The organism is Sphingomonas sp. NPDC092440 (assembly GCF_044754985.1).
Lineage (GTDB): Bacteria > Pseudomonadota > Alphaproteobacteria > Sphingomonadales > Sphingomonadaceae > Sphingomonas.
This window is the reverse complement of sequence record NZ_JBIVQA010000016.1, coordinates 53435-98724: the sequence shown is the minus strand read 5'-3', so window position 1 is coordinate 98724 and position 45290 is coordinate 53435. Positions and strand designations below refer to the sequence as shown.

The window sequence follows — 45290 nt, the reverse complement described above, 5'->3', positions numbered from 1 at the left end:
ACAGATGACGTGACATCCATCCCCTCCGCCAAACTCATCTACCACACATATTACGACAATAACTCAAACAGATATATAGGTTCTCAACCTAGGGCGCCGCTTCGTCGTTCGAGAATTTGGGCGGACGCGGCGACGGCGCCGGGCGCGGTGGCGGTGCCGGGCGCGCGGCCGGCGGCGGTGCGCTGGGCGGCGGCGTGTAGCTGGGACGCGGCGGCGCGCTGCCGGGCGCGGGTGACGGCGGCCGCTGCCAACCGCCCTCAGGCCGGGGCGGACGCGGCGGCGCGGGCATCGCATTGCCTCCGTCCGCCGGCAGCCGCGGGCGGTTCCAGCCGCCCTCCGGCCGAGGCGGGCGCGACCAGGCCGGCGGCGCGGGCGGGTTCTCCACCCCGGGGGGCGGGACCGGCGCGGGCGAGGGCGTCACCACCGGCGGCGGCACCGGGCGCTGCCAGCCGGGGCCGCCCTCAGGCCGGGGCGGGCGCGGCGGCGCGGGCATCGCATTGCCTCCCTCCGCCGGCGGTCGCGGACGGCTCCAGCCACCCTCGGGCCGGGGCGGGCGGACGCCGGGGGCCGGCGGACTGCCGGTATCCGGCCCCGCGCCGGGCGTGCCGGGCGAGGGCGGCAGATCCGGTCGGTCGCGACGCCAGCCGGGCGGGCGCGGACCGTCCGGACCGCCGCCGGGGCGGGTCATCGGCGGCCGGCCCGGCGCCGGAGGGCCGCCGGGCTCCGCGCCCGGCATGCCCGGGCGGGGCGGCGGATTGGTTCCCGGCCGGCCCGGCGGGCGCGACCAGCCCCAACCCGGCTGCGGCGGGCGCCCGGCGCCGGGGCGTCCCGGCGCATGCGGCCCCCGGCCCGGCGGATGGAAGCGGCCCGGCGGCGGCCCCTGGAAACCGCCCTGGCGCCAATGGCGGAAGCGTTCGGCAGCCTCGCGGCGGCGGCGCTGCTCGGCATCGAAGCGCCGCCGCCAGGCCGCGGCATCGCTGCGCTCGTGATAGCGGCTCCAGCCCGGATAGCGGCTGCGCCCGCTGTCCCAGACCTGGATGAAGCTGAGCAGATAGGGGCTGGCATCGATCCAGGCATCGGTATCGACCGGGCGATAGTCGCGCCCGGCCAGCGCCTCGCGCAGCCGCACGGCGCGCGCATGGAGATTGCCGGCCGCATCGTCATAATCGCCGAACTCGGCCCGGGGCGCGGCCTCGCCATCGGCGTCATAGACCATGGCCAGCCGCCCGCGCACATAGGCGAAGCTCATTCCCGGCTCGACGGCGAGGAACGGCCCCGTGGCACCGGGCGCGAAATAATAGCTGCGGATGCCGCCCGCGCCCGCATCCTCCACGATGATCGTATAGCCGTCGGTCGTCTGCCAGGCCCAGGGCTCCTGCCCCTCGAAGGCGAAGGCGAAGTCGGGCGGCGCGTCGCCGATCGCGTCCCACAGCGCATCGGCCTGGTCGATCCATTGATAATCGTCCGCCGATTGCGGCACGGACTGGCCCATGCCCGCGCCCGGCGCCGCCATCGCCGCGCCCGCGCCGGGCAGCGCGAGCGCCGCCCCGGTCAGCATCGTCAGCCGGATCATCCTCTCGAACCGCATCGCCCTGCTCCCTCCTGCATCCTGCCGCAGATTTCCGCCTCCGCCGCTGAACGGCATGTGAAATGCATGTGCAGCTTCGCGAAAGGAAAGACCCGGGCGTCCCACAAGGAGAATCGCCTCGAAAGCAACCGCGGTCCTTCTCCATTTCAATTGACCTGCCGGCGCGCGCGCGCGTAATTCGCGCCGGCAAAAGGGGGAAATCATGAAATCTCGTGTGAGGGCGCTCGCGCCTGCACCCATGCCTGTGTCCGGAACGCCGCCGCTCGACTGATCGGCGATGTCGCACGCACGCCTCGCTTCCGCGCTTCTCGCCGCGGCGACGTTGCTCGCGGCCGGGGCGTCGCATGCCCAGACCGCGCCCGAAGCCCCGCCCGCGCCGCCGCGGATCGAAGGACTGTCGGCCGTCCAGCTGTTCGAGGCGGCGGGCCAGGCCGACAAGGCAGGCGATCCCGCCGCGGCCGAGACGATCTACCGCGCGCTGACCGGCGATCCCGATGCCGAGATCCGTGCCGAGGCGCGCTTCCGCCTCGGCACGCTCTACGAGCGCCAGCGGCGCTTCCGCGATGCCGCCCTGGTCTTCCGCCAGCTGCTCGACGAAAAGCCCGACGCCGCGCGCGTCCGCATCGAACTGGCGGCCACGCTCGCCGCGATCGGCGACGAGGGCGCCGCCCGGCGCGAGCTGCGCCAGGCCCAGGCCGGCGGGCTGCCGCCCCAGGTCGCGCTGGTGGTGAACCAGTTCGCCACCGCGCTGCGCTCGCGCAAGCCGATCGGCGCCAGCTTCGAATTCGGCCTGGCGCCGGACAGCAACATCAACCGCGCCACCGATTCGGCCACGCTCGACACGATCATCGCCCCGCTCGACCTGTCGCGCGACGCCCGCCAGACTTCGGGCCTGGGCGTGCGCGCCGCCGGCCAGGCCTATCTGCGCGCGCCGCTGGCCAAGGACCTGTCCTTCCTTCCGCGCGTCTCGGGGCAAGGCGTGCTCTACCGCCATTCGGCGTTCAACGACGTCTCCGCCTCGGCCCAGCTCGGCCTCGAATGGTCGCCGGGCCGCGAGCGGATCCGTCCCTCGGCCGGTGCCAGCTTCCGCTGGTATGGCGGCCAGCTCTATGCGCGCACCGCGACCGCGACGATCGACTGGCAGCATCCGCTCGACGGCAAGTCGCAGCTCGGCGCCGCGCTCACCGCCGGCACGACCGATTACCGGCTGAACCACCTGCAGGACGGCATGCTGTGGAACGCCAGCATCGCCTATGAGCGCGCCTTCGACGCGCGCTCGGGCGGTGGCATCACGCTGGTCGGCACCCGTCAGACCGCGCGCGATCCCGGCTATGCCACCGTCTCGGGCGGCGTCGACCTTCTCTACTGGCGCGAGTTCGGCAAGACCTCGGCCTTCGTCACTTTGGGCGGCCGCCGTCTCGAAGGGGATGCGCGCCTGTTCCTGTTTCCCGATCGCCGCCGCGAATGGACGCTGAGCGCCGGGGGCGGCGCCACCTTGCGCGCGCTGGCCTGGCACGGCTTCGCGCCGCTGGTCCGCGTCGAGTTCGAGCGCAACTGGTCGACGGTCGGGCTCTATGACTATCGCCGGGTGGCGGGCACATTCGGCATCACCAGGGCATTCTGAAGAGGGGGAAGAGATGAAGCGGATTCTCAGGGCGACGACTTTCGCGTCGGCGATCGCACTCTCGGCGTGCAGCGGCGGCGGGGGCGGCGGCGGCGTGAACACGACGCCTCCCGCCACCGGCGGCGGCACCCCCACGCCGACGCCCGGCCCTTCGCCATCGCCTACCCCGGGTACGACGCCTACCCCGTCCCCCACGCCCACGCCGGCTCCCACACCCACGCCGACCCCCACGCCGACGCCGGCGAACACGTCGATGCTCAACCTCACGGCGAGCCAGAGCTTCGCCAATGACGGTGCCGGCGGGAATGCGAGCTTTCCGAAGAGCGGCGCGATGCCCACGCTCGCCGCGTCGAGCAAGACCATGACGGTCGCCTATGACGCGAGCAACGCCTCCTACACCGTTACCGCGCCGGGACGCAGCCAGACCTTCCGCGCCTCGGACATCGATGCCGCACGCAGTACGGCACAGGTTACCTACTATGCGCGCAACAGCGGCGGCACCGAGGAATCGCTGACCATCACCAAGCCCGGCACCGCGGGCCGCTTCACCTATCAATATGTCGCGGGCGGCTATTGGGAGCGGATCGTGACGGGATCGACATCGATCGACGGCTCGCTCGATGCCTTCGCCTATGGCCTGCCCACCGCGACGGCGGCCACGCCGCGCACCGGCACCGCGCATTACTCGGTCGACCTGCTCGGCGCGCAGCTCGACAACACCACCCTCACCGGCCTCACCGGATCGGGCTCGCTCGACGCCGACTTCGGCCGCGGCGCGCTGACCGTCCATGCCGAGCTGGACACGGCCCATACCCCCCGCACAGCCTTCTCCGGCGAGGCGCGGATCTCGAGCACCGACAACAGCTTCTGGGGCCCGGTGCGCTTCAGCGACATCGGCGCGTTCTCCGGCGCGATGACCGGCCGCTTCTACGGCCCCGGCGCCGAGGAGGTCGGCGCGAGCTGGTACGCCAGCACCACTTCGCCGTTCGGCCAGGTCGCGGCGGGCACGATCATCGGGCGGCGCGAAGGCGCGCTGCCCGCGGCGACCTCCTTTGCCGATCCGCGCCCCAGCCAGTTCTTCGCCGGCGACGTGAGCACCAGCAGCGGGAGCTTCACCGGCACCACCGCCAGCAACCAGGCGACCGGACGCGGCACCTTCATCGTCCAATATGACGCGGACCGGCGCACCTACACGATGATCGGCGCCGACCGCTCGCAATATTACGGCCCGACCACGCTCAGCAACGGCATCGGCGACCAGTTCACCGTCTTCACTCCGGGCGCGCTGCAATATGTCCGCGCGGCGGAGGCACAGCATCGCGTCATGAACGGCCAGCCCTGGCAATTCGTGATCGACGACGTGACCTTCGGCTATGCCACCGCGGATACCGCGCTGCCGCGCACCGGCAGCGCCGCCTATGACCTGACGCTCAACGGATCGATCTTCCACTCGGGCGACCCGCAGCCGATCCAGATGGACGGCAGCGGCACGCTCTCGGTCAATTTCGGCACCGGCGCCATCGACCTGGTCGGCGGCGCCCGGGCCGGCAGCAGCCTGCCCAACAACGCCATCGCCGCCGGCGGCTTCTCGGGCACCGCCGCGCTGTCCAGCACGGCCAACCGGTTCGGCGGCACCTTCCAGCTCGACCTGTTCGGCGCGCACAACGGCACGATCGACGGGCGCTTCTACGGCCCGACGGCGCAGGAAGTCGGTGCCAGCTTCGCCGTCGCGGATGCGGGCGGCAACGTGGCCAGCGGCACGCTGACCGGCATCTCGAACCCGGCGATCCTGGAAGGGCGCAAGACGCTCGCCGAGCTGACCGCGCCCACCGATTTCACCAGCGGCTATTCGCTGGTCATGCACTGGCAGTATCCGATCAACAATCGCGGCTTCATCTCCTCGAATGCCGGCCTGATCAGCGCCAGCCAGTCCATGGCGCGGGTGCGCTGGGATCCGGCGACGAACAGCTATCTCGTCTCGCGCCCGCTGGGCGGCGGCTCCGACGGCGAGGCATTCAGCATCGGCTTCGGCCAGGCCGACAAGGTTGCGGCGGAGAGCAACGCCGTCTTCTCGGTCTATCGCGGAACCGCCGCCAACAATGTCGACTGGACGGCGAAGATCTATGGCACCGGCGCCGGCAATGGCGAGCTGGCGCTCACCTATACGAGCTTCGTCGACTTCACCCGGGTGCGCAATTATCCGCCCGGCCTCTCGAAGGACAACGACCATTATTTCATCCCCTTCGGCGTCGCCACGCTCGACAGCCAGCTGCCGCGCACGGGCACGGCCAACTATGCCGGCGTGCTCTATGGCCATGGCGCGATCACGCCGGCGGGAAGCAACACCAGCGATTTCTACGCGCTGAGCGGCACCAGCAGCATGAGCGTGAACTTCGCCGGGTTCGGCATCAGCGGCTCGCTGGCGATCAAGGGCGCGAACGGCGGCACGACCACCGATTTCGGACGCTTCGATTTCACCGGCAACCGCAACAACGCGATCTTCAGCATGGGACAGACCAGCGCGGCGACCACCGGCTATTGGCTCGGCCAGTTCAACGGCCCCGCCGCGGCCGAATATGGCGGGGTGTTCAATATCCAGACCAACACGGTCACGCCCGGCTATGATTCGATCAACGGCCAGAAGCTCATCCTCACCGGCGTGACGGTGGGCAAGAAGACGCCCTGATCCCGCCGCCGGGGGCGGTGCGCCGCCCCCGGCCCGGTCCCGCGCGTCCGTCCAGGATGCGCGGCAGCTGGCATCGCCTGCCCGGCGTTCCTATCTCCCCACTGGAATCTCTCCAGGAACAAAGCTAGAACCCCCGGCATGGCACTTACCACCATCTCCGTCCGCGGCGCGCGCGAGCACAATCTCAAGGGCGTGGACGTCGACATTCCGCGCGACACGCTCACGGTGATCACCGGCCTCTCGGGCTCGGGCAAGTCGAGCCTCGCCTTCGACACCATCTATGCCGAGGGCCAGCGCCGCTATGTCGAGTCGCTGAGCGCCTATGCCCGCCAGTTCCTCGAGCTGATGCAGAAGCCCGATGTCGAGCATATCGAGGGCCTCAGCCCCGCCATCTCGATCGAACAGAAGACGACTTCGCGCAACCCCCGCTCGACGGTCGCCACGGTCACCGAGATCTACGACTATATGCGCCTGCTCTGGGCGCGCGTCGGCATTCCCTATTCGCCCGCCACCGGCCTGCCGATCTCGGCGCAGACCGTCAGCCAGATGGTCGACCGGGTCCTGGCGCTGCCCGAGGGCACCCGGCTGCTCCTGCTCGCCCCGGTCGTGCGCGGCCGCAAGGGCGAGTATCGCAAGGAGCTCGCCGAATGGCAGCGCGCCGGCTTCCAGCGCGTCCGCATCGACGGCGAGACCTATCTGATCGAGGAGGCGCCCGCCCTCGACAAGAAGTACAAGCACGACATCGAAGTGGTGATCGACCGCCTCGTCGTGCGCGACGATATCGGCACTCGCCTGGCGGAGAGCTTCGAGACCGCGCTCAAGCTCGCCGAGGGGCTGGCCTATGTGGATCTCGTGGACGCGACCGTGGCCGAGATCACCGGCGCCCGCGTCCAGGAGGCGCGCGCCGAGTTCAACGCCACCGGCGGCCAGCTCAAGGGCGCCGGCATCCCCGACAACCGCATCGTCTTTTCCGAGAAGTTCGCCTGCCCCGTCAGCGGCTTCACCATTTCCGAGATCGAGCCCCGCCTCTTCTCGTTCAACGCGCCGCAGGGCGCCTGCCCGGCCTGTGACGGCCTGGGCGAGAAGCTGGTGTTCGACGAGGATCTGGTCGTCCCCAACCATGATCTCAGCATCAAGAAGGGGGCGGTGGTCCCCTGGGCCAAGTCCAACCCGCCTTCCCCTTATTACATGCAGGTGCTGGGCAGCCTCGCCCGCGAGTTCGGCTTCAGCCTCGACACGCCCTGGCGCGACCTGCCGGGCGAGGTCCAGCTGATCATCCTCCACGGCACCGGCGGCAAGCCGGTCACCCTCACCTTTGTCGACGGCAAGAAGTCCTATGACGTGAAGAAGCCGTTCGAGGGCGTGATCGGCAACCTCAACCGCCGCATGCTGCAGACCGAATCGGCGTGGATGCGCGAGGAACTGTCGAAATACCAGGCGGCCCATCCCTGCGAGACCTGTGGCGGCGCCCGCCTCAAGCCCGAGGCGCTGGCGGTCAAGATCGCGGGCGAGGACATCAGCCACGCCACCCGCCTCTCGGTGGTCGACGCGCTCGGCTGGTTCAAGGCGCTGCCCGAGACGCTGACGCCCCAGCAGAAGGAGATCGCCCGCGCGATCCTCAAGGAGATCGACGAGCGGCTCGGCTTCCTCAACAATGTCGGCCTCGACTATCTCAACCTCGATCGCACCTCGGGCACGCTCAGCGGCGGCGAGAGCCAGCGCATCCGCCTGGCCAGCCAGATCGGCTCGGGGCTGTCGGGCGTCCTCTACGTCCTCGACGAGCCGAGCATCGGCCTCCACCAGCGCGACAACGACATGCTGCTCGCCACGCTCAAGCGGCTGCGCGACCTCGGCAACACCGTGCTGGTCGTCGAGCATGACGAGGACGCGATCCGCAGCGCCGACTATATCCTCGACATGGGGCCCGGCGCCGGCGTGCATGGCGGCGAGATCGTCGCGCGCGGCACGCTGGACGATATCCTCGCGACCACGGGCTCGGTGACCGCCGACTATCTCAACGGCACCCGTGAGGTCCCCGTGCCGGCCAAGCGCCGCAAGGGCACCGGCAAGAAGCTGACGGTGGAGAACGCCACCGCCAACAATCTGCGCGGCGTCACCGCGAGCATTCCGCTCGGCACCTTCACCTGCATCACCGGCGTCTCGGGCTCGGGCAAGTCGAGCTTCACGATCGACACGCTCTATGCCGCCGCCGCGCGCCAGCTGAACGGCGCCCGCCTGCTTGCCGGCAAGCACGACCGGATCACCGGCCTCCAGCATCTCGACAAGGTGATCGACATCGACCAGTCGCCGATCGGCCGCACCCCGCGCTCGAACCCGGCGACCTATACCGGCGCCTTCACCAGCATCCGCGACTGGTTCGCGGGGCTGCCCGAGGCGCAGGCGCGCGGCTACAAGCCGGGCCGGTTCAGCTTCAACGTCAAGGGCGGCCGCTGCGAGGCCTGCACCGGCGACGGCCTGCTCAAGATCGAGATGCACTTCCTGCCCGACGTCTACGTCACTTGCGACGTGTGCCACGGCGCGCGGTACAATCGCGAGACGCTGGAAGTGAAGTTCAAGGGCAAGAGCATCGCCGAGGTGCTCGACATGACGGTGGAGGACGCAGTCGAGTTCTTCAAGGCGGTCCCGCCGATCCGCGACAAGATGGCGATGCTGGCCGAGGTCGGCCTGGGTTACGTCAAGGTCGGCCAGCAGGCGACGACGCTCTCGGGCGGCGAGGCGCAGCGGGTGAAGCTGGCAAAGGAGCTGGCGCGGCGGGCCACCGGCAACACGCTGTACATCCTGGACGAGCCGACGACGGGCCTGCATTTCGAGGACGTCCGCAAGCTGCTGGAAGTGCTCCACGCGCTGGTCGAGCAGGGCAATACCGTGGTGGTGATCGAGCATAATCTCGACGTCATCAAGACGGCGGACTGGATCCTGGACCTGGGCCCCGAAGGCGGGGTGAAGGGCGGCGAGATCGTGGCGCAGGGCACGCCGGAGGACGTGGCGAAGGCGGCGCGGAGCTTTACGGGGAAGTATCTGGCGCCGTTGCTGGGGAAGAGGAAGGTTCGGGAGACCGAGGCGGCGGAGTGAGCTTCTATCCGCGCCCAACAAGAGGTCCAAACGCCCAAAGCCCCATTTGAGAGCATTGAGGTTAACCTTGACCATCGAAAGGCTTGAATCCTAACATGGTCGGATGCTTTCATTTGCGACTGAATTTCCAGTTTGCGAAACCTCCTCTGAGAGGTTTGTTGAAGCCGTTCGGGCTTGGATTTCAGGTTCGCCGCATGCCAAATTGACCGCAGAACATCTCTCCTCCATTCCTACCTCTGGCCGCTGGAAGGTGGACAGTGGCTCAGTGAGTCTCGAAGCCATCCTCACGAAAGAGGATCAGCATGAGATTGCTGCATTTAGGTATTCGGCGTTGGACCGCGACATCCAGTGGGTGACCGAAGTTACCTATTCGAAAACGCCCGAGGATGACTGGATCGGCATTCGTACGGATCGGGAAGCCACTCGCCCCTTAGTTTCCCTTCCGCCGGCCAAGAAACCGTACATTGTCAGGACCCTAATCGAAAAACTGGGCGGCGGCCTGGATGACGAACTGCACGTGTCGGATTCCGCCCATCACTTTTCTGAACTCGATACGCGCATGGCTATCCGGCTACTCAATGCGGATGCCGAGAATTACCTCCCGCTTGCATATGTTAGCTGCCCGTTTACTGAACAGAGCATTATGAACGCCGAACTCCTCGCCAAATCCCTCGGCGGAATGGCCCATGTAATCGTTGAGCCCAGCCGCTCGTTTTCAAAGAGCATCCAACGAGATGTTGGCTCAAGAAATGTTTACGGAGGCAGCATCGGCGTATATTGGCCCAATGGCGAAAAATATCGATACTATATCAATGATATAACCCCCACCGAAGCGGCAGTCCGCCAAGCAATCGTCTCTGACATTCGATCTGCGCTTATTAATCGGCGCCCCTTGGCACGATGCACTTGGGCAAGGGCTGAAGCGGACCTCGCGCGTTCTGTCTTTGAAACACTCAAAAATTCCGGCTCCGAAGACGTCTCCGAATATGTATCCGCCTTCGACTCAGAAATTAGAGCAAAGGATGAGCAGCTCTCTGAGGCAGAAAAGGAGATTAAGCACTTAAAATCTAGAATAAGGTCACTGGAATTTAAGAACTCTACTCATCACGCGACGAGTTGGGAAATTTGCTCAGAGCAACAACTTCGTAAAGGTGAGTTTGACGAAGTCATTCGAGATGCCCTCATTTTTGCCGCAGCAAATGTGCAGGCTGGTAGCCGACGGCAAGATATCATCACTGCCGCAGCTTATGAGATTCAAGAATCTAGTTATCTCAAAGACAGCCGAGAAATCTTGAAGCAGATTCTTAGGAATTATACTTCCATGAGCGGAGATATTTCCAGAAACCTCAAGGAACTCGGATTTGATATTTCTGATGATGGTAAACATTATAAGCTTATATATATGCAAGATGACAGATACGTATTCTCTCTACCGAAAAGTGGAAGTGATTGGCGTGGCGGAATGAACTCCGTCAGCGATATTGCTAAGCGGGTCTTTTGAAGTTAGCCGGTCCTTATTCGTTAGAATCATTATATCACACCGCTAGTTTGGCTATCTCCAATCCGGACACAATCCACCGCCCGCGCCTTCCCCCACCACGCACGCCACGCTATATTCCCCCCATGGCCAAGCTCTCGCCCATCGAGTCCGAATTTGCGACGACCGAAGAGGCCGAGGCCTATGACGCATGGTTCCGCGCCAGGGTCGAGAAGGCGATGAACTCCAAGGAGCCCGGCATCCCGCACGATCAGGTGATGGCGGAGATGCAAGCGATCATCGACAAGCATCGGGACAAGTGACGCTAGCGCTGATCTGGCGCCCCGAGGCGCGCCAGAGCATGCGCGAAATCATCACCTATATCGCTGCCCGCCGTCCGGCCGCCGCCCAGCAGCTCGGCGATGCGATCCTTTACGCCGCCAGCCGCTTGCCCGATCACCCCTATATCCACCGCGCGGGCCGCGTGCCCGGCACGCGCGAAGCGGTGATCCATCCCAACTACGTCCTGGTCTACCGTGTCACAGCAGAGACCATCGAGATCCTCTCGCTCCTCCACGCCCGCCAGCAATACCCCTGACCCTCTTCGCGCCGGCACCAAGAACAAACCATAAACAAACCCTGTCCTACACTCCCCATTCCGGCATATCTAACCGGTCCTCAAACCAACCCGAGAGGACCACCCGATGCGCCATCACCAGCTCCTTCCCCGTCCCCAACATGGCGACCCCGAAGTCCCCGCGCTGCCGCTCGACGAATACACCAAGTCCCCTTCCCAGCGGATCGGCGGCTGGTCCGGCGAGAAGCAGGCGACCTTCCTGCGCGCCATCGCCGAGGGGGCCACGGTCGGCCAGGCGTGCCGGCTGGTCGGGCTCACCCAGCAATCGGCCTATGCCTTCCGCCTCTCCGCGCGCGGCGCCCATTTCGCGCTCGGCTGGGAAGCGGCCCTGCTCCACGCCCGCAACTGCCTCGCCGATACGCTGATGGAGCGCGCGCTCCACGGCACGGTCGAGACGATCACGCGCTCCGACGGCAGCGAGGTCGAGCGCCACCGCATCGACAACCGGCTCGGCATGGCGATGCTCACCCGCCTCGATCGCATGGCCGACAAGGCGGCGAAGGAAGCCACCCACGCCGCCGCCCGCCTCGTCGCGCAGGAGTTCGAGGCCTATATCGATCTCGTCGCCCGCGATGCCGGCCCGGCCCGCGCCGACAGCTGGCTGCGCACCCATACCGACCTTGCCGGGCCGCTCGCCGATCTCGATCCCGCCGCCCGCGCGCATTGGTCCGGCGCGGACTGGGCGCGAGCCGAAGCCGCCGGCCTGGTCGAGATCGCCCCCGCGCCCGCCCGTGCGGACCATCAAGCGATTCAAGATTTCGCCCCGGCCGGGGCGGCCTGGCCCGCCGGGGAGGAGCCGGTCTGGTGGGACGGGGACGACGAGAAATGGCACACCCGCTTCCCTCCGCCCGCGGATTTCCATGGCGAGGAAGACGGCGCCTATGGCGATGACGAATATTCGCGCGAGCTGACCGCCGAGGAAGAACATCTGGTCGAGGCCCCGTACCGCGCCAGACTGGCGGCGCGCCGGAAAGTCGAAGGCGCGGCGCGCGATCGCTGGTTCGCCTTGCTGGCCGCGCCGGAGACAGATGACGGCGCCGCGATATTTTCCCATGCCGCCCCTTGAACTTGCGATGCCGCCTTCCCACTTTCCATTTGCTACAGTCGCATTTCGACGGTTTTCGGCGCTTTGCGGCCCCTCTTCCTTCCATCTGCCCCTTGCAGCGCGAGGTCCGCTCGCACTGAGCGCGGCCGATAACATAAGGAAGAAAGCACATGAGCCATACCGGTACCGTCAAGTTCTTCGATGCGACGAAGGGCTTCGGCTTCATCTCGCCCGATGGCGGCAAGGACGATCATTTCGTCCATATCAGCGCCGTCGAGCGTTCGGGCATGAGCACGCTCAGCCAGAACCAGCGCGTGAACTACGAGCTGGAGAACGACAAGCGCGGCCGCCTTTCGGCGACCAATTTGTCGCCGGCCGAATAACGGACTCCGACAGGCGGCTCCGGCCGTCGGCGGCGTCCTCCGCTCCCTTGTGGGGGCGCCGCCACCCCAACGTCCTCTCTTGGAGAACGCACCCGTGGCAAACCAACCCGATTACCGGGCTCAGGCGGCGAAATGCCGTGCCGAGGCCGATGCCGCCACGCTCGACAATGTCCGCGAACAGCGGCTGCGGGCAGAAGCGGCATGGCTCGAAATGGCCGTCCGCCAGGAACGTACCGTCAGCTCGCGCATTGCACGAGCGGCGGCCAGTCCGGCCATCCAGTCAACAACACAGGAAACTACATGAACTTTTTCAATCGCATACACGAAACCCAGATTACCCGCAGCGCCAGCCGGCCGTTCGAGGCCTTCATTCCGCCGCACCGCCGCCTCTTCCCCCTCGAGACCAGCCAGCGTCAGCGCGCCATTGCCCGCGCCGCGGCGATCGAGGTGCTCGGCTAGGAGCCGGCGCTTTATCCGGGGCCGGCATGCTGGCCTGGCCCCGGCCCATCCCTTTCCATAACGCTTCCGTCCATCCGGTCTCCGCGTGCGCCCAGTCGAGCGCGGCGGTGGGGCCGCATGCCGTTTTTCCGCGTTCAAGGCATGGCCCCCGTCCGGGGCAGGTCAACAGAAAGAGGGGATTCCGATGAAGCGCTTCACCATGCTGCTGCCGCTGTCGCTGACGCTGGCTGCCGCGGCCTGCAATTCCGGGCCCAAGGTCACGGCCGAGAATGCCTCGGTCGAGGAAGTCTCGAACAAGGTTGCCGCGGCCCAGGGCGCCGGCAGCTTCATCTCGCCGGGCCATTGGGACGGCAAGGTCACCATCACCAATCTCGACATGCCGGGCATGGACAAGATGCCGCCCGAAATGGCGAAGACGATGAAGGACAAGATGATGAAGGGCCAGGAATTCGCCAGCTGCGTGACCGAGGCCGACGTCAAGTCGCCCAAGGCCGGCATGTTCGGCGGCGACAAGAGCTGCCGCTACGATCACTTCACCATGGCCGGCGGCACGATCGACGCGAAGATGACCTGCGAGACCGCGGGCCAGAAGCGCGACATGACGATCACGGGCAATTATTCCCCCGATTCCTATCACACCGAAGTGAAGTCGAGCGGCGGCCAGGCCGGCACCATGGCGATGACGATCGACGCGAAGCGCGCCGGCGCCTGCACCGGCAAGGAGAAGAGCTGACGCAAGCGGCGGGGCGGCGAGACGCCCGCCCCGCCGCTCGCCAAATTCGTGCTGGAGGCGAAACCTTTTCCGCCCCCCATGCATTCCCCCAGGCGAGCGGGTTCACGGAGGAGAGACCGATGCGCATCCTGATCCTCGGCCTGGCGGCCACGACGGCGCTGGCCGGCTGCACCGATTACGATACCCGGCCCGGCGGCGGCTATGGCTATCGCGACTATGATTATAACCGCCCCGATCCGTCGTACGGCGGCTATTATGCCGATCGCTATTATCGCGAGGGCCGCGGCTATCGCGAATATCGGCTGGGCCGCAACGACCGCGTCTATCGCGGCCAGGACGGCCGCTATTATTGCCGCCGCTCGGACGGCACCACCGGCCTGGTGGTCGGCGGCGTGGCCGGCGGCCTGCTCGGCGCGGCGATCGCACCGGGCGGCTCGGAACTGCTCGGCGCGCTGCTCGGCGCGGCGGCCGGCGGCGCGGTCGGCTCCTCGGTGGAGAAAGGCGAGGCACGCTGCCGCTAGCGCGAACGGACGGCCTTCAAGCCGGGCCCCGGATTCCCTAGATCAGGGGCCCGGCAAAGAGGGAGATCCAGGACATGACGACCCGTACCGCGACTGCCCGCTACGAAGGCTTCGGCAAGGAGGGCAAGGGCCATATCACCACCCAGTCGGGCGTGCTGACCGACCAGTTCTATGGCTTCAACACCCGTTTCGCCGACGAGCCCGGCACCAATCCGGAGGAGCTGGTCGCCGCCGCCCATGCCGGCTGCTTCACCATGGCGCTGAGCTTCGCGCTGGCCCGGGCCGGCTTCAGCGAGGGATCGCTGGAGACGCGGGCCGCGGTGAAGCTCGAGCAGGATGGTGACGGCTTCACCATCACGCGCTCGGACCTGACGCTCAAGGCCAGCGTCCCCGGCCTGGCCCAGGCGCAGTTCGAGGCGCTGGCCGCAGGCGCCCATGCCAATTGCCCGGTCTCCAAGCTGCTCAAGGCCGAGAGCAGCCTCGACGCGACGTTGCTCTGAACCTCGCCAGCGACGTCTGGCCCGTCATCGTCATCCCGGCCCCGAGCCGGGGTGACGGCCCGGCGGGCGCGATGCTTGCAATGTAGGGTTTCGTCTGCTCCATGCTGATGGATGCAAGCCGGCTTCCCCTCCCGCCCCCATGGGACCCGCCGCCGCCCGGCGCATGGCAAGGGAGAACGGGGGCCCCGTAGCGTATGTTTCGTAACCTTCCGCGCATTACGGCGGGCCCCGAATGACCGTGGTGCCGGCTCGGGACACCCCAGCCTGGGGATGCGGTATTCGTTTCCGTCATCCCTGCGAAGGCGGGGATCCAGGATAGCGCGGGAGGATCGACGCAATCGCGCGCCGGGTTGCCGGAGACGTTACAGCCATTGCTCCTGGCCCCGGATCCCCGCCTTCGCGGGGATGACGGAGAGGGGCTTGCTCCGGGAAGGCAAGCGCCATCGATCTTCGGGCGCTTCGGCCCATCCCGGCCCTGTGCCGGGGTCCACGGTGCCGCGAGTCCGGCACCGGGACCTCCCCGCTTCCCGGTGGATCCCGCCGCAAGGCCGGGGCGACGGGATGCATGAGGCCGTCTCGGCTACCTCGCTCCAGATGTCGACGCGCCCAGGGTCACGACCCAATCGGCAAACCCCGTCACCCCCGCGAAGGCGTGGATCCAGGGTAGTGCGGGAGGATCGACGCAATCGCGCGCCGGGTTGCCGGAGACGGCAAAGCGAGCCTCATAGCCATTGTTCCCGGCCCTGGATCTCCGCCTTCGTGGGGATGACGGAAACGGTTTCAGGCGCTTGCGCCCGGTGCGCGGCGCGGCCCGTCGCCAGGCGCCACACCGATGCCGATGCCGGAGGAACCGGAGTGACGGCCACGGACCAGATACGCCCGGATCTCAACCCCCAGCCCTGCATCCCCGCACCACGCAAAAGGGGCCCGGCATTGCTGCCAGGCCCCGTGTCGCCGGACTGCTGCCGTGGATCCGGACGGATCGTCGGCATGGTTTCGGCGGCATCCTCGGCGCGCGCCGGCAAGGGCATGCGTGCCTTGGGTCGGTCGTCGAGGCTGGCCGTTGTCCACTCACCCCGAAGGGGAGTTGCGGTTACCAGCCTCGGCGGCCCGCTTCGTCTCTCCGGCCGGGGGCCGGAAATCGGAAGCCTTGCTGGATGCTTCTCTCCGCTCGATCCCTCCAGATCCTTCCGCATTGCTTGCGCAGCGCGTCCGGCTGGCCAATCTCCCGGCGGGCCGTTCCTTCGTTCCCGAAGCCGGGCGCTTGCGCACCCCTTTCCGCGAACCAGGGTTCCGGCCCCTTTCCGCTTCGCCCTTCCGCGTCGTGCAATGCTTGCGCATCGCCTTCCGCTTCCGGCCGAACCGTGCTCCGGCGTCCCTCGAAACCTCGGCAGCGCCTGGGCGGCACTTCGGCTTCGCAACTTCCGGGGCCTCGCATCCCCGAACCGTAACCGGATGCGGTTTCCCGAAGGCACCTGCACCGTTTCCGGCCCGTGTAAACCTCTGATCTTGCTTTGGTTTCCCGCCGCCGGACCGTTCCGCTTACAGTCATGATGGTGTCATCGAACCCGAGTCGCGCAAAGCGCGAAATGCCCCTGCAAACTTGTGAAGACTGTGGATAATGTGGACAACTAGGCAATATTGTTGCGCGGTGCCCAATCGGGAGGAGCCAATTCGAACCCGGCGAAATCGAAGCCCGGCACGACGATGCAGCTCACCAGCGCCCATCCGTGCGGCGCTTCGGTCGCCTGCCAGCGATTCGCCGGGACCAGGCACTGGGGCGCATAGCCGGCGGTCACCTCGCCGCCAAGCCGGATCGTCGCCGGATCGCGGTCCGCCGCGTCGGCGATGTGGAGCGCGAGCGGGCTGCCGGCGTGCCAGAGCCACCATTCGTCGGCATCCACCCGGTGCCAGTGCGAGCGCTGGCCCTGTTCGAGCAGGAAGTGGATCGCGGTTCCCCGGGCCCGTCCGTCCGCGCCCGGCGCCGCTCGCCAGGTCTCGCGATACCAGCCGCCTTCGGGATGCGGCGCCAGCCCCAGCCGCTCGATGATCGCCCGTGCCTCGTCCATTTTCCTTCCCTCCGATGAACGGCCTGTTGTTTTCCGTTCATGCAACTAGTTCGGAACCGAAACGTTAGCTTTCCGGTTTGCCCCAAAGTGCATCAGGAGTGTAATAACATGCGGAAACTCATTCTCGCGCTCGGCGCGATCGCCGTTGCGGTGCCGTCGGCCGGCCTGGTTCCGATCGCCGCAAATGCCGCACCCATCGCCAAGGCAGGTGCCGACGGCAACTGGTCGCAGGATCGCGGCTATCGCAAGCGCTATGCCTATCGCGAGTGGCGCGGGCGTGACGGCCGCAGCTATTGCCGCAAGCCCGACGGCACCACCGGCCTGGTGGTTGGCGGCGTGGCCGGCGCGCTGGTCGGCCGCACCATCGACACCCGTGGCGACCGCACCGTCGGCACGCTGCTGGGCGCCGCAGCCGGCGCAGTGGCGGGCCGCGAGATCGAGCGCAGCGGCAAGCGCCGCTGCCGCTGATCCCCCGCCGGTAACAGAAACGGTTCGCCCGGAAGAACGCGCCGGGCGAACCGTTTTCGCATGGCGAGCGGCCCGTTAACCCTTGCCGGCTACACAGGAGTGCCATGCTTCACGTGCTCGTCCTCTCGACGCTCTTTCCCGATGCCTCGCGCCCGAATTTCGGCATCTTCGTCGAGCGCCAGACCCGGGGGCTGGCGGAGCGGGAGGATGTGGCGGTGCGCGTCGTCGCCCCGCTCGGCCTGCCGCCCTGGCCACTGGCCCGGCTTTCCCGCTATGCCCGCCTCGCCGCGCTGCCGGAGCGGGAGACGTGGAACGGGCTGACGGTCCATCGCCCCCGCTTCCGCAACCTGCCGGGCACCGGCGGCCGCTTCCATGCCCGGGCCCTCGCCGCCGCGCTCACTCCGCTGCTCGGCGCGATCCGCGGGGAATTCCCGTTCGACGTGATCTCGACCGAATTCTTCTTCCCCGACGGCCCCGCCGCGGTCCTGCTCGGCAGGCGCTTCGGCGTGCCCGTCTCGATCAAGGCGCGCGGCTCGGACATCCATGACTGGGGCCGGCGCCAGGCCGTCGGGCCGCAGGTGGTCGCCGCCGGCCGGGGCGCGGACGGCGTGCTCTCGGTGAGCGATGCGCTGCGGGCCGACATGATCGCCATGGGCATTCCGGGCGAGAAGATCGAGACGATCACCACCGGGGTGGACCTGGCCCGCTTCGCACCGCGCGACCGCGCCGCCGCCAAGGCCGAGCTCGGCGTCGACGGGCCGCTCGTCCTGTCGGTCGGCGCGCTGATCCCGATCAAGGGGCACGACATCGTCATCGACGCGGTCTCGGCACTGCCCGGCGTCACGCTGTGGATTGCGGGAGAAGGCCCGGATCGCAAGCGGCTGGAGGCGCGGATCGAACGGCTGGGCCTGGGCGAGCGCGTCAGGCTGCTCGGCGCGATCCCGCCCGATCGCGTCGCCGCCGCGCTCGCCGCCGCCGATGCGATGGCCCTTGCCTCCGAACGCGAAGGCCTCGCCAATGCATGGCTCGAGGCGCTGGCGAGCGGCACTCCGATCGTCATCCCCGATGTCGGCGGCGCCCGCCAGGTGGTCACCGCGCCGGCGGCGGGCCGCATCGTCCCGCGCACCCCCGCCGCCTTTGCCGAAGCGCTGGGCGCGCTGATCACCGCGCCGCCGGCCGCGGCGGACGCCCGCGCCGTCGCCGCGCCCTTCACCTGGGCGGCCAACAGCAGCCGTCTCCACGCATTCCTCCGGCGCCTCGTCGATGCGCGCGGCACGGCGTGAGGGAACCGCTTCGCCCCGCCCGCCGTTCGTGCCCGGGGCGTAACGGAGAGAGATGGACCATGAACCCTTTTCGCAACCTGCCCGAGCCGCCCGCCGAAGCGCCGCGCGTCTATTACATCCTGCCCCAGGTAGAGCAGGTGCCCGAGACGCCGATCGGCCCCGGCGACCTGGAGATAGAATTCGAGTTCGAGCCCGATTGGGAGGCGGAAGGGAAGTGATCCTTTTCCGCGTTGACTAGGCGGCGTTGGTCCGTGACATTCATGACAGTGAAGTTACCAGCGGTGGAGACCGAGTGATGGCGGGCAAGAAGGACAAGAAGGCCGGCGATACCAAGCCCGAGAAGAAGGGCTTCCTTCCCAAGAGCATCGCCGGGATGAAGCTGCCCAAGGAACTGCGCAAGCAGCTCGACGCGCTGGCCAAGCATCCGGTGGTGAACGATCTGCTCGCCGCCGGGCTGGTCGCCCTGGCCGCCAAGCTCAAGCCCAGCGAGAAGGCCGGGGAAGCGGCGGCCCCGGCCCCCTCGCCCGCACCGGCCGCCACTGCGGCAAAGCCGCCGGCCGCCGCTGCGGCAAAGCCTGTGGTGAAGCGCGCGCGCACCGTTGCCGCGAAGCCCGCCGCCAAGGCACCGTCAAAGCCCGCGGCGAAGCCCGAACCGGCGGCCAAGGCGCCCGCCAAGCCTGCCACCGCCAAGCCCGCTGCCGCCAAGGCGCCCGCCGCGAAGGCCGAGACCAAGCCGGCGGCCGCTCCCAGGGCCGCGGCGAGGCCCAAGCCGGCCTCCGCCAAGCCGGCGCCCGCCGCTACCGATGCACCCAAGCCGGCGCCGAAGCCACGCAAGGCCGCGGCGACCAAGGCGCCGGCCGCGACGCCGCGTGCCACTACCCGCCGCGCCAAGGCCACTGCACCCAAGACGACGCGCTGATCCTCTGCTAGGCAAGCCGCCGAAGCAGGGGGGAGTTCAATGAAGCCGAAGCAGACGCACGCCGACAGTCCGGCGCACGGGCTGGAACGCATGGCGTTCTTTTCCGACGCCGTGTTCGCCATCGCGATCACCTTGCTGGTTATCGAGATCCATGTGCCGCATGTCGCCGCGCCTTATGGCGACACGGCGTTCCTGGAGGCTCTGAACAAGCTGATCCCGAACTTCATCGGCTTCTTCGTCTCCTTCTTCGTGATAGGCGCCTTCTGGGCGGGGCATCACCGGGCGTTCGATTGCGCGCGCCACTGGAGCCCCAGGCTGTTCCTGCCCAACCTGCTGCTGCTGAGCGCGATCGCCGCGATGCCGTTCTTCACGGCCTTCTCGTCCGAATATTACGGCCACCGCGTGCCCACCGCCTTCTATTGCGGCTGGATGATCCTGATATCGATCTTCAACATCCTGATCCAACGCGTCCTCACCGCGCCGCCGGTGGTGGGAGAGCATGTGACGCCGGCACAGCGCCGGATGATCCGTCAGCGCGGCCTTGCGGCGCTGCTCGCTTCCCTCGCTGCGTTCGTGACGAGCCTGTTCATCCCGTTCCTTGCCCAGATAGTGCTGATCACCATTCCGCTCTGGCGCCTGCTGCTGACCCGGCTCGCGCCGGCGCGCTGAAGCCCGCGGCGGCAAGCGCTACAGGGCGGGGACCGGGCCGGCCCAAGACGGCATCAGCGCTTCTTCGCCCAGGCGCCATATTGCCGCGCCGTCAGGTCGACCAGATCGCCCTGCGCCAGGTTCATGTCGATCAGGTGCAGGCCCCAGTCCTTCAGGATGACATTGCCGACCTTCACGTCGCCGGGGATGGTGTCGGTACGCGCATCGGCCGGATCCGCGTTCACCGTCACCGCGAGATAGTTGAAGCCGTCCTTGTCGACGCACTCGGTGGAGATCAGCCCGGGCACGCTGACGAAGGGCGTGGTGACCGGCGCGCCGTCCCTGCTCCAGGCCTCGGCCGAGCCCGGGACCAGCATGTTGCCCCCGGCGTTGAGATAGGCGTGCGCCACCGCCTTGCCCCCGCCCAGCGCCGCCGGATTGGTGCAGCCCGCTTCGACGCCCGGCCGGTCGCCCTTGGCGAAGCGGCTGCCGGCGGGCGGCGGCGAGTCGGCGCGGAAGCTCGCATAGGTGACCACGCAGCCGGCCTGGTCGGCGCTGCGGCACAGCGGGATCGTCGGGAACACGCCGCCCACGTCCTTGCCCGCCGGAACCGGCACCGAGCTGCCGATCAGCATCGCCGAGACCAGCTGCTTCTGCGCGGGCTTGCCGTCGATTTCGCGGGCGACGAGCTGGGTGAGGATCAGCGAGCCCTGGCTGTGCCCGATCAGCACCACGCCGCGCCCCTTATTGTCATGGGCCAGATAATCGTCCCAGGCAGCCTTCACGTCGCGATACGCCATGTCGCGGTCGATCGCCGGGGTGCCGCCGCCCATGATGCTCCTGAGCGCCGTGAGCGTGACCTGGCGATAGACCGGCGCGAACACCCGGCAGTTCTTCGCGAAGCGCGCGACCTGGAACTGGGCGACGCGCTTCTCCTCGGGCCCGGGGATCATGTCGCTATTGGGTGTCGGGTCGAGCGAGATGGTGGGGTAGACATAGAAGCAATCGAACTTGGGCGTGCTCGCGGCCTTGAACGGCTCGACGCTGCGCGCGCCGTCGGCGGCGACCACGGTGGTGGAGAGATCCGCCGCGCACGCATCCTGCCGGCCGGGCCGGCAGAGCCAATTGGCGGGATCGCGATAGTCCGGCGTGTCCGACCCAGCGGCCATGGCCAGCGCGAGTGCGAGAATCATCATGCTGCCTCTCCCTTTCCGGGCAGCATATCCATTGTTCGGGCGACGCGGAAAGCCTCCCCGCCGGGAAACTAGTCCAGCGGGTAGAGCGCCCCGGCGATCCAGCGCAGCTCGGCGCGCAGCACGCCCCAGGCGCGGGCGGCGGCGCGGCTGTCCATCGCCTCGATGCCGATGCCCCTGGCGCCCAGCGCCTCGGCCAGCGCACGCGGCGGTCGCACCAGCGTCTTGCCGGTGCCGAGCAGCAGGAATTCGGGCCGGGGCGCCAGGCCCAGCAAGGGCGCGAGATCGGCCTCGGTCAATTCGGCGATCGGCGGCGGCGCCCATCCGTCGGCGCGCTCGGGCGTGATCAGCAGGCCTTCATAGACGCCCTCGTCCACGCGAAAGCCGCGCCCGGAGAAGCCGGAGATGACCGGCCCCTCCGCGCTGGCGCGCTTCACTTCCACCGGCTCAGCCGACGCGCTCGGCGCCGCTCGCCGGCGAGGGCTTTTCCTCGCGCGGGCCCGGCTTCAGGCCCAGCGTGATCAGCAGCGACGACGAGACGTAGATCGACGAATAGGTGCCGACGACGATGCCGAGCATCATCGCCGCGGTGAAGCCGCGCAGCACCGGGCCGCCGAAGATCAGCAGCGAAGCGAGCGCGAGCATGATCGTCAGCGAAGTCATCACCGTGCGCGGCAGCGTCTCGTTCACCGAAAGATCGATGAGCTCGCTCATCCCCATCTTGCGGTATTTGCGCATGTTCTCGCGGATGCGGTCGTCGATCACCATCTTGTCGTTGATCGAATAGCCGATGATCGTCAGCACCGCGGCGACGATGTTCAGGTCGAACACCATGCCGGTGACCGCGAAGAAGCCGAGCGCCATCAGCACGTCGTGGATGATCGCCACCGCGGTCGAGATGCCGAACTGCCATTCGTAGCGGAACCACGAGAAGATCGCGATGCCGATGATCGCCAGCACCACGGCCAGGATGCCCTTGTTCACCAGCTCGCCCGAGACCTTGCCCGACACGGTGGAGTAGTTCGTGAAATCCGCGTTGAACTTGGCCTTCAGCGTGGTCTTCACCGTCTCGACCATCTTGTCCACCGCATCGGGCGTGGTCGAATGCGGAACCGGCAGGCGAATCGTCACGGTGTTCTGGCCGCCCAGCTGCTGGAGTGCAGCATCGCCGAACCCGAGCTCGTTCACCGTCTCGCGCACCTGGTCGAGATGCGGCGGGCTGGCGAACTTCTCCTCGATGGAGACGCCGCCGACAAAGTCGACGCCCATGTTGAGTCCATGGATGCCCACCAGCGCCACGGCGGCGACGGTGAGCAGCGTAGTGACCGCGAAGGCAATGAAGCGGACGCGTACGAACCCGATGTTCGTATTGTCGGGAATGATCTTGAGGAGCCGCATGCGCGTCGCTTCCGTTAAATGTGGATTTCGGTCGGCCGGTTACGGCGCAACCAGATCGTGACGAGCATGCGGGTGAACACGACGGCGGTGAACACCGAAGTCGCGATGCCGATCAGCAGCACGACCGCGAAGCCGCGCACCGGGCCGGAGCCCAGGATCACCATGATCAGGCCGGCGATCGCGTGCGTCACGTTCGCCTCGAAGATCGTCCGGCTGGCTTCCTTGTAGCCGAGCTCGACCGCCTGGCTCACACCGCGCCCGCGCCGCCGCTCCTCGCGGATGCGTTCGTTGATCAGCACGTTCGCGTCCACCGCGGTGCCGATCGTCAGCACGAAACCGGCAATGCCCGGCAGCGTCAGCGTGGCGTTGAGCAGCCCCATCACCGCCAGGATGACCAGCACGTTGATGATCACCGCCAGCGTGGCGTAGATGCCGAAGCGGCCATAGGTCAGGATCATGAACGCGATCACCGCGATCACCGCGATGATCGAGGCGGTGACGCCGGCGCGGATCGAATCGGCGCCGAGCTCGGGGCTCACCGTCGATTCCTGCACCACCTTCAGCTTCACCGGCAGCTTGCCCGAGCGCAGCGCGATCGCGAGCTGGTTTGCGCTCTCCACGGTGAAGCCGCCGTTGATCACCGCGCTGCCGCCCAGGATCGGCTCGTTGATGTTCGGCGCCGAGATGACGACGCCGTCGATGATGATCGCGAACGGCTTGCCGCTATTCTCCTGCGTCACCTTGGCGAATCGCTTGGAGCCGGCACCGTTGAGCTGCAGCGTGACGCCGGGCGCGCCGGTCTGCGGGTCATAGGTCTGCTTGGCATCGACGAGCATGTCGCCGCTGATCATCACCTGGCGCTGCACCGCGACCTTGCCGCCAGCCTGGTAGGGCATGATCACGTCGCCTGCGGGCGCCTCGCCACGCTGTACCGCGTTCTGATCGGCATTGACGTCGACCAGGCGGAACTCGAGCACCGCGGTCTGGCCGATCAGCGCCTTGAGCGCGGTCGGGTTCTGCAGGCCGGGCACCTGCACGACGATGCGGTTGGCGCCTTCGCGCACCACGGTCGGCTCGACGGTGCCGAGCGCGTTGATGCGCGTCTCGATCACTTCGCGGGCATCGCCCATCGCGGTGTCGATCGCCTCGTTGATCCCCGCCTCGGTCGGCGTCAGCACGAAACGGCTCGAATCGACCACGGCGACGTCCCACTGGCGCTGGCCAGTATTGCCGACGCCGGTGCCGGTGATCGCGAGCAGCTTTTCGCGCGCCGCATCGACCTTGGACGGGTCGCGGAGCATGAAGCTGACCTTGCCGCCCTGGATCGAGATGTCGCCGATGTCGATCTTGGGGTCCTTGCGCATCTCGGCGCGGACCTGATCCTGCATCTGCGTCAGCTTGGCCTGGCGCACGTCATCGGTGTTCGCCTCGAACAGCAGGAAGCTGCCGCCGGCAAGGTCGAGGCCGAGGTTGATCGCCGGCTTGGGCACCCAGCTCGGCCAATGCTCGCGCGCGCTCTTCGGGAAGAAGCTCGGGATCGACAGGGCGATCATGATCGCGATGCCGACCAGGATCGTCGTGATCTTCCAGCGGGGAAAGTCGAGCATCAGTCGTTCGCGGGCTTGGCGCCGCCGGCCGGCATCACGCTGGTAAGCGTGGCCTTGATCGCGCGGACCTTCACATTGGGGGCGAGCTCGATCTCGACTTCGGTCTCGTCGACCTTGGTCACCTTGCCGAGAAGGCCGCCGCCGGTGACGACCTGGTCGCCCTTCTTCACGGCGTTCACCGCGTTCTGAAGATCCTTCATCCGCTTCTGCTGCGGACGAATCATCAGGAAGTAGAAGGCGACGAAGATGAGGACGAGCGGCGCAAGTCCGAGGACGCCGCCCATCGGGTTGGCCTGGGCTGCCGCGCCTGCGGCCTGTGCATGTGCTGGCGTGATGAGCATGGGGTCCTGATTATTATTGTCATGGGCGGAGGAATCCGCACCGTTCAAGCGCGGCGCGCTAACATGTGGTACACCCCGGCGCAACTATTGTCGCGGATGGGTTGCATCCCGCGCCGGTCCGGCCTAGAGGGCGCACCCTTGGTCGGGGCGTAGCGCAGCCTGGTAGCGCATCACACTGGGGGTGTGGGGGTCGCAGGTTCGAATCCTGTCGCCCCGACCATTGCATCGATCGATCTCCGATCCGCCCCTTTCGGGGCCTTCCCCTAAGCCAGCTTCGGATCTGGGCCCGGCATGCCGGCCGGCGGCTAGGGTGCCGCGATCTCCTCGGGCAGGGTCTGGCGCGCGCGCGTCCGGCTGCCGGTGACGCGCGCGATCACTGCCTTGCCCAGCCGCTGCCCGGGCAGCTCGACCAGCCGGTAGGCAAGGAAGGCGAGGACATAGGTGGCCGGCACCACGATCGCGCCGGTCAGCGCGAACCGTCCGGCGGCGCCCAGCCCGGTGCCGAAGCGCGCGATCACGCCCGCCGCGACCGGGTACAGGATCAGCAGGTGGATCAGATAGGCGCCATAGGAAAGCTCGCCCAGCCAGTGGAACACTTTGCCGCCGAGCAGCCGCGCGATCCCGTCGACGGCACCCAGCGAACGCAGATGAACCAGCGCGAAGAAGCCGAGCACGAGCAGCACACGCACCAGGATGTGCAGCAGGTCGTGATCGCCCCCCACCGGCATCAGCGCGAGCAGCATCGCCACGGCGAGATGCACGCCGATCCGCCCCCGGCCCGGCCCGGGATCGGCGGCGATCAGCATGCCGCTCAGGAACAGGTGCAGCTTGAGCGGCAGGAAGGCGGGCATCGGGAAATCGAGCCCCAGCCGATGCGCAAGCACCGCCAGCCCCAGCGCCGCGCCCGCCGCTACCAGCGCCGCCGGCACCCAGCCGGTTCGCCGTGCGAGCAGCACCAGGAACGGGAAGGCAGCGTAGAACTGCATCTCCAGCCCCAGGCTCCAGTCCGGCAGCGGGGTACGGAACGCATAGTCGGGAAGCAGGCCGAACACGAAGCTCAGATGCGCGGCGATATTGGCGAGGCTCGCATCGGCAAAGCGCTCGCGCGGCTGGAGCGGCTGGCCCAGGAAGCTGTCGATCGCCACCCGGTCGGCATAGAGGGCCGGCCCGGCGAGCAGCGCCACCGCCAGCGTCACATAGAAGAGCGGCGCGAGACGAAAGAAGCGGCGCGTCCAGAACGCCGCCCAGGTGCCGGGCGCGCGCCAATCCTCCACGTCGGCACGCAGCCGATACTGGAACACCATCAGGAAGCCGGAGAGCAGGATGAACAGGTCGACGCCCAGATCCGGCTTGCTCAGCACCGGCAGGCGGAAGCCGGTCAGGATCACCAGGTGCCCGAACAGCACCCAGAGCGCCGCCAGCCCGCGCAGGCCGTCGAGACACGCGACTCGTCGGATGTCGACTTGCCGAATGTCCATCGCGCACCTCCCATGCCGCTTCTCGGCGCGACAGCCGTATCCGGAGCCTGGACCGGCGCGCAAGCCTGCCCGATCGGCCAGCTGCCCAGCGCCACGGCCCGATCGCCAGCCCCGCCATCTCCGTCCGCACGAAGATGGCGAGGGACGGAATATGATGCCCAGCCAGGAAAAGGCCCAAGCGGGCCCTTGAAACTATGTCCGTCATCCCCGCGCAGGTGGGGATGACGGTAGAGAAGCGGGATGACGCCAGGGAATAGCGGGGATGACAGGGGAGAATATGGGGCCAGCCCAGCCCGACGGCGATGCAGGCAGCGCGGGTCCGTGCCGGATGCAGGCCGATCCGTGCCGGGCGCGATAAGGCCGTGACGCGCGCGCCTCGCCCGCGCTAGACAGGGCCGATGATCGCCCGCCTCCGCGCCGCGCCGGCACGCCTCCGGCTGCTGCTCTTCGCCTTCGGGGACTTCGCCTTCAATCTCTACTGGCAGAGCATCATGCTCTTCCTGCTCTTCTACTATACCGAGGCGCTGGACCTGCCGGTGGCGCTGGCCGCGATGATCTACACCATCGCCTCGATATGGGACGGGCTCGCCAATTTTCTCGCCGGCGCGATCGCCGACCGGCGCGAGCCCGGTCGCGGCTATGGCCGCTTCCTGATGCTGGGCAGCATTCCGCTGGGGCTCGCCTTCGTCCTCACCTACATGCCACCCCTTGCCAGTGGCTGGTGGGGCATCGCGACGATCTTCGCCGGGCACCTGCTCTTCCGCACCGCCTATGCGGCGGTGAACGTGCCCTATCTGGCGATGAGCGCGCGGGTGAGCAGCGACAGCCGCGACCGCGCCTTCCTGGCCGGCATGCGCATGTTGTTCGGCACGATGGCGGCGGTGCTGGTCGCGCGCGGCACGCTGCCGCTGGGTGCCTGGCTGAGCGGCAGCGCGGTCCCGGCCCAGGCCTATCTCGGCGCGGCGGTCCTGTTCGCGATCCTCGGCACGGCGATCCTCATGCTGGTCGGCGCCAGCTATCGCGAGCAGGTCGCGCCCGCGCGCACCCAGCCGCCCTCGATCGCCGCGAGCCTCGCCAGCCTCGCCGCCAATCGCGCCTTCGTCACGCTCAACCTCGCGATGATGGCGATGATCGTCGCGGTGACGATCCTGAACAAGTCGGTGCTCTATTATTTCAAATATTTCATCGGCGACGACGTGGCCGGGCAGAGCGCCCTCGCCTGGATGGGCGTGGTGGGCGCGGCGGCAGTGCCGCTCTGGATGCTGCTCCAGCGCCTGCTCGGCACGCGGGGGCTGTGGTTCCTGGCCGCCGGCTTCTGCATGGCTGGGCTGGTGCTGTTCGCCGGCGCGCACATCGACCGGGCCGCGCCGATGCAGCTCTTCCTGGTGGCGATGCAGGCGCTGATCGTCGGGCTGCATTTCGCCTATTGGGCGATGCTGCCCAACACGGTGGAATATGGCGAGAAGGCCACCGGCCTGCGCGTCGAGGGTGCGGTGTTCGGCATGGCCTCGCTGCTCCAGCGCATCGCGATCGGCATCGCCACGCTGCTGCTCGCGAGCGGGTTCGACGCGGCCGGCTATGTCGCCAATGTCCGGCAGAGCGAGGCGACCCTCGCCGCGATGCGCCTCACCATCGCGCTGGTGCCGCTGGCGTTCCTGGCGCTGTCATGCGTGCTGATGCTGCTCAACCCGCTGGGCAAGGGCGCGCATGCCAGGATCGTGAAGGACCTGGAGGGGCGGGTGAATTAATTCCTCCCCCCAGCTCGCTGGGGGAGGGGGATCATCACGAAGCGATTGGGGAGGGGCGGCGCGGTGCGCGCCGTCATCGGTGCGCCCCTCCACCACCGCCTTTGGCGGCGGTCCCCCTCCCCGAGACAAGCTCGGGGAGGAATTGGAGCTCAAGCCACCAGCGTGAACTGCGCCTTCACGCCCTCGGCCTCGGCCGACGGCGCGATCCACAGGTCGAACAGCCCCGGCTCCACCGTCGGCTTGTTCTCGCGGCCGATGAACAGCAGCTGCTCGCGCTTCAGCTTGAACGTCACCGTCTCGCTCGCTCCCGGCGCCAGCGCCAGCTTGCGGAACGCCTTCAGCTCGCGCACCGGCCGGGTCACGCTCGCCACCCGGTCGCGGATGTAGAGCTGCACCACTTCCTCGATCGCGCGGCTGCCCGAATTGGTGATCCTCGCCGAGACTGCGATCTCGCCGTCCCAGGGCAGGGTCGCCGGCACCGACAGGTCCGAATAGCCGATCTTGCCATAGGTCAGGCCGTGCCCGAACGGGAACAGCGCCGAGTTCGGGATGCCGCGATAATGCGCCTTGTAGGGCTGGAGCGGCCCTTCCGGATTGGGCCGGCCGGTCGGCTTGTGGTTGTAGTAATAGGGCTGCTGCCCCGGCGAGCGCGGGAAGCTGCACGGCAGGCGCCCGGCCGGGCTATAGTCGCCGAACAGCACGTCGGCAGTGGCGTTGCCGCCCTCCGAGCCGAGGAACCAGGTGACGAGGATCGCCGGCGCCGCCAGCACGGCGCCGTCCAGCGCCAGCGCGCGGCCGTTCTTCAGCACCACCACGATCGGCTTGCCCGTTCGGGCCACCGCTTCCGCGAGTTCCATCTGCGGCGCGGGAATCACGATCTCGGCGCGCGACTGCGCTTCGCCGGACATGTTCTCGCTCTCGCCGATCGCCAGGATCACCACGTCCGCCGCATTGGCCGCAGCCACGGCCGCTTCGATCCCGCCGGCCAACGGCGCCTCGACGCCCGAGCCGAGCGTGACGCTCACCGAGCCCTTGTCCGCCACCGCGCCGCGCACGCCGGTGGCCAGGTCGATCGCCAGCGCATTGTCGCCATAGACCACCCAGGGCCCGTTGATGTCGTGCTTGCCCTCGGCGAACGGCCCGATGATGGCGATCTTCTTGCCGCTCTTGGGCAGCGGCAGCAGGTCGCCGTCATTCTTCAGCATCACGATCGACTTGCGGCCGCTCTCGCGCGACAGCGCGATCGCCTCCTTGGTGCGTGAACGCGCCTTTTCGCGCTTGGCGTCGATGCGGCGGAAGGGATCGTCGAACAGGCCGAGCCGTGCCTTCATCGCCAGCACCTTGCGCACCGATTCGTCGACCAGCTTGATCGGCACTTCGCCCTTGGCGACGAGATCGGGCAGGTAATCGCGGTAGAAGCCGCTGGTCATGCTCATGTCGACGCCGGCCAGGAAGGCGAGCTTGGCCGCCTCGCGCGCATCCGCGGCGAAGCCATGGTCGATCATCTCCATGTCGCCGGTATAATCGGAGACGACAAAGCCCTCGAAGCGCCATTCGTCACGCAGGATCCGGCGCATCAGCCATTCGCTGCCGGTCGAGGGCACGCCCGAAATCTCGTTGAACGAGGCCATGGCCGAAAGCGCGCCTTCGTCGAACGCGGTCTTGAACGGCGGCAGATAGACTTCACGCAGCGTCCGTTCGGAAACGTCGACGGTCGAATAGTCGAGCCCGGCCTCGGCCGCGCCATAGGCCGCGAAATGCTTGGCGCAGGCCAGCATCGCGTCGTTCGCCTTGAGGTCCTTGCCCTGGAAGCCGCGCACGCGCGCCGCCGCGATCACTTCGCCGAGCAAAGTGTCCTCGCCCGCGCCCTCCATGGTGCGGCCCCAGCGCTGGTCGCGCGCGATGTCGACCATCGGCGCGAAGGTCCAGTCGATGCCCGCCGCGGCGCCCTCGTACGAGGCCATGCGCGCGGTGCGCTCGGCCAGGTCAGGATCGAACGCCGCCGCCTCGCCCACCGGCACCGGGAAGATCGTGCGGTGGCCATGGATCACGTCAGCGGCGAAGAGCAGCGGGATCTTGAGGCGCGACCGGGTCATCGCCACGGTCTGCATCCGGCGCGCCATCTCGGCACCGTTGCCGTTGAACACGCCGGTGAGCCGCATCTTCGCGACCTCCTCCAGCTGCTGCTCGAAGCTCGGCCCGTTGGTGGGCGGGTTGAGCGCGGTGGCGACGCCGCCGCCCCAGGCCGCGGGCAGGATGGTGAGCTGCCCGGCCTTCTCCTCCACCGTCATCTTCGCGATCAGCGAATCGATGAAGGCGGGCACCGGCAGGCTGCCCGCCGCCTGCAGCATCGCGCGCGCCGGGCTCGCGGCCCAGGCCGCGACGGCTCCGGCTCCCATCAGAGCCGCGCGCCGCGAAATCCTGGTGTCGAACATCTCGTTTCCTCTCCTGAACGCCCGCCGCAGAACGCCGACGGAAATTGCCTGCACTCGGCCGGCCGCGAAACTTTTTTGCTTGTCGCTGCCCGCCGTAACCGGTTACATACCTCGCGGACGGGTTGTATTGCAATCGCCGAAGCGGTCTGAAACGCGGGAAAACACGCGTCGATCGGGGAGAAGGGACTGAAATGGGCGAGGCCACCATCCGCGATGTAGCGCGCCGCGCCGAGGTTTCGGTCGCCTCGGTATCGCGCGCGCTGAACGGCCTCGACAATGTCAGTGCCGAGACCCGCGAGAAAGTCATCAAGGCGGCCAACGAGCTCGGCTATGTCCCGCATGCTGGCGCGCGCAGCCTCAGCCTTGCCCGCGCACACGCGATCGGCGTCGTCCTGCCGGATCTGCACGGCGAGTTCTTCTCCGAATGCGTGCGCGGCATGGACAGGGAAGCGAGCCGGCGCGGCTATCTCCTGCTCCTCTCCAACATGCATGACGACAGCGACCAGGCGGCGGTCGCGCTGCGCACGATGCGCGGCCGCGTCGACGGCCTGCTCGTGATGGCCCCGCACATCGCGCCCGAGACGCTCGAGCAGGCCATCCCGCCCGCACTCCCCTCGATCCTGCTCAACAGCCATGCCGATCTGCCCGGCCGCCCGGCGCTGCGCTTCGACAATCGCGCAGGCGCCGAGGCGATGGTCGAGCATCTCGTCGCCAACGGCTATCGCCACATCGTCCATATCGCCGGGCCGGAGGGCAATCTCGACGCCGCCCAGCGTGCCGAAGGCTATCTCGCCGTCTGCGCCCGCCACCGCCTGCCCCCGCGCATCCTGCCGGGCGACTTCCACGAGGAAGCCGGCGAAGCCGCCGCGCGCGCGATCCTGGCGAGCACCACGCACACCGATGCCGTCTTCGCCGCCAACGACATGATGGCGATCGGCTGCCTCCATGCGCTGCGCGACGCCGGCACCCGCGTGCCCGAGGACATTGCGGTGGCCGGCTTCGACGACGTGCCGCTCGCCCGCTATCTCTCGCTCAGCACCGTGCGCGTGAACATCGCCGAGATGGGCGCCCGCGCCGTCGCCCGGCTGATCGACCTGCTCGAGGGCAAGGACATGCACCGTGCCAGCGAGACGCTCGCCCCCGAGCTGGTGATGCGCGCCACCACGGCGCCGCGCACCGCACCCGGGAACGGAGCCGCGCATGCGTGACCGCGGCTCCGTTTCTCTTTCGGCCTGGACTGTAACCGGTTCCAAGGCTCCCTTCCCCCCGGTTACACCCCCCTGGGGGCGACGCCGCGCGTGTCGCCCCCGATTTTTCGGGACGGGGGGCGGAACCGCGCGCTTTCTCTGGGATATGAGGCTCTCGAAATGATCGACCGGCGTGCGCTACTTTCGCAGTCTTCGCTGCTGCTCACGGCCTCGGCGCTGCCCGGCGCCGCCATGGCGCAGGCGCGCAAGAGCGCGGCCGCGCGCACGCTGCCGCCCTTCTACGCGGACATCGAATACCGTACCTTCCGCTGGTTCTGGGAAACCGCGCGGCGCGACAACGGCCTCGTCCCCGATCGCTATCCGTCGCCCAGCTTCTGCTCGGTCGCCGCGGTCGGCTTCGCGCTCACTGCCTATCCGATCGGCGTCGAGCGCGGCTGGATCACCCGGGCCGAGGCGCGCGACCTCACCCTCACCACGCTGCGCTTCTTCTGGGAATCGCCCCAGGGGCCCGAGCCCGAGGGGCGGATCGGCCACAAGGGCTTCTTCTACCATTTCATCGACATGATCACGGGCGCGCGCTTCCGCGACGTCGAGCTTTCCAGCGTCGATACCACGCTGCTGCTGATGGGCGTGCTGTTCGCCGGCCAATATTATGACCGGGCGGACGCGAAGGAGCGCGAGATCCGCGACCTCGCGCACAAGCTCTATGCCCGCGCCGACTGGAACTTCTTCCGCTCGGACGGACGCAAGGCGGTGTCGATGGGCTGGCACCCTGGGCGCGGCCTGATCGAGCGCAACTGGGACGGCTATAACGAGGGGATGTTCGTCTACATCCTCGGCCTCGCGGCTCCCGAGCATCCGCTGCCGGCGAATAGCTGGGAGGCGTGGACCGCGCCCTATCCGAACCTCTGGCGCGGTGAAGGCAACCAGCGCCATCTCGCCTTCGCGCCGCTGTTCCCCCTGCATTACAGCCATATCTGGATCGACTTCCGCGGCATCCGCGATGCAGCGATGCGCGAGGCCGGCTTCGACTATTTCGAGAACAACCGCCGCGAGACGCTCGCCAACCATGCCTATTGCGTAGCCAATCCGATGCGCTGGGACGGCTATGGCGCGCAGAGCTGGGGACTCGCCGCATGCGATGGCCCGGGCGATTTCCGCCTCGACTTCAAGGGCGAGCGCCGCGAGTTCTTCGGCTATTCTGCGCGCGGTCCGATCGATGAGCCGGACGGCCGCGACGACGGCACGATCACGCCGAGCGCCTCGCTCGGCTCGCTGCCCTTCGCACCGGAGATCGTGATCCCCACCGCGCAAGCGCTCCGCCGCGACCATGGCGACCTGCTCTACGGCAAATACGGCTTCTACGACGCCTTCAACCCGAGCTTCCGCTGGACCGACAAGCAGCTCGAAAAGGGCCGCGTCGATCCGGTGAAGGGCTGGTACGACACCGACTATATCGGCATCGACCAGGGCCCGATCCTGCTCCAGGCGGCGAACTACCGGAACGACTTCGTGTGGAAGCGCATGCAGGCGTGCGCGCCGATCCGGAAGGGGCTGAAGCTGGCCGGGTTCACCGGCGGGTGGCTGGGGTGACGACCTATACAATTGAATTAAAATGGATTTACATTCGCAATCGGCAGCACTCACCCAATTGAGCCTTGTTGAAATACCTCCCGGGCTTTGCTAGATAGGCGAAGAACAAGGCGCGAACGCGAGGAGGATCGCATGGCGAGCGTATTCGACGTCTCAGCGTACATCTTGAAGAAAACAGGGCCAATTTCGGCCATGAAACTCCAGAAATTGGCGTATTACGCTCAAGCATGGTCGCTTGTGTGGGACGATGCGCCACTATTCTCGGAGCGCATCGAAGCATGGGCGAATGGGCCAGTATGCCCTGATCTGTATTTTGCGCATCAGGGTGAGTTTACGGTTGGCACGGAATCGCGCGGAGATGCAAAGAAGCTAAAAAAGATTCAACGAGAAACTATAGATTCCGTTTTGAAACATTACAGCAAGAAGACGGCACATTGGCTTAGCGAACTTACCCACCGTGAGGCACCCTGGAAAGAAGCTCGCAAGGGCCTTCCGGAAGGTGCTCGCAGTAATCAAGTTATAACACACGCGGCGATGGCCAACTATTATAGCGAACTCTAGCTCGCTTATGGCGAAGCCAGACAAGCAGCCGAAATTCGGTGCCAATCCACCTGGCAAGAAAAAACCGGTGGTGCGCGAGCATTGCTTTGAAGATGGGCACCCCCTCGCATGGCGATTTGGACAGGTCGACAAAGCCGGCCCCTTTGCCTGGGACATCCATCCTTTCGATAAATTTCACGAAGTCGTACACAAACTGATCGAATTCGAAGATAAGAACTGGAATGAAATCACCGCGAACGGCTCGCATCCGATCGAGACAAGCCAATTGTCCACCCAGGCGCGATCGCGGCTAATCGAGATCGAACGAGACGATCTCGATTACCTTCTCTCCCTCAGACTGAGCGGTCCCAACCGCGTTTGGTGTGTGAAAACCGGCCACATCATTCGACCGTTGTGGTGGGATGAAAACCACCAAGTCTATCCAGTCAAGAAAGATCCCGCCGACCGCAAGAAGGAGAAGCGGCGAAAGAAATAGGTGAGGAAACCACATTCCGCCCGCTGGAGAACACCCCTTCAGCGGATCGGCACCGCCCGCGTCCGCTTCGACACGCCGTTCTCGTCGAACGCCTCGACCGCGACCCAATAGCCCACGCCGACATTCAGCGCGCGGATGTCCAGCGCCGCGCCCTGGTCCGCCCAGCGCTGATAGGCGAGCGTCAGCCGGTCCGGCCGCACGCCCCACAGGACATTGTAGCCGACCGCGCCCTGCACCGGCTTCCACGTCACATGCGCGTTGCGCGCATCGCCGTCGCGCTTCGCCGCCACCCCGCCCGGCATCGCCGGCGCCTTGCCGCTCGCACTGCCGAACACGCGCAGGTCGCTGATCGCCAGGTTCGCGCCGCCGACATGCCCGTGCACATAGCGCACGTACCGCGCCTCCACCGGGGCCGGCAGCTGGAAATAGGCGTTGGGCCGGTCGCGGCGCGGCGCCTCGGTCCTGGCCAGCGGGCGCCAGCTCTTGCCGTCCAGGGAGGATTGCAGCGCGAATTCGGTATAGATGTCCGGCGCATCGCCGAACCGGCCGGACTTGTAGTCGGCGAAGTTCACCTGCACCGCGCGCAGCGTCTTCGCCGCGCCGAGGTCCACCGTCAGCGTCTCGCCCGGCTTGTTCGCGCCCGCGACCCAGAAGGTCCGCGGATTCTCGTCGGTCGCCCGCGCCGCCGCGAACTCGCCGGCAGTCGAGGAAGCGACCGCCGCCTTGCGGTACGAGAGCAGCATCCACCCGGTGAACAGGCGCTCCGGATCCGCCACCTTCGTGCCCGGCGCATAATGGGGGAAGTCGCCGAAACGGGTCGAGACCGACATCTGTCCGTCCGCCCAGAATTTCGCCGGCCACATGCCGATGCGCCGCTCGAAGGTCCAGTTATAGCCGATCCAGGGCGTGCCGGTGTTCCACCAATTGCCGTTGACGTCCTGGAAGGTCGAGCCGTGCCCCGCCCCCTGGACGAAGCCGCCGGGCTTGTAGGCGACCGGGTTCCACGGCGCATATTCGAACGGCCCCAGCGGCTTGTCCGAGACATAGGTGCCGTTGGCATAGGCGTTGTACTCGGTTCCCGGCGCGCCATACTGGAGATAGTAGCGGCCGCCGGCCTTCGTCATCCAGGCACCTTCCATGAAGGGCGCGATCGGCGTGCCGTCGGGCAAGGTGCCGCTATGGTCCTGGCCGAACCGCTCCCAGCCATGCCGCTCGGGCTGCAGGGCGAGCATCGGCCGGGCCCTGCCCTTGTACGCCAGCTTGCCGTCGCCGAACGCGATCTCCATCCCGTAGAGCGGGAAGACGTTGGACGAGCCCCAGTACATGTACCATTTGCCGTCCTCGTCCTTGAACAGCGCCGGGTCCCAGGGCCCGGGCGGCACTTCGCCTGCCTTCGGTTCCACCCCCGGCCCCTGCTGCCCCGGGATCGCCGGCATCCGCCGCACGAAGAAGTCGAGCTTGCCGCTGTCGGGATCGCTGGTGGAAAGGATCGCGTTCGGCTCCATCATCGAAGGCTGGATGATGATCCGCTCGCCATCGGTCCACACCGCGGGCGCCACGATCGAGCGCATCGGCCAGCGGCTGGGCGTGACGAAGGTCCAATGCACCAGGTCGCGCGACGACCAATATCCGTCCGCCAGTGTCTGGAAGAGATAATATTTGCCCTTGAAGGTGACGATCGCCGGATCGGCGCCGGTGCGATAGGAAATGCCTTCGTTCACCTGCTCGAAATTATAGCGATAATCGATGTCGATCGGGTTGGCATAGGTCCGGCGCGCGTCCTGCGCCTGGGCGGCGGCGGCCGCGAGCAGCCCGGCGCCGAGCGGAAACAGGATACGCATGGATCTTCCCCGAATGAAAAGGGCCCGAATGAAAAGGGGCCGAATGAAAAAGGGGGAGGAAAGCCCCGTGGCTCGCCTCCCCCCGACAGTGACTGCGCGGGCAGCGCCTCAGAAGCGATAGCCCAGGCGGAACTGGATGCGCCGCGGCAGCGTGAGCGTGTTGGAGCCGATCAGGCCCGGAACGAGCGGGTCGGTCGCGCTCATGAAGGTGTCGAAGTCCTTGAAGTTCTTGTTGTTGAACAGGTTCAGGACATCGACCGCCGCCTCGAGGTTGCCGCCGGCGATCTTCACGTCCTTGGCGAGCGAGACGTTCACTTCGCAGAAGGCGAACAGGCCCTTGATGCAGTTCTTCACCGGATAGGCCGTGGTGAGGCGCAGCGCGCCGGTATCGAAGCCGTTGGTGGCATCGGTCACCTGATAGCCCGCGCCGCTGCTCAGCGTGGTGAGAGTCGAGAAGCGGAAGCCCAGCGGCAGGTCAACCATGCCGGAGACCACGATCCGGTGCCGCTCGTCGCCGGCCTTGGGACGCCAGCCATAGCGGTCCGGCGTCACGCCATCGAGGCTGAACAGGTCGCCGCCATTCTGCTCCGCCTTGGACAGCGTGTAGGCGATGTTCAGGCCCCAGCCCGAGGACTTGGTGTAGTTCTTGTCGAGCGTGAAATAGAGCGCCTTGTAGCGGGTATCGAGCCCGTCATAGCCGATCAGGACATTGGCATAGCCGAACGGAATCACCGGCGCGGTGTTGCAGCAATTGCCCAGGCCGTTGTTCTGCCGGGTGGCGAACAGGTTGGTATAGCCGTGGCGGCCGCGCTGGTACGAGCCGGTGACCGAGGCCTCGAACACGCCGATACGCTGGCGCACGCCGAGGCTGAACTGGTCGTTCACCGGCGGCTTCGCATTGTTCTTCACCGCGAACAATTCGGGCAGGCCGGCGCTCTGGGCGCTGGCGATCAGCGCGAGCAGGCCCTCGCGGGTCAGATAGGCCGGGTTCCACATCACGGTCGGCAGGCCCGAGCGCGGCTGGCCGTCGCGCGAGAAGCGGAACACGCCGACCGGATTGATCGTGCGCGACAGCTCGTCGACCGTGTTGTTGAAGTTGTTACGATCGTAATAGCGGCCGGCGCCGCCGAAGATCACCGTCGAGCGATCGCCCTTGATGTCCCAGGAGAAGCCGAGGCGCGGCGCGAAGGCGCCGGCGAACGGCTTACGGTTGGTGCCGTCGGTGATGTAGTTCTCGGGATCGAAATAATAGGTCTTGGGCAGCGCGCGCAGTGCGGCCGCCGCCGCGGCCGGCGTGCGATAATGGTTGTTGAAGCCGTTGGTCTCATAATCCCAGCGCACACCGAGATTCAACTGCACCCGATCGGTGATGTTCCAGTCGTCCTGCAGATAGAGGCCGATCTGGGTGTTCGACGCCTGGATCTTGCCGCTGCCCAGCCCCAGCCGCGCTTCGGCGGGGAAGGAGAAGTCGGTGTTGCCGGCGGCATCGATCCGGAAGGTGTAGCGCGGCTGGATATAGGCGTTGTTGTCGAACTGGATGTCCGTCACCTCGACGCGCGCGCCGAACTTGATCGCATGGCCGTCGAAGCCGGTGAAGGTGAAGTCGTCGCGCAGCGTGTAGCTCTGCTGCGTCTCGTTGCGCGTCGAGTCCTTGCCGCCGAACAGGATCACGCTGGCATAATCGTAGGACGGCAGATCGGGGTGCAGCGAGACCGGGTTGAAATTATAGTTCAGGTAGCTGGCATTGAACTCGTTGGTGAAGTTGTTGCCGTTATAGGCCCATTTGAACAGATAGGTGTCGACCCTGTTCCGCTTGTTCTCGGCATTCTCATAGGAAGTGTTGGTGCCGAAATTCTGGATGTCGGTTTCCTGGCGACGGCTGAACGACAGGTCGAAGGTCTGGCGATCGTCCGGTGTCAGGGTCAGCTTGCCGAAAAAGAAGTCGCCGCGGAACGGGCTGACGAACGCGCCTTCGAACTCGCTCAGGCGGCGACCCGAATATTGCTCGAACTGCCGGATCGCGTCGGGCGAGCCGGTGCTCTTGACGTTGAAGGCGCGGTTCTGGTCGTTGCCTTCATAGGCGCCGAAGAAGAACAGCCGGTCCTTGATGATCGGGCCGCCCAGCGACACGCCATATTGCTTGCGCTCGAACGCGGGCTCGGGCCGGTTGTTGCGCTTGTCGAGATACGCCTTCTCGCTCAGCCCCTTGTCGGTATACTGGCCGAAGATCTCGCCGTGGAACTCGTTGGTGCCCGACTTGGTGACCGCAGTGACGATCGCCGCGCCGGCCTGCTCATATTCGGCCTTGTAGTTCTGGGTGAGGACCCGGAACTCCTGCACGGCGAGCTGGCCGAACGGGTTGCCGCGGCTGTTCTGCTGGCCGGCGATGCCGCCCTCGCGCAGCTGGTTCTTCAGGCTGATGCCGTCGACGAAGACGTTGACCTGGCTCGCCGTCGAGGCGCCCGAAGTGAAGCCCTTGTCGGTCTCGCTGTCGTTATATTTCACGCCCGGGGCGAGCGCGACGAAGGACAGGAAGTTGCGGTCGGTCTGCGGCAGGCGCTGGATCTGCGTCACGCTGACATTGGTCGCGACTTCGCTGGTCCGCGTCTCGGTGAGGCGGCTGCCGGTGACGACGATCCGGCCCTCGGGCACCGCCGCGCCGCCGACCGTCAGGTCGAGGCTGGCCGACTGGCCGACGGCAACCACCACCAGCTGGCTCACGGTCTCGGCACCCGCCGTGGCGGTCACTTCATATTCGCCGGGACGCAGGCCGGTGAGCGTGTAGCCGCCGTTCGCGTCGGCGGCAGCGCGCCAGGTCTGGTTGGTCGCGGTGCTGCGCGCAGTCACCTGCGCACCCGCCGCGCCCTTGCCGTCGGCGCCGACCACCTGGCCGCGCACGCTGGCGGTGCTCACCTGCGCCGACGCCATGGTCGGCAGCATCGCCACGCCGCTCGCGAACAGGGTCGCCGCGGCCATCGCCGTCGCCGAGATGCCACGCGTCAGGACGCCACGATTCTTCCTGGAAATTCCCACTGTCATTCCTCCCCAACCCAGTTGTAACCGGTTACAAACATCGGCGCGCATTGTTCTGATTATGGTTGCCGCCGGAAACTCCCATGAAACCGGTTTCATGAAACTGTCAATCCCATGGCTGCGTCAGCGTTGTCGGCGCCTAATTTTGCTGCACTGCGATGTGTCGCCGATGCAACACCAGGGCCGTGTCCGCGATCCACGCGTTCCCGGCGACCCCTCTTGCGGCGCGTGCGGGGTGCTCCCCATATCCGCGCCATGAGCGAAACAAATGCGTGGCACGGCACGACGATTCTTTCCGTGCGCAAATCCGGCAAGGTGGTGATCGCGGGGGACGGCCAGGTCTCGGCCGGCAATACCGTGATGAAGCCCAATGCCCGCAAGGTGCGGCCCCTGGGCGACGGCAAGGTGATCGCGGGCTTTGCGGGCGCCACCGCCGATGCCTTCACCTTGTTCGAACGGCTCGAGGCCAAGCTGGAGCGCCATAACGGCCAGCTGCTCCGCGCCGCGGTCGAGCTCGCCAAGGACTGGCGGACGGACAAGTATCTGCGCAACCTCGAGGCGATGCTGATCGTCGCCGACAAGGAAGTGACGCTGGTCGTCACCGGCAATGGCGACGTGCTGGAGCCCGAGGGCGGCGTGGCGGCGATCGGCTCGGGCGGCAATTTCGCCCTGGCCGCGGCACGCGCGCTGGTCGATTACGAAAGCGACCCCGAGAAGATCGCGCGGGCCGCGATGAAGATCGCGGGCGAGCTGTGCGTCTACACCAATGATCGGCTGACGGTGGAAATGCTCGACAGTGATAGCTGATTCGCCGGGCGGCCCGGCGAAGTTCGGTTTCGACTATGATCCGGGCCGCAACCGCATCCTGATCCATATCCGCGATTTCTGGACGGTGGAGACGGTGCGCGCCTTCGCGGCGGCGGCGGGCGCGCAGGCGCAGGCACTGCGCGCGACCCGTGACGATTACGACGTGCTGATCGATTCGCGCGACTTCCCGGTCCAGGCGAACGACGTCGCCGACCTGCTGCCGAGCATCGCCGAGGCCGGGCTGCGGCTCACTTCCGGCCGCGCGGCCTCGGTCGTGGGCAGCCATCTGAACAAGCTCCAGGCCGAGCGCACCCAGACGCATCCCCGGATGCGGATATTCATGACCGTGGCGGAGGCCGAGGCCTGGCTGGGGGAGCCGCGCTAGGGGACCATATTCTCCAGCGTCATCTCCGCCATCCCTTCCTCGTCACCCCCGCGCAGGCAGGGGTCCAAGGCCAAGGGCGAGGCGCGCCTTGCCGTTTCCGGCCGGCACCCGCATGATTGCTTCGATCATCCCATGCTACCCTGGATCCCCGCCTGCGCGGGGATGACGCAAGTAGGTTCAAAGGCTTGTTTGGATTCCCAACCTAATCGCCCTCCCGGCGAAAGCCGGGATCTCAGGCGAGGGCAGGACGAGAGCCGCACGAGATCCCGGCTTTCGCCGGCAGGACGGGTACAGACATGAGCCCAGCTCATGCCTCCCCCTATCCGAAACGGGGTTGAGCCTCCCCGCCCCCTGCCTACCCTGGGCGCCATGCAGATCGCCCGTCGCCCGCTCATCGCTTCCGCCGCCCTGGCGCTTCCCGCCTGCACCGCGGCTCCCCGCCCGGCGATGCTCGCCAGCACCACGCGCGGCCCGAAATGCCTGCCCGCCGTCAATGTCGCGCCCGGCCGCGTCATCCGCACCGTCGCGGGCCTGCGCCCCTATCGCGCCCAGGGCTTCGTCGTCCGGGCCGAGCCGCTGGGGGACAAGCGCCTCGTCCATAATTACGGCCATGGCGGCGCCGGGATCACGCTCAGCTGGGGCACGTCGCGCCTCGCCATGGATCTCGGCCTGCCCGGCCATGCCGGCCCGGTCGCCGTGCTCGGCAGCGGCATCGTCGGACTCGCCACCGCGCGCCTGCTCCAGGAGGCCGGCCGCCAGGTCACGCTCTACGCCGCCCAACTCCCGCCGCACACCACGTCGAACATCGCCGGCGGGCAATGGCACCCGGCCAGCCTCTACGATCCCGATCAGGTCACCCCCGAATGGATCGCGCAGTTCAAGGCGGCGATGGACTATAGCTGGCGGCGCTTCCAGATCATGGTCGGCGAGGAATATGGCATCCGCTGGGTGCCCACCTATTTCCAGATGCCCGACGATCCGGCCGGGGACGATGCCGGGCCCGATCTCTCCGGCACCTATGAAACCGATGCCGTGGTCCTTGGCCCCGGCGAACATCCCTTCCCGGTCCGGCGCGTCCGCCGCTTCAGCACCATGTATGCCGAGAGCGGCCATCTCCTGCGCCAGCTGATGCGCGACGTGCAGATCGCCGGCGGCAGGTTCGTGGTGCGCGACTTCGCCACGCCCGCCGACATCCTCGCTTTGCCCGAGACATTGGTGTTCAACTGCACGGGCCTGGGCGCCGGCAAGCTGTTCGGCGATGCCGGGATCGAGCCGGTGCGCGGCCAGCTGGCCGTGCTGCTTCCCCAGGCCGAGGTGCAATATGCCGTCGCCGGGCAGATGGGCTATATGTTCCCGCGCGCCGACGGGATCGTCTGCGGCGGCACCTTCGAGCATGGCGAATGGGACCCCACGCCCCAGCCCGAGCGGATCGCGAAGATCCTCGAGAAGCAGCACCGCTTCTTCTCCAGCTTTCGCTGCACGGCTTGAAGCGGCGCGTCCGGCCCCCAACATCGGGGCTCGAAACGAACCCAGAGAACCCATTTCCCCCAATGAACGAGAATCTCACGCCCAAGGCGATCGTCGCCGCCCTCGATGCGCACATCATCGGCCAGAAGGACGCCAAGCGCGCCGTGTCGGTGGCGCTGCGCAACCGCTGGCGCCGCCAGCAGCTCTCCGCCGACCTGCGCGACGAAGTGACGCCGAAGAACATCCTGATGATCGGGCCGACCGGCTGCGGCAAGACCGAGATCAGCCGCCGCCTGGCCAAGCTCGCCGACGCCCCCTTCGTGAAGGTGGAAGCCACCAAGTTCACCGAGGTCGGCTATGTCGGCCGCGACGTCGAGCAGATCGCCCGCGACCTGGTGGAAGAGGCGATCCGGCTCGAGAAGGAGCGCCGCCGCGCCGCGGTGAAGGACAAGGCCGAGGAAGCCGCGATGGGCCGCCTGCTCGACGCGCTGACCGGCAAGGATTCGTCCACTGCCACGCGCGAGGCGTTCAAGCAGCGCTTCGCCGAGGGCACGCTCGACAATGCCGAGATCGAGATCGAAGTGGAGCAGGCCCCGGCCATGCCCTTCGACATACCGGGCGGGGCACCCCAGATGATCAACCTGGGCGAGATGATGAAGGGCCTCACCGGCTCGCCGCTCAAGCGCCGCAAGATGGGCGTCCGCGCCGCCTGGACCAAGCTGGTCGAGGAAGAGGCCGACAAGCGCCTCGACCAGGACGAGGTCAGCCGCGTCGCGCTGGCGGACGCGGAAGCCAACGGCATCGTCTTCCTCGACGAGATCGACAAGATCGCCGTGTCGGACGTGCGCGGCGGCTCGGTCAGCCGCGAGGGCGTCCAGCGCGACCTGCTGCCGCTGATCGAAGGCACCACCGTCGCCACCAAATACGGGCCGATGAAGACCGACCATATCCTCTTCATCGCAAGCGGCGCCTTCCATGTCGCCAAGCCGAGCGACCTGCTGCCCGAGCTGCAGGGCCGCCTGCCGATCCGCGTCGAGCTGAAGGGGCTGACCGAGGAGGATTTCGTCGCGATCCTCTCGGACACCAAGGCGAGCCTGGTCCAGCAATATGCCGCGCTGCTCGGCACCGAGGGCGTGCGGATCGACTTCACCGACGACGGCATCCGCGCGGTCGCGCGCATCGCCGCCGAAGTGAATGGCGAGGTCGAGAATATCGGCGCCCGCCGGCTTCAGACCGTGATGGAGAAGCTGCTCGAGGACATCAGCTTCGGCGCCGAGGACCGCAAGGGCGAGACGCTGGTGATCGACGGCGCCTATGTCGACGGGCAGCTCGCCGCCGTAGCGCGCAACACCGACCTGAGCCGCTACGTGCTGTGACGAAATTCCTCCCCGGGGCACGCCTCGGGGAGGATTTGGCTTTCCCGATACCCGCCGGCTTGCCACCATCCCCCGCGATTCGTTTCGCAAGGGGAACCGCCATGAAGCGCCTGCTCGCCACCGCCGCCCTGCTCGCCGCCGGCACGGCGCTTCCCGCGCTCGCCCAGACCGCACCCTTGCCCGCGCCCGTCCCGCCCGTCGCCGCGCAGAAGCCGCACGCGGTCAAGGCGCCCTTCGGCGCCACCCGCAACGACGAATATTACTGGCTGCGCGACGATACGCGGAAAGACCCGGAGATGCTGGCCCATCTCAAGGCCGAGAACGCCTATGCCGACGCCATGCTCGCCGCCGAGAAGCCGCTGGCGGACAAGGTCTATGGAGAGATTGTCGGGCACATCAAGCAGGACGACAGCTCGGTCCCCTATCTGAAGCGCGGCTATTATTACTACACCCGCTTCGCCGCCGGCGCCGACTATCCGATCCTCGCGCGGCGCAAGGGCAGTCTGGAGGCACCCGAGGAAGTGATCCTCGACCAGCCGGCCATGGCCAAGAGCCACAGCTTCTTCCAGATCGCCGGCCGCGCGGTGAGCCCGGACAACCGGCTGCTCGCCTATACGCTCGATACCGTCGGCCGCCGCCAATATGTGCTCCAGGTGAAGAACCTCGCGACCGGCGAGACCCTCGCGGACAGCATCCCCAATGTCGAGGGCGGCGTGGTCTGGGCCGGCGACAACCGGACGATCTTCTACCTCGAGAAGGATCCCGTCACTCTGCTCTCCAAGCGCGTGAAGGCGCACGTCCTCGGTACGCCCGCCGCGGCCGATCGGCTGATCTACGAGGAGAAGGACGACACCTATTACATGAGCGTCGGCCGCACGACCGACGACCGGTATGTCTGCATCTATCTGCACAGCACAGTCAGCGACGAGCAGCGCTGCGCACCCGCCGCGGACCCCGCCAGCTTCGCAGTGGTCGCCCCGCGCGAGCGCGACTTCCTTTATCAGGCCGATCATCTCGGCGACCGCTGGATCGTCCGCACCAACTGGCAGGCGCCCAACTACCGGCTGATGACGGCGGGCGACGCGCATCTCGCCCATGGCCGCGCGGCGTGGCGGGACCTGGTTCCGGCCAGCGGCGACACCTTCATCGAGGACTTCAAGCCCTTCAACGGCTTCCTCGCCATCGAGGAGCGCGCCGAGGGCAACAAGAAGCTGCGGATCCTGGTCCCCGGCGCCAAGCCCTTCCCGGTCGCGGCCGACGAGCCCGCCTATACCATGGCGCTCGGCACCAACGAGGAGCCGGGCAGCGAATGGCTGCGCTACACTTATGATTCGCTGGTGACGCCGACCACCACCTATGAAGTGAACTACAAGACCGGCGAGCGCCGCGTGCTCAAGGTCCAGCCGGTGCCGGGCTATGATCCCGCCAAATACGTCACCGAACGCGTCTGGGCCACCGCGCGCGACGGCACCAGGGTTCCCGTCAGCCTGGTCCGGGCGAAGGGCCTGGCGAAGGACGGCACCGCCGCGCTCTTCCAATATGCCTATGGCAGCTACGGCTATTCGACCGATCCCGCCTTCTCGCCGATGCTCCCCAGCCTGCTCGATCGCGGCATGGTCTATGCCATCGCCCATATCCGCGGTGGGCAGGAAATGGGCCGCAAATGGTTCGACCAGGGCAAGGTGCTCAACAAGAAGAACAGCTTCACCGACTTCATCGACGTGACCCGCTTCCTCGTCGACCAGGGCTATGCCGCCAAGGGCCGCGTCGCCGCGATGGGCGGCAGCGCCGGCGGGCTGCTGATGGGCGGCATCGCCAACATGGCGCCGCAGGATTATCGCGTGATCGTCGCGCAGGTGCCCTTTGTCGACGTGGTCACCACCATGCTCGACACATCGATCCCGCTCACCACCGGCGAGTTCGACGAATGGGGCAACCCCGCCGAGAAACGCTATTACGACTATATGCTGGGCTACTCGCCCTACGACAATGTCGCGGCCCGGGCCTATCCGGCGATGTACGTCTCCACCGGCCTGTGGGACAGCCAGGTGCAATATTACGAGCCGGCCAAATGGGTCGCCCGGCTGCGCGCGAGGAAGACCGACGCCAACCCGCTCGTCTTCCGCATCAACATGGAGGCCGGCCATGGCGGCAAGTCGGGCCGGTTCGAACGCTATCGCCAGCAGGCCGAATATCTCGGCTTCGTGATGG

39 protein-coding genes and 1 tRNA gene (1 of these 40 cut by a window edge) are annotated in these 45290 nt (G+C 67.2%); 29 read left to right on the top strand and 11 right to left on the bottom strand.

Features of this window, described 5'->3' with window-relative positions:
- Positions 1-88 precede the first annotated feature (88 nt).
- Positions 89-1588, bottom strand: a complete 1500-nt coding sequence (locus tag ACIQCS_RS21215) for a hypothetical protein (protein WP_345848474.1) — start codon at positions 1586-1588, stop codon at positions 89-91.
- Between the two features lie 277 nt (positions 1589-1865).
- On the opposite strand from ACIQCS_RS21215, the gene ACIQCS_RS21210 reads away from it, so the two are divergent.
- From ACIQCS_RS21210 to ACIQCS_RS21150, 13 genes are all read left to right on the top strand, one after another.
- Positions 1866-3212 carry a surface lipoprotein assembly modifier gene (locus ACIQCS_RS21210; protein WP_345848475.1) on the top strand — a complete coding sequence of 449 codons (1347 nt, stop codon included), beginning with the start codon at positions 1866-1868 and terminating at the stop codon, positions 3210-3212.
- A gap of 13 nt (positions 3213-3225) precedes the next feature.
- A complete protein-coding gene (locus ACIQCS_RS21205; RefSeq protein WP_345848476.1) occupies positions 3226-5898 on the top strand; it encodes a transferrin-binding protein-like solute binding protein in 2673 nt (890 codons plus the stop codon).
- Positions 5899-6036: 138 nt separating this feature from the next.
- A complete protein-coding gene (uvrA, locus tag ACIQCS_RS21200; RefSeq protein ID WP_345848478.1) occupies positions 6037-8991 on the top strand; it encodes an excinuclease ABC subunit UvrA in 2955 nt (984 codons plus the stop codon).
- A gap of 103 nt (positions 8992-9094) precedes the next feature.
- On the top strand, positions 9095-10492 hold the full coding sequence (locus ACIQCS_RS21195; protein WP_345848479.1) for a hypothetical protein: 1398 nt from the start codon (positions 9095-9097) through the stop codon (positions 10490-10492).
- A gap of 122 nt (positions 10493-10614) precedes the next feature.
- Positions 10615-10791, top strand: a complete 177-nt coding sequence (locus tag ACIQCS_RS21190) for a stability determinant (protein WP_345848481.1) — start codon at positions 10615-10617, stop codon at positions 10789-10791.
- On the top strand, positions 10788-11066 hold the full coding sequence (locus tag ACIQCS_RS21185; protein WP_345848483.1) for a type II toxin-antitoxin system RelE/ParE family toxin: 279 nt from the start codon (positions 10788-10790) through the stop codon (positions 11064-11066). Before ACIQCS_RS21190 ends, ACIQCS_RS21185 begins: the two co-directional genes overlap by 4 nt.
- Positions 11067-11172: 106 nt before the next feature.
- On the top strand, positions 11173-12171 hold the full coding sequence (locus ACIQCS_RS21180) for a hypothetical protein (protein WP_345848485.1): 999 nt from the start codon (positions 11173-11175) through the stop codon (positions 12169-12171).
- A 149-nt stretch (positions 12172-12320) separates the two neighbouring features.
- The gene (locus tag ACIQCS_RS21175) at positions 12321-12533 is read left to right on the top strand and encodes a cold-shock protein (protein ID WP_280280957.1); all 213 of its coding nucleotides are present in this window, start codon (positions 12321-12323) and stop codon (positions 12531-12533) included.
- Between the two features lie 94 nt (positions 12534-12627).
- Positions 12628-12837: a hypothetical protein gene (locus tag ACIQCS_RS21170; protein ID WP_280280958.1), complete on the top strand. Its 210-nt coding sequence runs from the start codon at positions 12628-12630 to the stop codon at positions 12835-12837.
- Complete coding sequence (locus ACIQCS_RS21165; RefSeq protein WP_345848487.1) at positions 12834-12992, top strand: hypothetical protein; 159 nt, start codon at positions 12834-12836, stop codon at positions 12990-12992. The genes ACIQCS_RS21170 and ACIQCS_RS21165 overlap by 4 nt, the downstream gene beginning before the upstream one ends.
- A gap of 184 nt (positions 12993-13176) precedes the next feature.
- Positions 13177-13725 (top strand): DUF3617 domain-containing protein, encoded by a 549-nt coding sequence (locus ACIQCS_RS21160; protein WP_345848488.1) that lies wholly within the window; start codon positions 13177-13179, stop codon positions 13723-13725.
- A gap of 119 nt (positions 13726-13844) precedes the next feature.
- Positions 13845-14246, top strand: coding sequence for a glycine zipper 2TM domain-containing protein (locus ACIQCS_RS21155; protein ID WP_086130735.1), 402 nt, complete (start codon positions 13845-13847; stop codon positions 14244-14246).
- 74 nt (positions 14247-14320) lie between these two features.
- Positions 14321-14746 carry an OsmC family protein gene (locus ACIQCS_RS21150; RefSeq protein ID WP_280280961.1) on the top strand — a complete coding sequence of 142 codons (426 nt, stop codon included), beginning with the start codon at positions 14321-14323 and terminating at the stop codon, positions 14744-14746.
- A gap of 1631 nt (positions 14747-16377) precedes the next feature.
- Here the strand turns inward: ACIQCS_RS21150 and ACIQCS_RS21145 are convergent.
- Positions 16378-16815 (bottom strand): cupin domain-containing protein, encoded by a 438-nt coding sequence (locus ACIQCS_RS21145; protein ID WP_345848492.1) that lies wholly within the window; start codon positions 16813-16815, stop codon positions 16378-16380.
- A gap of 108 nt (positions 16816-16923) precedes the next feature.
- Between ACIQCS_RS21145 and ACIQCS_RS21140 the strand changes: the two genes are divergently transcribed.
- From ACIQCS_RS21140 to ACIQCS_RS21120, 5 genes are all read left to right on the top strand, one after another.
- Complete coding sequence (locus ACIQCS_RS21140; RefSeq protein ID WP_294050688.1) at positions 16924-17283, top strand: glycine zipper 2TM domain-containing protein; 360 nt, start codon at positions 16924-16926, stop codon at positions 17281-17283.
- Between the two features lie 104 nt (positions 17284-17387).
- A complete protein-coding gene (locus tag ACIQCS_RS21135; RefSeq protein WP_345848494.1) occupies positions 17388-18566 on the top strand; it encodes a glycosyltransferase in 1179 nt (392 codons plus the stop codon).
- A gap of 59 nt (positions 18567-18625) precedes the next feature.
- Positions 18626-18784: a hypothetical protein gene (locus ACIQCS_RS21130; RefSeq protein ID WP_185906935.1), complete on the top strand. Its 159-nt coding sequence runs from the start codon at positions 18626-18628 to the stop codon at positions 18782-18784.
- Between the two features lie 77 nt (positions 18785-18861).
- A complete protein-coding gene (locus ACIQCS_RS21125; protein ID WP_345848497.1) occupies positions 18862-19485 on the top strand; it encodes a hypothetical protein in 624 nt (207 codons plus the stop codon).
- Positions 19486-19524: 39 nt separating this feature from the next.
- Positions 19525-20154: a TMEM175 family protein gene (locus ACIQCS_RS21120; protein ID WP_345848498.1), complete on the top strand. Its 630-nt coding sequence runs from the start codon at positions 19525-19527 to the stop codon at positions 20152-20154.
- 53 nt (positions 20155-20207) lie between these two features.
- Here ACIQCS_RS21120 and ACIQCS_RS21115 read toward each other — a convergent pair whose 3' ends face one another.
- The 5 genes from ACIQCS_RS21115 to yajC all read right to left on the bottom strand — a co-directional run bounded on the left by ACIQCS_RS21115 (position 20208) and on the right by yajC (position 24672).
- Positions 20208-21329 carry a DUF3089 domain-containing protein gene (locus ACIQCS_RS21115; protein ID WP_345848500.1) on the bottom strand — a complete coding sequence of 374 codons (1122 nt, stop codon included), beginning with the start codon at positions 21327-21329 and terminating at the stop codon, positions 20208-20210.
- A 68-nt stretch (positions 21330-21397) separates the two neighbouring features.
- Positions 21398-21769: an Mth938-like domain-containing protein gene (locus ACIQCS_RS21110; protein ID WP_345848501.1), complete on the bottom strand. Its 372-nt coding sequence runs from the start codon at positions 21767-21769 to the stop codon at positions 21398-21400.
- Positions 21770-21773: 4 nt separating this feature from the next.
- A complete protein-coding gene (secF, locus tag ACIQCS_RS21105; RefSeq protein ID WP_345848503.1) occupies positions 21774-22724 on the bottom strand; it encodes a protein translocase subunit SecF in 951 nt (316 codons plus the stop codon).
- Between the two features lie 14 nt (positions 22725-22738).
- On the bottom strand, positions 22739-24331 hold the full coding sequence (gene secD / locus ACIQCS_RS21100) for a protein translocase subunit SecD (protein ID WP_345848505.1): 1593 nt from the start codon (positions 24329-24331) through the stop codon (positions 22739-22741).
- Positions 24331-24672 carry a preprotein translocase subunit YajC gene (yajC, locus tag ACIQCS_RS21095; RefSeq protein ID WP_086130725.1) on the bottom strand — a complete coding sequence of 114 codons (342 nt, stop codon included), beginning with the start codon at positions 24670-24672 and terminating at the stop codon, positions 24331-24333. The genes secD and yajC overlap by 1 nt, the downstream gene beginning before the upstream one ends.
- Before the next feature lie 143 nt (positions 24673-24815).
- On the opposite strand from yajC, the gene ACIQCS_RS21090 reads away from it, so the two are divergent.
- A tRNA-Pro gene (locus ACIQCS_RS21090) sits at positions 24816-24892 on the top strand.
- Between the two features lie 85 nt (positions 24893-24977).
- Here the strand turns inward: ACIQCS_RS21090 and ACIQCS_RS21085 are convergent.
- Entirely contained in the window at positions 24978-26150 is a 1173-nt protein-coding gene (locus tag ACIQCS_RS21085) for an acyltransferase (protein ID WP_345848510.1), read from the bottom strand.
- Positions 26151-26548: 398 nt separating this feature from the next.
- Here ACIQCS_RS21085 and ACIQCS_RS21080 point away from each other — a divergent pair, with 398 nt between their 5' ends.
- Complete coding sequence (locus tag ACIQCS_RS21080; protein ID WP_345848512.1) at positions 26549-27898, top strand: glycoside-pentoside-hexuronide (GPH):cation symporter; 1350 nt, start codon at positions 26549-26551, stop codon at positions 27896-27898.
- Positions 27899-28047: 149 nt separating this feature from the next.
- Here ACIQCS_RS21080 and bglX read toward each other — a convergent pair whose 3' ends face one another.
- The gene (gene bglX / locus ACIQCS_RS21075; RefSeq protein ID WP_345848514.1) at positions 28048-30333 is read right to left on the bottom strand and encodes a beta-glucosidase BglX; all 2286 of its coding nucleotides are present in this window, start codon (positions 30331-30333) and stop codon (positions 28048-28050) included.
- A 191-nt stretch (positions 30334-30524) separates the two neighbouring features.
- On the opposite strand from bglX, the gene ACIQCS_RS21070 reads away from it, so the two are divergent.
- The 4 genes from ACIQCS_RS21070 (at position 30525) to ACIQCS_RS21055 (ending at position 34170) form a co-directional block, all read left to right on the top strand.
- On the top strand, positions 30525-31541 hold the full coding sequence (locus ACIQCS_RS21070; RefSeq protein ID WP_345848516.1) for a LacI family DNA-binding transcriptional regulator: 1017 nt from the start codon (positions 30525-30527) through the stop codon (positions 31539-31541).
- Between the two features lie 159 nt (positions 31542-31700).
- Positions 31701-33134: a glucoamylase family protein gene (locus tag ACIQCS_RS21065; protein WP_345848518.1), complete on the top strand. Its 1434-nt coding sequence runs from the start codon at positions 31701-31703 to the stop codon at positions 33132-33134.
- A 132-nt stretch (positions 33135-33266) separates the two neighbouring features.
- Positions 33267-33695, top strand: coding sequence for a type II toxin-antitoxin system antitoxin SocA domain-containing protein (locus ACIQCS_RS21060; RefSeq protein WP_345848519.1), 429 nt, complete (start codon positions 33267-33269; stop codon positions 33693-33695).
- Positions 33696-33702: 7 nt separating this feature from the next.
- Positions 33703-34170 (top strand): hypothetical protein, encoded by a 468-nt coding sequence (locus tag ACIQCS_RS21055; protein WP_345848520.1) that lies wholly within the window; start codon positions 33703-33705, stop codon positions 34168-34170.
- Between the two features lie 38 nt (positions 34171-34208).
- Here ACIQCS_RS21055 and ACIQCS_RS21050 read toward each other — a convergent pair whose 3' ends face one another.
- Positions 34209-36011: a family 43 glycosylhydrolase gene (locus ACIQCS_RS21050; protein WP_345848522.1), complete on the bottom strand. Its 1803-nt coding sequence runs from the start codon at positions 36009-36011 to the stop codon at positions 34209-34211.
- 108 nt (positions 36012-36119) lie between these two features.
- Complete coding sequence (locus ACIQCS_RS21045; protein WP_401531632.1) at positions 36120-38987, bottom strand: TonB-dependent receptor domain-containing protein; 2868 nt, start codon at positions 38985-38987, stop codon at positions 36120-36122.
- Between the two features lie 312 nt (positions 38988-39299).
- Here ACIQCS_RS21045 and hslV point away from each other — a divergent pair, with 312 nt between their 5' ends.
- From hslV to ACIQCS_RS21020, 5 genes are all read left to right on the top strand, one after another.
- On the top strand, positions 39300-39851 hold the full coding sequence (hslV, locus tag ACIQCS_RS21040) for an ATP-dependent protease subunit HslV (protein ID WP_280280983.1): 552 nt from the start codon (positions 39300-39302) through the stop codon (positions 39849-39851).
- On the top strand, positions 39841-40236 hold the full coding sequence (locus ACIQCS_RS21035; protein ID WP_345848526.1) for a hypothetical protein: 396 nt from the start codon (positions 39841-39843) through the stop codon (positions 40234-40236). The genes hslV and ACIQCS_RS21035 overlap by 11 nt, the downstream gene beginning before the upstream one ends.
- 369 nt (positions 40237-40605) lie before the next feature.
- A complete protein-coding gene (locus ACIQCS_RS21030) occupies positions 40606-41724 on the top strand; it encodes an FAD-dependent oxidoreductase (protein ID WP_345848527.1) in 1119 nt (372 codons plus the stop codon).
- A 62-nt stretch (positions 41725-41786) separates the two neighbouring features.
- Positions 41787-43079: an ATP-dependent protease ATPase subunit HslU gene (gene hslU, locus ACIQCS_RS21025; protein WP_345848529.1), complete on the top strand. Its 1293-nt coding sequence runs from the start codon at positions 41787-41789 to the stop codon at positions 43077-43079.
- 101 nt (positions 43080-43180) lie between these two features.
- Positions 43181-45290, top strand: partial view of a S9 family peptidase gene (locus ACIQCS_RS21020; RefSeq protein WP_345848530.1) — the 5' portion only. Its footprint extends 23 nt past the window's final position; 2110 of the gene's 2133 nt are visible here — the first part of the coding sequence; its start codon is at positions 43181-43183; its stop codon lies beyond the right edge, outside the window.

Bases quoted from the DNA above. Each gene is read 5' to 3' on its own strand.
- ACIQCS_RS21215 (WP_345848474.1), bottom strand. From the start codon at position 1,588: ATGCGGTTCGAGAGGATGATCCGGCTGACGATGCTGACCGGGGCGGCG.
- ACIQCS_RS21210 (WP_345848475.1), top strand. From the start codon at position 1,866: ATGTCGCACGCACGCCTCGCTTCCGCGCTTCTCGCCGCGGCGACGTTG.
- ACIQCS_RS21205 (WP_345848476.1), top strand. From the start codon at position 3,226: ATGAAGCGGATTCTCAGGGCGACGACTTTCGCGTCGGCGATCGCACTC.
- uvrA (WP_345848478.1), top strand. From the start codon at position 6,037: ATGGCACTTACCACCATCTCCGTCCGCGGCGCGCGCGAGCACAATCTC.
- ACIQCS_RS21195 (WP_345848479.1), top strand. From the start codon at position 9,095: ATGCTTTCATTTGCGACTGAATTTCCAGTTTGCGAAACCTCCTCTGAG.
- ACIQCS_RS21190 (WP_345848481.1), top strand. From the start codon at position 10,615: ATGGCCAAGCTCTCGCCCATCGAGTCCGAATTTGCGACGACCGAAGAG.
- ACIQCS_RS21180 (WP_345848485.1), top strand. From the start codon at position 11,173: ATGCGCCATCACCAGCTCCTTCCCCGTCCCCAACATGGCGACCCCGAA.
- ACIQCS_RS21175 (WP_280280957.1), top strand. From the start codon at position 12,321: ATGAGCCATACCGGTACCGTCAAGTTCTTCGATGCGACGAAGGGCTTC.
- ACIQCS_RS21165 (WP_345848487.1), top strand. From the start codon at position 12,834: ATGAACTTTTTCAATCGCATACACGAAACCCAGATTACCCGCAGCGCC.
- ACIQCS_RS21160 (WP_345848488.1), top strand. From the start codon at position 13,177: ATGAAGCGCTTCACCATGCTGCTGCCGCTGTCGCTGACGCTGGCTGCC.
- ACIQCS_RS21155 (WP_086130735.1), top strand. From the start codon at position 13,845: ATGCGCATCCTGATCCTCGGCCTGGCGGCCACGACGGCGCTGGCCGGC.
- ACIQCS_RS21150 (WP_280280961.1), top strand. From the start codon at position 14,321: ATGACGACCCGTACCGCGACTGCCCGCTACGAAGGCTTCGGCAAGGAG.
- ACIQCS_RS21145 (WP_345848492.1), bottom strand. From the start codon at position 16,815: ATGGACGAGGCACGGGCGATCATCGAGCGGCTGGGGCTGGCGCCGCAT.
- ACIQCS_RS21140 (WP_294050688.1), top strand. From the start codon at position 16,924: ATGCGGAAACTCATTCTCGCGCTCGGCGCGATCGCCGTTGCGGTGCCG.
- ACIQCS_RS21135 (WP_345848494.1), top strand. From the start codon at position 17,388: ATGCTTCACGTGCTCGTCCTCTCGACGCTCTTTCCCGATGCCTCGCGC.
- ACIQCS_RS21130 (WP_185906935.1), top strand. From the start codon at position 18,626: ATGAACCCTTTTCGCAACCTGCCCGAGCCGCCCGCCGAAGCGCCGCGC.
- ACIQCS_RS21125 (WP_345848497.1), top strand. From the start codon at position 18,862: ATGGCGGGCAAGAAGGACAAGAAGGCCGGCGATACCAAGCCCGAGAAG.
- ACIQCS_RS21120 (WP_345848498.1), top strand. From the start codon at position 19,525: ATGAAGCCGAAGCAGACGCACGCCGACAGTCCGGCGCACGGGCTGGAA.
- ACIQCS_RS21115 (WP_345848500.1), bottom strand. From the start codon at position 21,329: ATGATGATTCTCGCACTCGCGCTGGCCATGGCCGCTGGGTCGGACACG.
- secF (WP_345848503.1), bottom strand. From the start codon at position 22,724: ATGCGGCTCCTCAAGATCATTCCCGACAATACGAACATCGGGTTCGTA.
- secD (WP_345848505.1), bottom strand. From the start codon at position 24,331: ATGCTCGACTTTCCCCGCTGGAAGATCACGACGATCCTGGTCGGCATC.
- yajC (WP_086130725.1), bottom strand. From the start codon at position 24,672: ATGCTCATCACGCCAGCACATGCACAGGCCGCAGGCGCGGCAGCCCAG.
- ACIQCS_RS21085 (WP_345848510.1), bottom strand. From the start codon at position 26,150: ATGGACATTCGGCAAGTCGACATCCGACGAGTCGCGTGTCTCGACGGC.
- ACIQCS_RS21080 (WP_345848512.1), top strand. From the start codon at position 26,549: ATGATCGCCCGCCTCCGCGCCGCGCCGGCACGCCTCCGGCTGCTGCTC.
- bglX (WP_345848514.1), bottom strand. From the start codon at position 30,333: ATGTTCGACACCAGGATTTCGCGGCGCGCGGCTCTGATGGGAGCCGGA.
- ACIQCS_RS21070 (WP_345848516.1), top strand. From the start codon at position 30,525: ATGGGCGAGGCCACCATCCGCGATGTAGCGCGCCGCGCCGAGGTTTCG.
- ACIQCS_RS21065 (WP_345848518.1), top strand. From the start codon at position 31,701: ATGATCGACCGGCGTGCGCTACTTTCGCAGTCTTCGCTGCTGCTCACG.
- ACIQCS_RS21060 (WP_345848519.1), top strand. From the start codon at position 33,267: ATGGCGAGCGTATTCGACGTCTCAGCGTACATCTTGAAGAAAACAGGG.
- ACIQCS_RS21055 (WP_345848520.1), top strand. From the start codon at position 33,703: ATGGCGAAGCCAGACAAGCAGCCGAAATTCGGTGCCAATCCACCTGGC.
- ACIQCS_RS21050 (WP_345848522.1), bottom strand. From the start codon at position 36,011: ATGCGTATCCTGTTTCCGCTCGGCGCCGGGCTGCTCGCGGCCGCCGCC.
- ACIQCS_RS21045 (WP_401531632.1), bottom strand. From the start codon at position 38,987: ATGGCCGCGGCGACCCTGTTCGCGAGCGGCGTGGCGATGCTGCCGACC.
- hslV (WP_280280983.1), top strand. From the start codon at position 39,300: ATGAGCGAAACAAATGCGTGGCACGGCACGACGATTCTTTCCGTGCGC.
- ACIQCS_RS21030 (WP_345848527.1), top strand. From the start codon at position 40,606: ATGCAGATCGCCCGTCGCCCGCTCATCGCTTCCGCCGCCCTGGCGCTT.
- hslU (WP_345848529.1), top strand. From the start codon at position 41,787: ATGAACGAGAATCTCACGCCCAAGGCGATCGTCGCCGCCCTCGATGCG.